Genomic DNA, 57671 nt, shown 5'->3' with positions numbered 1-57671 from the left:
CGCAGTGCAGCGCTTTGTGTTCAGCACAGCCCTCTTCGGTACCTTTACCCATACCGCCTTTACCCACAATTAATTTCACGCCGGTCTGCGCAATAAATTCTTTTTCGAATTTCTCCATACGCATGCTGGTGGTTGGTCCAACGGAGACCATTTCAAACTTATCGTCTTCGCCTTTAATTGGGCGGACAATGGGGCCAGCGTGTAAAATAGCGCCGCCGCGAACATCTACCGGAAGCTCGCGACCACCTTCAATTAAACGGCGATGGGCTACGTCACGGCAGGTAACAATATGACCATTGAGATAAATAATATCGCCAGCCTTAATATCCGCTAAATCTTCATCTTTAATTGGCGTAGTCAGGATTTTTTTAGTCATCAGAAATTCACTCCGCTGTGAGACGTAATGGTGTAATTCAAATCTTTATCGAAAACGATATGCCCTTTACGGTGCGACCAGCAGCCGACGTTTACCGCCACGCCGATGGTAGAAGGATGACGCGCGGTGTTTTCAATGTTCACGCCCATAACGGAGGTATTACCGGACATCCCCTGCGGCCCCAGGCCAATTTTGTTAATGCCTTCTTCCAGCATTTTTTCCAGCGAGGCTGCACGCTCATTCTCGTTATGCGAACCGATCGGACGCATCAGCGCTTTTTTCGATAGCAGTGCCGCCGTTTCAACAGAGGTCGCTACGCCCACGCCAACCAGCAGCGGCGGACACGCGTTGAGGCCGTAGCTGGTCATCACATCCAGTACAAAGCGGGTCACACCTTCATAGCCTGCACCCGGCATCAGCACCATCGCTTTCCCCGGCAGGGAACAACCGCCGCCCGCCATATAGGTATAAATGCTGCACTGATCGGAATTGGGAACGATCTCCCAGAAGACCGTCGGCGTACCTTTACCCACGTTTTTACCGGTGTTGTATTCATCAAAAGTTTCTACGCTGTTGTGGCGCAGCGGAGAATCGACAGTTGCTTTGATCACCGCCTCACGCAACAACGCTTCCAGCTCGCCAATCAGCGGAAAGTTCGTCCCGCACTCCACCAGAAACTGAATGACACCGGTGTCCTGGCAGGAAGGTCGATCCAGCTCTTTCGCCAGACGCTGGTTCTCAATCATGGTAGTAAAGATGACGTCGGCCAGTTTACTGGTCTCTTTCTTATGCAAATCTTCCAGTTTTGCAGTGACATCATCAGGCAAAACTTTGCCGGTATATCCCACAAACTTGGCCATAACGTCGGTCATATGGGATATCTGTTCACTTTTGCTCATAAATGCTCCTTAGTCAGAACAGCTTCCGTTAATTACGGATGAAAAGGGAAAAGGATTGGCAGCAGGATCAAGCTGACAATGGTTGAAACGATAATCAGGGGGATACCGGCCTTAGCGTAGTCGACAAATTTATAGCCACCCGCGGAGAGCACCATCATGTTGGCAGGCATACCGATAGGGGTTGCGTAGGCGCAGGAACCGCCAATGACCGTCGCCATCAGAACCGCACGCGGGTCGGCCCCCATACCTGCGGCAATGGACAAACTCACCGGCACCAATAGCGCTGTCGTTGCGGTATTGGACATAAAGTTGGTCATCACAACGGATAAGGCGAAAACGGCGATCAGCAACATGAACGGTGAAGAGTTTTGCCCCAGCATGCCGATTACATAGTCCGCAACCAGCTTGCCTGCCCCGGTCATTTCCAGCGCTTTTGCCAGCGCCAGGGTGCCGCCAAAGATAAAAATAGTCTGTGAATCAATGGCTTTATAGGCCTGTTTTTCCGTGAGTACGCCGGTAACTACCAGCACAAGAGCGCCAATACAACCGGTCACGGCCAGGCTGACACCGATCTTCTTCTCAAAGATCATGCCGAGGATCGTTGCGATCAACACCACCAGTGAGAGCCGTTGTTTCCACTGTGGAACATGGCTGTAGTCACGTTGCTCCCCGACGCTCCCCACCTCACCGCCGGTCGCATTATTCGGCAGAAAGCGATAGCCAATAGTCAGGAAGTAGAGAATGCCGCAGATGAGCATCGGGAGACCGATTTTTGCGTATTCAAAAAAGCCAAAGCCGCCGCCAATATTCTGTAGCGCAGACTGCGCGATAAGATTTCCCGGCGCGCCAATTAACGACAGGTTACCGCCCAACGCAGCGGCGAAAACCAGCGGCATCAGTAGACGAGAACGCGAGAAGCCCGATTTTGCCGCCACGCCGATCACCACCGGAATCAAAACCGCAGCGGTACCGGTGTTAGAGAGGACGCCAGACATCAAACCCACCACCACCATAATGGTGAAGATCAGCTGTTTTTCTGTTTTCGCGAAGCGCGTGATGACGCCGCCCACTTTGTTTGCCATACCGGTCTCGAACAACGCACCGCCCACGATGAACATCGCGACAAAGAGGATAACGTTAGTGTCGATAAAGCCAGCAAAGGCCTGTTTGATATTCAGAACGCCGGTGATCACTAAGGCCACGCAGACAATCATGGAAGTGACGGCAAGTGGCACTTTTTCCCATACAAACATGACGATAGCGAACACCAATAAACATAAGGTAAGGGTAATGGGTTCCATATTTATAATTATCCAATCAATGATATATGATATTGTATCCAATGTTGACAGGGAGAAATTATTCCCATACAAAAACTAAGTCAAATCGTTTCTCAGGAAAGATGCAGGAGTGGGATCTACATCAAGATCGTGGTTAGATCGTTACTGGACGTGATTAATAGAATTGAAGAATTGGTTGAAGCGCCTGCGATGCTCACGCAGGCGAAAAGATCAGGCAGAAGGGTCACCAACATAGCGGGTCAGCATATTCTCCATTGAGCGAATAATGTGTTCGCGCATGCGCTGGCGTGCCAATGTTTCATCATGAAGTTCAAGAGCTTGCAGAATACTTTTATGTTCCTGAATGGAAATCACGGCATACTCTTCTTCGGTGACCTTATGGCCCATCGACAGGCCGTTCCACATATTACAGAGCAACATTTTCATTTTTTCGTTGCCAGCAACATTCCATATTTCCATATGAAATGCCTGATTCAGGTCGGAGTATTCCGCCGAGTTATTTTCCGCGAGAGCCTTTTCAGCGGCATAATGCACCTGGGCTATCCGCGAGATATCGGTGCCAGGACGAGAAGCTTTAGCCACCGCCTCACTTTCTAACAGCGCGCGAATTTCATAGTGTTCACGGATCGTTTGTTCATTGATGCCCAACACCACCGCCCCTTTATTAGGGCGCACTTTTATCAGCCCATCCGCCGCCAGAATCTGAAACGCCTCGCGCACTGGCATACTGGACACGCCGACCATTCTGGCAATGCCTTCTAACGTAATCTCCTGCCCTTCTACTAACTCCCTCGAAAGAATCGCTTTACGCAGCACTGCCGCGACCTGTTCTTTCGCTGAAAGAAGCTTAATCTTCCCTAACTTAGGCTTCTGCACTTTCCCAATCCTTCATATGTTGACGCATTATTTCTGCTAAAGAGAGGAAATAACGCTGCATAACTTGCCCAATCTCATCACGCCGCCCCTGGCGTATGACGTCAGCCAGTTCAGCGAAAAGCTGCGCCGACTCCTGATTATCTTTTTTCAGATGCAAAATAACATAAGAGACATAACCGTCCAGGAACTGCTGATACACCTTTTCCAGATAGCGGTTATTCACATAAGAAATCAGCATCGCATGACACTCCAGTTCGCAGGATTTGTCTTCTGCGACAGCCAGCGCTTGCGCACGTATCAGGAGGGCATCGCCTACTTCGCTGGGTATCAGCGAAAACATTTCGGCGGCCATCGCGGCAATTACGCGAAAAATATGACTCACGCGATCGGCCTCAAGATGCGCGACCTGCATGTGCCTGTTGGGCAGTCGGATTAAAAAACCTTCCTGTTCGAGTGACTGTAGCGCTTCTCGAACCGGCATTCGTGAAAGACCAAGCTGCTCCGCAATACTTTCCTGCGCGAGTTCTTCTCCCGCTTTTATATTGCCGGAAAGAATTTCATAGCGAAGCATTTGCGTAATGTGATCGCGGGTTTGCGTTCTTTGGATCTTTTTCACGACGTTCTCGTTAATAACCGATAAGACGTGAGGAGTTTAGCAGATTTAGTACTTGATTTCGTGGCTTGTTTACAGTCAAAGAAGCCGGAGCAAAAGCCCCGGCATCGGGCAGGAACAGCTTATTTATTAATAAAATCTTCACCCAACTGAATATCTTTTTTCAGCGTATCCAGCATAGCGTCCAGCGAATGTTGCTCGAAAGCGCTCAGTGTGCCGATGGATTTACGCTCTTCTACACCGTTTTTACCCAGCAGCAGCGGCTGAGAGAAGAAACGGGCATACTGACCGTCGCCTTCCACATAGGCGCATTCCACCACGCCTTTTTCGCCCTGCAGAGCGCGAACCAGAGAAAGACCGAAACGCGCGGCAGCCTGGCCCATAGAGAGGGTTGCCGATCCGCCGCCGGCTTTCGCCTCGACGACTTCAGTACCGGCGTTCTGAATACGTTTAGTCAGCTCGGCCGCTTCTTGTTCGGTAAAACTTACGCCTGGAATCTGCGACAGCAGCGGCAGAATCGTCACGCCGGAGTGTCCGCCAATCACCGGAACTTCAACTTCCGTTGGCAGCTTACCTTTCAGCTCTGCGACAAAGGTATTAGAGCGGATGATATCCAGCGTGGTAACGCCAAACAGTTTGTTTTTGTCGTATACGCCTGCTTTTTTCAGCACTTCCGCCGCAATCGCAACGGTGGTGTTCACCGGGTTGGTGATAATGCCCACGCACGCTTTCGGGCAGGTTTTAGCGATCTGCTGCACCAGGTTTTTCACGATGCCAGCGTTAACGTTAAACAGGTCGGAACGGTCCATACCCGGCTTACGCGCCACACCCGCAGAAATCAGTACTACGTCAGCGCCTTCAAGCGCCGGGGTTGCGTCTTCACCGGAGAAACCTTTGATTTTTACAGCGGTGGGGATGTGGCTCAAATCAACGGCCACACCGGGAGTCACTGGAGCGATGTCGTACAGGGAGAGTTCTGAACCTGAAGGCAGTTGGTTTTTTAAAAGTAATGCCAGCGCCTGACCGATACCACCAGCAGCGCCGAGGACTGCGACTTTCATCCTAAACTCCTTATTATATGATTAGCTAAGTGTCTATTGCTCCGCGGCGGCGACCTTAATTCACAAATTCAATGATTACAATCCTCACTCATCAAGAATGCGGAGTCGCGCAATTTTGGCTTTTATGCATTTAATTTGCGTAATCCGGATCGACTGCAACCAGAGAGCAACGTTCCTACAGGTGGTGACAATATACCCTACTATCCTCTCAAAACAACATCATTTTGATAACAATTAATTTACTTTTAATCTTATTTGCGAGGCGTGACACAGGCATGTTTCTTGATAACGAAATTTGATAAAATTCCGCTCTTTCATAACATTATTTCAGCCTTAAACAAGGCAGACTGTTTGCATAAAAATTCATCTGTATGCACAATAATGTTGTTTCTACCGCCATATTACGGGTGACTTATGCGAAGCTCGGCTAAACAAGAAGAACTAGTAAGAGCGTTTAAAGCGCTCCTCAAAGAAGAAAAATTCAGCTCACAGGGCGAAATCGTCCTCGCGTTGCAGGATCAGGGCTTTGAAAATATCAATCAGTCCAAGGTCTCGCGCATGTTGACTAAGTTCGGCGCAGTGCGTACACGTAACGCAAAAATGGAAATGGTGTACTGTCTTCCGGCTGAACTGGGCGTCCCAACAACATCCAGTCCGTTGAAAAATCTGGTGCTGGATATCGACTATAACGACGCTGTCGTGGTGATTCATACCAGCCCCGGCGCGGCACAACTCATCGCGCGCCTGCTGGATTCACTGGGGAAAGCAGAAGGTATTCTCGGCACGATTGCCGGCGACGATACTATCTTCACTACGCCTGCCAGCGGCTTTTCCGTAAGAGATCTGTACGAAGCCATTCTGGAACTTTTTGAACAAGAGCTTTAGTCCCACTTCCTCCGTCGTCGTACGGCGGAGGCACCTTTTTGTCCTCTCCCCTCGCCGCTTTCCTGTACGGCTATCATTTGGCAAATCATGCCCTTAAACATTCACCGCATGAATGACAAATCAAAAAAACGCACAAAATGTCAAATTTTTTAACCTATTGATTTTCTTTTATTTTTTAAACAGCAGCGGCGAAAAACAGCAATTTTAATTCCATAACGTTATAAAAAATAAAATTTTTAATGTCTTTAAAAAGCAGAAACAATTAGCGTGGTATTAATTAATCGCGTGATTAGTGTATACTTAATTTTGTGATGAGGGTCACGAAACAAAGACCCCAGTAAAGGAATTCGACGAGGTAAAAATCATGAAAATCAAAACCACTGTTGCAACATTAAGTGTTCTGTCCGTTCTCTCTTTTGGCGCTTTCGCCGCAGAACCTATCAGCGCAGAGCAAGCGCAAAATCGTGAAGCAATCGGATCGGTTTCAGTCAGCGCTATCGGCTCATCGCCTATGGATATGAACGCCATGCTGAGCAAAAAAGCGGATGAACAAGGCGCTACGGCCTACCACATTACCGAAGCGCGTAGCGGTAGCAACTGGCACGCCACTGCCGAACTGTACAAATAAAATTCACCTGCCATCGCATATAACGTGTCATTGCTTCGCGGAGATATCGCATAAGAAAAGCCCATTAATCCGCGAGGTTGACCCTATAAAGGAATAAAAGACCATGAAAACGAAATACATTATCGCATCACTCGGCCTGGCCACTCTGCTCTCTTTCGGCGCAAATGCCGCAGTACATCAGGTTAACGCGGAACAGGCGCAGAATCTGCAACCGATGGGCACCATTTCCGTCTCGCAGATTGGCAGTACGCCAATGGATATGCGCCAGGAGATTGTCGCTAAAGCCGAAAAAGCAGGCGCTAATAGCTATCGCATCATCGAATTAAAAGAAGGTGATAACTGGCACGCCACCGCCGAGTTGTATAAGTAAACCCTCGTCGTCTAACCCGACGACTTGCCCCCGCCTGTCGGGGGCTTTTTTATGCTTTTTCAATGCCGGACATTAAACCGTAGCCGCCCCTCCAGCTCTTCTTCCGCTTCATCAAAGAGTAAAATCAGCGCCCCGTAGCGCCTGCGCAGTTTATCAGGCAGGTGAACGAACTCAATCTCTAGCGGTAGAGGTAAGATATCGCTCATTACCGCATCCCATAATGTATCAAGATCGCTTACTTTCTCACTGGCAAGACCAAACGTCTGCGTAAACTCGCGATAAAAATCGCTTTGGTTTTTAATATCATTAAAATCAAAAGTATAGACATTCATAGCCAGCCACCATCCCCGACAGACAATTGTCTGTTTTACTACTAAGCATCATTATGCAGAGGTTTCACTTCCAGAAACGCTTTTAGCCCCGGAGCACTCTTGCGCTGTTTTTGTATCTCAAATAAGTATAGTCATAAAAAAACCGACGCTTTTGGCATCGGTTCTTGTGGGTTAGCTATCGGTAAGCGCGTTCTGGTATTTATGTAACATGCCCGTCAGGCGTTTAACCGGTTCCGTCACCTGCGTCGGCGCCTCCCAGATACGTAATTTCTCCTGATAGATATCCAGCTCATCCAGCAACTGACCAAAGTAGCGTCGCCGTTTATCATCGCTTCCGGCGGAAATAACATGGTCTGCGGTACGACGAAGCTGACGGTGGAACACTGACAGATCCTCATTAACCGGTATCGGCGCGTCGCGCAGACGTTGATGAGCAATGATCATCGTTAGCGCCAGGCGAAACTTCGGCAAATCGCCAGGGAATTTATTCATCAGCAAAAAGAGTTGCTGATATAACGCAGGCAGACGGTTTTCTTTACGACGTACCACGTTGGTCGTCATTGCCGAGACCGCAGCGGAAACAAACTGATTAAGCAGCACGCGACCGGTTCGATCTTTGGATTTATCACGCACCAGCAGGATGACGATAAACGCCAGCATACAGCCGACAATTTGCCCCAACGCGCTGTCGAGGAACTGGCTGAAATGGAACGTCATCGGATTATCCAACACAATAATGTTAATCGTACTGGCCAGCGCCCCCATCGACCCCAGACGCCGTTTCTGGACCTCAATGCCGATAAAGAACCCCAATACCGCCAGGCTCAAACATAACAACAGCATACTTTGCTGCGTATTGGGAATAATCACCAGGAAATAGAGCAATCCCAGCGGCAACGCCGCCAGAGTGCCATAAATAAAATCAATGCAGACCATGCGCGGATTGGGTAAACGCATCGCCAGCGAGGTCACCACGGCAATCATCACCATCGCGCCATTACCCGATGTCCAGCCGGTCCATAGCCAGAATAATGTCCCCAGTATGCAGGAAAGCGTGGTGCGCCAGAAGTTCACCATCGCATGGTGACGTTCAGCGGATTCCACTTTAACTACGGGCTCGCCTTGCAGGATCTCTTCTTCCGTCGCGCTGATTTTGGTGTTGCTGATCACGCCGCGTTTAAGCAGCAGATAGCGCGTCGCTGCGCCTACCCAGCTATAAAGCGTGACGGGCGTTTCGCGCTCGCCGGTCCAGACAATGACACGCCGCATCCGTTTTAACTGCCTGTGAACGTCCTGTACCGTTTCAACCGGCGTCTCGAACAGTTCCCGGAATGTATCGGTAATCAGTTCCGGCCGCGTGTTTTGAATAAGATAAGTTTCACAGGATTGCGTAATCAGCGTGAGCGAAAGCGTATTCAACGCTTTCAGGCGGCGGTTAGCGCGTACCCAGCGCGAAGATTCCATATTCAGATTACTTCGCATTCCCTCCAGCGCCGCCGTGCGTCGCACCAGATCGCCCCAGGCGTTGTCGACTTCTTCGCTGTCGCCATGCTTAATACAAAGTTGCATTAGCTGATATTGCGCTACCAGTAAACTGTCCAGTTCGCGATCAACCTCCTGCTTTATCGATCGCGGCGAGAAAAGCAGATCCGCTAAAATAGCGCAGCCAATGCCGATGACGATTTCGCTACAGCGCTCAAGCGCAAATTGCGGCGTAAGCAGCGGCTCCGTCTGAATGGTAATCACAATGATCAGCGCAGTATAACCTGACAGTCCCCACGCATAAGAGTTTTCGATCCGTACTAAAGAGGAGATCCAGGTACAAAAACCGGCCCAGACACAGCACACCAGAATCATCAATAACGGCGCGCGGATCATAGAGATAATAATGATAAGCGCGGCGATACAGCCAATAAACGTCCCGATAATACGCAACATTCCGCGATAACGGATAGCGCCGGAATAGGGTTCCCCGCCGGCGGCAAATGCCGGGCCTGCCGCCACGATCGCGGCGGTCAGCACCGCCCAACGCGGCGTCTCCAGTTGAAAATGGAAGCCGATAAATAATGCCAGCACAATGGCGCACGCCAGCTTTACCGCAAAACGAATGTGCTGGTTGGCAATGGAGAAAATGCCCATGACGATTAACCGAATTCGCGCAGCCGGTGCGCCAGTTTACGGAAGAAGGAGTCCTGGCTTGCGTCACGATCCTGCTTACCGGTGATCACGACGGTTGCCGTCGTACCGGCAGGCCACAAATTCCCCTGCTGCTCGTCGAGTCGGATACGCACCGGGACACGCTGGGCCAGACGCACCCATTCGAGGTTAGAGTCTATCGTCGCCATCCCTTTCGCATCGCTGGTACTGCTGGCATTCGTTACCCCTGCCGCCACGCTATCGACGGTACCTTTTAATACCCGGTTGCTGCCAAGCGGCGTGATTTCGGCACGATATCCCGGACGCACGCCTTCCAGCTTGGTCTCTTCCATATAGGCCTGCACGTAAAAAGAGTTCTTTTTCACCAGGGCGACGGCTGTGGAACCGCGGGTAATAAATTCACCGGCATAAACATTAAGGTTAGTCACCCAGCCGTCGGCAGGCGCGCGAATGACGGTGCGTTCCAGATCGAGTTTAGCCAGATCGCGCGTCGCCTGGGCTTTAGCCAGTTGATGCAGTACCGTCTGCAAGACGTTGTTCGCCTGATCGATCTCTTCCCGGGACATCGCCTGTACGCCGAGGCGATTACGGCGACCGGCTTCCTGGCGTTTTTCCTGCGCCAGTACCTGATAATAGGCTACATCAGCTTCCGCTTCCGCCAGCGCTTTTTGATAGCGTGGCTGATCGATGGTAAACAGGACCTGATCCTTTTTCACCAGTTGGTTATCATGCACGTTTACATGGGTAATCAGGCCCGCGACATCCGGGGCAATAGCGACGACATCGGCGCTAAAACGCGCGTCGCGCGTCCAGGGAGATTCGGTGTAATACACCCAGGCGCGGAAAATGGCGATAAAGGCCAGAATAACCAGTACGAGGGTAATGGCCGTACGGGAGAGTTTTCTTGTTAGTGTTTTCACTTCAACCTCAAACGAACAGGCGCGATATTAAATAAAACAGACAACAATACAGCGCGGTATTGAACAAAGCCGGATGCCAGACAAAATCATAGATACCCGTCGGCACAAGCATCCGACGCACCAGCCAAAAAATAGCCAGTGACAAAAGCAATTCGAAAAATATCGGTGGGAAGGAAAGACCAAACACCACGATAACGGGAAACAGACTCATGTTGACCTTGATTTCTGAGAGAGAGCAGGCGATAGATTGTTAAGCTACATCGCCGCAGAGAAGGGCAAGAGACGCCAGGCGAGAGCGACATAGCTCTTATTCGAATAATAGTATATTAACGTAATTGTTATGCTGTTATCTATATTATGTGATCTAAATCACTTTTAAGCCAGAGTGAATAATGGAACGATTAAAACGAATGTCGGTATTCGCCAAAGTTGTCGAGTTTGGCTCTTTTACCGCCGCAGCCAGACAGCTGCAAATGAGCGTATCGTCCATCAGCCAGACTGTGGCGAAACTGGAAGATGAGCTTCAGGTTAAATTGCTCAACCGCAGCACACGCAGCATTGGGCTCACCGAGGCTGGAAAAATCTATTATCAGGGCTGTCGTCGTATGCTGCATGAAGTGCAGGATGTTCATGAGCAGCTTTACGCTTTTAATAACACGCCCATCGGTACATTGCGTATCGGCTGTTCTTCAACCATGGCGCAAAATGTGCTGGCCGGGCTTACCGCAAAATTATTAAAAGAGTATCCCGGTCTGGCGGTCAATCTTGTGACAGGAATTCCGGCTCCGGATTTAATTGCCGACGGACTGGACGTGGTGATCCGCGTGGGCGCGCTGCAAGACTCCAGCCTGTTTTCCCGTCGACTCGGCGCGATGCCGATGGTTGTGTGCGCCGCCAAGCCCTACCTCGCTCAGTACGGCGTCCCGGAAAAACCCGCCGATCTCAGTAGCCATTCCTGGCTGGAATATAGCGTGCGCCCGGATAATGAGTTTGAACTTATCGCGCCGGAAGGAATTTCTACCCGACTGATTCCACAGGGGCGGTTCGTCACTAACGATCCGATGACGCTGGTACGCTGGCTGACCGCCGGAACCGGAATCGCCTATGTGCCGCTGATGTGGGTGATCGATGAGATCAATCGTGGCGATCTGGAGATCCTGCTGCCTCGCTATCAGTCCGATCCCCGTCCGGTGTACGCGCTGTACACCGAAAAAGATAAGCTGCCGCTTAAAGTGCAGGTAGTGATTAACGCGTTAACTGACTATTTTGTCGATGTCGCACACCTGTTTCAGGGGATGCACGGGCGGGGAAAAGAAAAATAAAAACACCGGGTAATTGCTGAAGACGATTGTAGGCCAGATGCCACCCGAGGCTGACATTTCCTGATGGCGCTGCGCTTATCAGGCCTGGGCGGCACACACCACAGGCCTGATAAGGCGGGCAGTTATGCGGTGCCGCCAACCGTCAGGTTATCGACTTTCAGCGTCGGCTGGCCTACGCCTACCGGCAGGCTTTGGCCCTCTTTACCGCAGACCCCCACCCCGTTATCCAGCTTAAGGTCGTTGCCGACCATGGAGATCTGTTGCATCGTTTCAATGCCTGATCCAATCAACGTCGCGCCCTTCACCGGCGTCGTGACTTTGCCATTTTCAATCAGATACGCTTCCGAGGTAGAGAACACAAACTTGCCGGAGGTGATATCCACCTGACCACCGCCAAAGTTAGGCGCATAGATGCCGTACTCAACGGATTCGATAATTTCCTGCGGCGTTGACTGCCCCGCCAACATATAGGTATTCGTCATACGCGGCATCGGCAGATGCGCGTAAGATTCGCGACGCCCGTTACCGGTCGGCGCAGCGCCCATCAGGCGAGCGTTCAGCTTGTCCTGCATGTATCCTTTCAGCACGCCATTTTCAATCAATACGTTGTACTGGCCTGGCGTACCTTCATCATCGATAGCAACGGAGCCGCGACGGTTCATCATTGTGCCGTCGTCCACTACGGTGCAAAGCGCGGAGGCAACCTGCTCGCCGATCTGACCGCTAAACACAGATGTCCCACGACGGTTAAAATCACCTTCCAGCCCGTGACCGACCGCTTCGTGCAGCAATACGCCCGGCCACCCGGCGCCCAGAACCACCGGTAACGTCCCCGCTGGCGCAGCGACCGCGGAGAGATTAACCAGCGCCATGCGTACCGCTTCTTTCGCCCACGCGTCGGCGCGAACCTCGCCGTCGAGATCGGCAAGAAAATACTCATAACCAAAGCGACCGCCGCCGCCGCTGGCGCCGCGCTCGCGTTTACCGTCTTCTTCCACCTGCACGCTAACGGACAACCGCACCAGTGGACGGACATCCGCCGCCAGCGTCCCGTCGGTCGCCGCCACGAGGATTAATTCATATACGCCGGTCAGGCTGGCGTTAACTTCCTGCACGCGTTTATCGGCTTCTCGCGCCACTTTGTCAACGCGTCTGAGGATATCCAGCTTCTCTTCGCGGCTCATACTTTGCAGCGGATCAAGGGTGGTGTAGAGCGGCTGATGCGCTACGGCGGCGAGCGTTTTTACCTTGCCTTCGCCGTTCTCGCGTACAATGGTTCGCGCTGCCTGCGCACTCTGCTCCAGCGCCAGGAGGCTTATCTGGTCAGCATAAGCAAAACCGGTTTTTTCGCCGCTAATGGCGCGAACGCCAACGCCCTGGTCGATATTATATGAACCATCTTTAATGATGCGGTCTTCTAAAACCCAGGATTCGTGATAGCTCGACTGAAAATAGAGGTCGCCATAATCAAGACGGCGTTCGGCCAGTTGGCCCAAAATAGCGAACAGATCCTGATGGTTCAGGCCATTCGCCGCTAGCAATTGTTCACTTACCAGGTTCAGACTCATCGTTTTTGCTACTCGTTGATTTCTGCCGGATGGCGGTTCACGCCTTATCCGGACTACGTTGTTAGATTGTACAAACCGGATAAACGCAGCGCCGTCCGGCATGACTATTTACTGAGAGTGGGGCAATTCCTCGCCCCCGTCAAATCATTGCTGGCTTTCTTTTATCGGTTGGCGCAGAACTTCGTTGATCTGCGGCGCATCGACCGGACCGGTAATGCGATATCGCAAAATGGAGACCTTGCTCCATAGCGGCCCCAACACTTTACTGGCGGCAAATACCGCCGCGCCGACAATCGGGTTAACGGCAAACGCGGCGGCGACGCCCACTGTGGCGGAAATTTCCGGCGCGACAACGGCCTCCATATCAAGACGACGACGCACCAGATCAACAGAACCTTTCATTGCAATATCCGCTTCCAGCCCATCCACCAGCGTATCGTCAGTATGCAGGACGCCATCTTTAATCCACGCGGTACTATGAATAGAGTCGAAATAGAAGCCCTCGCTAAAGGTATCTCTGAAGTCAAACCGCAGCTTACGCAGCAACGCATCAAAACTGAGCAGCCGCAGTAACTGTCCGGCATGACCGCTACTGAGATCAGTAAACTCGCCTTTACCCAGACGCGTACGTAAAATCCCGTTGAGCGTGGCTTCCTCAGGTTGCCAGGGCGGGTTTCGCCAGTGCAGATCGTAATCTACGTTAAAAGACGCGTTCTGGATTGGCGTCGAGATACCGAAGAACCCGGCAGCCGTGTCGAGGTTACTACCATGCAGACTACCTTTCAGCGAGGTTCGTTCATTACCCGGCGCATTCACCCACTCGCCGTTCGCTTTCAAACGGGCGAATCCGGTATCGATCAGGCCATTCGCCAGAGTCAGCGTATTGCCTTTGATGGCGAAATCGCCATCAATACGCCCATATTTTTGCCCCCACAGCCAGCACTCTTCGCAGCGAAGCTGTAAGTCCGGCCAGCCGCGGAAGCTAATCGTGTTCGCCGAAGCCAACGGCGATGTCGGCGTTGGTGACGAGGCGTGCGTTTTTGCGACGCCAGGGTTGTAGTACAGGTACTTAATATTCGCCAGCCACGGCGCATGGTTGCGCATGAGCAGCGTGGCGTTCACCTCACGGCCCTGCGCTTCAATTTTTGTTCCGTTCAGCGAGGGGGCTGAAACGACGCTCAAATTGTTCCACTGCTGGCCACCCAGCGATAGCGCGGGAGTACGCAACGTGACGCGTTGAGGAAACTCGGCTGAACTGCTCACGTTATCCGCCGCGCCTTTCTGGAATAACGCCAGCCATTGTGCGCCATCCAGCGCCGGCAGATTGAGTTCAACGCCTTGTTGAGCAGGTAATGGCGGAATCGTCCGGCTGTCCGTCGTCCAGATAGCCCGATCCAACGTCAGCTTCTGATTTAATAACCAGCGGCTGTTAAAGTGATTTTTACTCCCTGCGCTCCCCGTTAGCGCAAAACTTTTCAGGTTGCCGTCAGCCTGAATGTTCACCGGAATGGCTTCGCCTGCGGGTTTATTTAGCGGAGAAGGTAAGTGACTGCTCACATTTCTCAGATCGCCGTTCAGCTCGATGTGATAAGTGGTGTCAGCGTGATACGGAAGATCGATGCCGACTTTACCATTCCACGTCACGCTGCCGCTCAGGGCGTCATTCAGTTGCGGCGGTAAGACGCCCATACGCGTTGGTTGCCAGTTACCGTTCAGGTTGACGGCGACCTGATAGGCTTTTGCCCCTTCCGTCGTACTGAAATCCAGGTTAAGCGGCTGATTAAACCAGTTTGCCGTCAGCGGCCCGCTTTTTAGCGCGCCATTCACAAAGCTGAATTTACCGTTCAGATTTTTGAGCGTGCTGTTTAGCGGCTTAATAAACAGACTGTTATTACGCAACGAGACATCGCCCTCGGCGGTAACCTGTTCTCCGTCCAGCGGAATATCAAGATGTAAGCGAGCATTCACATCGCCATCTAACTGGAGCTCCGCCAGCGTCGAGCCAAGCGAGTCTTTTAGCGGCGTCTCGTCAAAATAAGGCCCAACGGCTTTTCCCGGCCCGTTAATATCGGCATCAATGAGCAGTTTCTCTTTGGAATAATCCGGAATCGTCGCCGCGAGTTTGCTGGCCTTCACCCCGCCCAAATCGACGCTATCCGAACGCATCCACAGACCGTCGTTCAGGAAATCCAGTTCAATGTTGAGATTTTTTAGCGCCGGCCAGTCGGGTTGAAAGGCAAACGTCGCATTGCGTAGCGGCACCAGCACTTCAAACTGACCTTCGTTATGCTTATAGGGAAAGAGGTGCGGGTTACCACCGTAAACCAACGTGGCGTTATCCGCCTCGCCGCCCTGAATCGCGCCGCTAAGGTAATCGACCAGCGCTTTGCCCATCAGGTTTTCCGGAAAATAGCGCCACGCCTGAGATCCATCATCGGTACTGATTCCGGCCAGAATACCCAGCCACGGTTCGTCGCCCGTCGGTTGCAGATAGCGGAACCCGCCGCGCGCATGTACCGCCTTTGCTTTGACGTCAATGTCGCGGCCATCAAGCTGAAAGCCGTTCTCATTCTTCAACCAGCTAAGCGTCGCGACGCCGTTTTCAATTTCCAGCGGCGCGCGAAAAACGGTTTCATAGGGCATTTTAGCTTGCTGCATCGCAACCTTCATCTGCCCGTCTTCTACGCTTCCCGCCAGCGTACCGGAAAAATGTTCCGCGCCGGGCAACAGCTTCCACTGTTTCCAGGCAAGATTTTCCCACGATGCCTGAAAACGCGTTTTTTCGGTCGCCTGTAGCGGAATATCCAGCGCCAGTGTGGCGATCTTTCCGCTCGGCTGCGTAGCCTGCCATATTTCGCCCAGCACAGGCGACAGTTTAGCCGCCAGCGGACGTAATGCTTCCAGCCCCGCCAGTTCAAGATTACTGGCGCGAATGCGTAGCTCATCGCTACGTGTGTGATTCTCGCCGCCGACGTCCTGCTGCGGGAGCCAGGCCACGGTTAAGGCTCCGCTCGGCCAGGGTTTACCATCAAGCGTAATCCGTGTGTCCGGAATATAAAACTGCCAGCCCGGCTGCTCGCGGCTAATCTGCGCCGTCAGGTTATCGACAGACAGCGTGTGCGTCGTGTTATCGCCCAGCCAGCTTGCGCCGCCCTGTTTCAGCCAGACGTCTCCTCCGGCGATTTCGCCTTTACTGAGCGTCATCCAGCCTTCCAGACTGAAACGCGCCGTCTGGAGCGCCACATTATCCTGCATCCATTTGCCCAGCCACGGCTTGACGTCAATATCGTCGGCCTGTAACCAGACTCTGCCGTTATTCAGCAAACCGTCGTCATCGCGTAAATCCATCCGCACCTGCATCACGCCGTGCTGCCCGGTCAGGCTGGAGAGGCTGACCTCGCCTTCGGCGCGGTGCCGCTCTTTGCCGTTTAGCCAGGTAAGCTGTGGGATCGCCAGCTCCGCGCGTTGTCCGGAAAGCGTCAGAAAACTGATTTGGCTATCGCGCAGATCGAAATGATCGAACTGACGCAGGAAAAGATCGCTTAAACGGCTGGTTTCGATGCCTTTGCCGTCGCTGCTTTGAAGAGGCGTGTTGGTGCGGAAATTGAGTTGCCAGAAGGTCAGGTCGCGAAACTGCCAGCGCATATGCAACAGGCTTTGCCAGACGTCCAGCGCCAGCGTAACGCGTTTTATCGACAGCTCGCCGCCATCTTTCAGGGCGGCATGAATATTATGCGCTTCCAGCGTAGGGCCAAAATTTTGCCAGCTTGCGGAGAGTTGGCTGGCGGCCACCGGCACGCCGGTCACGGACTCAATTTTATTCAGGATAGCTGGACGCCAGGCGTCAAGATGAGGCAACGCCAGGCGCAGCCCGCTAACCAGCAGCGCTGCAATGACGATGAGCGCGGCTCCAGTGAGCAATAAAATCCCCGGCAATCGCCTCACGCGTCTCTCCTTGTCTGCCAAAAAATACGACTCACACCCGTTGAGGGTATATTGCCGGATGGCGGCGCTTGCGCCTTATCCGGCCTACATGCGCTGGTGCTACTACTCAATTACATCATTACGACGTCAAACTGCTCCTGGTTATAAAGCGGTTCGACCTGAACTTTAACCTGTTTGCCGACAAAGATTTCGACTTCCGCCAGCGCGTGTGATTCTTCGCCTTTCAGCGCTTCCGCCACCGCAGGAGAAGCATAAACCAGGAAGCGATCGGAGTCATAAGCGTGATGAACACGTACAATTTCACGCATGATCTCATAACAGACGGTTTCCACCGTTTTTACCGTCCCGCGGCCATGACAGGTTGGACACTCGTTACAAAGCACATGTTCCACGCTTTCACGGGTCCGTTTACGGGTCATTTCCACCAGCCCCAGCGGCGAAAAACCGTTAATACTGGTTTTCACGCGATCCTTACTTAACGCCTGTTCCAGCGAATGCAGCACCCGGCGGCGATGATCTTCATTATTCATGTCGATAAAATCGATAATGATAATGCCGCCCAGATTACGCAGGCGTAGCTGGCGGGCAATGGCCTGAGTCGCTTCAATATTGGTATTAAAAATGGTGTCGTCGAGATTACGGTGTCCGACAAACGCGCCGGTATTGATATCTACCGTCGTCATCGCTTCGGTTTGGTCGATAATCAGATAACCGCCAGACTTGAGTTCAACCTTACGCTCCAGCGCGCGCTGGATCTCATTTTCCACGTCATAAAGATCGAAGATCGGCTGATGGCCACTGTAATGCTCCAGCTTACTGGTCATTTCCGGGATGTATTCTGCGGTAAACTCCAGCAGCGACTCATAGGTCAGACGTGAGTCGACGCGAATTCGGTCCAACTGCGCATCGGCGAAATCGCGCAGCACGCGCTGCGCCAGCGCCAGTTCGCCATACATCTGGTAGCGCGTTTGCGGACGCTTTTTGCGCTCCATGACTTTCGTCCAGACGCGCTTGAGATAGGCGGCGTCAGACGCGAGATCCTCTTCACACACGCCTTCCGCCGCGGTGCGGATAATAAACCCGCCCTGTTCGTCGCAGTATTCCGCCACCACCTTTTTCAGGCGCTCGCGTTCACTTTCGCTTTCGATACGCTGGGAAACGCCAACGTGTGACGCGCCGGGCATAAAAACAAGGTAACGGGAGGGCAACGTGATGTCCGTGGTCAAACGCGCGCCTTTCGTGCCGAGCGGATCTTTCACTACCTGCACCATCAGATCCTGTCCCTGACGCACCAGTTCGGAGATATCGCGCACGGTAAACTGTTTTTGCTCGTCGCCCGCCACGCATTCGGTATGCGGCATAATGTCGGAAGCGTGAAGAAATGCGGCTTTATCCAGCCCAATATCTACAAAAGCCGCCTGCATACCTGGAAGTACACGACTTACACGACCTTTGTAGATATTGCCTACGATTCCGCGTCGCGCTTCGCGCTCAATATGGATTTCCTGAAGAATACCGCCATCAATGTACGCCACGCGCGTTTCCGATGGCGTTACGTTTACCAACAATTCAGCCGTCATGTTTATCCCTTTTATCACGCAGTGCGTTAAAATGACTCAACAACTCATACGTTTCAACCAGCGGTAAGCCGACCACGGCGTGATAGCTGCCATTTATCTTCCTGACAAAACAGCCACCCCGCCCCTGAATACCGTATGCACCTGCTTTATCTAAAGGCTCGCCGCTGGCGACATAGCCAGTAATATCCTGCGCAGAAAGCGTGCGGAAAGTCACCTCCGTTACCACCACACAATCCAGCGTCTGCTGCGAGTCCGCAAGCGCAACAGCAGTCATCACCTGATGCGTATTTCCGGAAAGCAAACGCAGCATTTCTGCGGCATGAGCGGCGTCGCACGGCTTTTCCAGCACCTCGCCGTTTAACACGACTATCGTATCCGCGCCCAACACCGGCAGATCACGGGGAACCAGCGCCACGCCAGCCTGCGCCTTTTCGCGTGCCAGCCGAACAACATACTGCTGCGCGCTTTCCTGAGCACGCCGTTGCTCTTCAATACCAGGCACGACCTGCTCGAATGAAAATCCAAGTTGAGTCAATAATTCCTGGCGACGCGGGGAACCGGAAGCAAGATACAGAGTTGTCATATCGACCTTTATTGCACAGCAAACTGCTGGCGTACTTTACGCATCAGCAAAAAGAGCCAGGGCCACAGCACGCCATTGACTACACTACTCCAGAACACTTCCGGTCTGAAAGAGACGTTGATCACTAAAAACTCGGCCCAGAAAACAATAATGTCCACGGCCAGTGAAAGCAACATTACCACCAGCGCCTGCTGCCAGAGCGCCAGGTTACGGAAGAGCTGGAATTTCAGAGCGACCAGATAGGCGACAATACTCATCGACAGAGCGCGCACGCCAAGTGTGGAACCGCTGATGAGATCAAGTATGGCACCCATCACAAATCCCGTCCCCACATTTACGCGGTGCGGCAGGGCCAGAATCCAGTACAGTAAGATGAGCAAAACCCAGTTTGGCCGGAAAACAATGATGTCGTCCGGCCAGGGCATGATTTGCAGCAACAGCGCAATAAGAAACGAGAGCCAGATAACCCAGCGCCCCTGGCTACGATAGCTCGCCACCATTACCCTCCCGGCGCACGCGCAGGCGGCGTGGTCGCGCCCGAAGGCGATGGTTGCGTTGATACCGGCGCCGTCTGGCCCGCAGATGGCTGAGTAATCCCCGTCGCCGGGTCCGGCACTGGCGCCGGCGGCCCCATCGCATCCGGAGAAGGCAACACCTGCGGCATCATCTGCATCAGGCGCTCATTGGCGACGCGGTGAACCTCTTCCGGCGTCATCGGATTGGCGCCGTTACGATCGGCTCCCCACAACAGCAGCAGATAGCGTAAACGCTGCAAACCCGCGGTTGGACGTGCCTGAATGACGGTATAGGCGCGCTGAGTGTCCAGCTTGACGGAGGAGACCACCGCCACCGGATACCCTTCCGGGAAACGCCCACCAAGTCCGGACGTTACCAGCACATCGCCAACGCGAATATCGGTATTGGCGGGCAGATGTTCAAGCTGAAGATCGTCAGTGCAGCCGTTACCGGCGGCAATCACGCGGATGTCATTGCGCAGTACCTGAATCGGCAGCGCATGAGTCGCATCGCAAATCAGCAGTACGCGACTGGTCAGTTTCGCCACGGCGACAACCTGCCCTACGACGCCTTTGTCGCTAATGACCGGTTGACCTTCATATACGCCATTAACGCTGCCTTTATCGATAACGACCTGATCGCTGTAAGGATCGTTAACCGTTGAAATAACCTGAGTCACCATTTTCTGCTCGTCCTGACGCAGCGGCGACCCCAGCAGCTCGCGCAACCGCGCGTTCTCCTGTTTGTACTGCCCCAGCATCAGCAGGTCGCTGTTTTTTAGCAGTAATTCCTGGCGCAGCGCCCGATTTTCCAGCTCAAGCTGGTCGCGAGAAGCCAGCGTTTGCGACACGCTGTCGAGCAGTTCACGAGGGCCGTTTGAAATAAAATAGAAAGGACTGACGGCAGTGTCCATGTACGTTCGGATTTGACTGAACGTCCCCAGGCGGCTGTCGGCAATGATAACGCCGAGCGCCACCAGCACCGCCAGAATAAGGCGAATCTGTAGCGACGGGCCACGGCTAAAAATTGGCTTCATAGGCTATGCGTATTCTCGCGTCGGAGAGGCAGGACAATCCAGGGATAATCCTGCCCGTATCCAACTACTCTTCGCTGAACAGGTCGCCGCCGTGCATATCGATCATTTCCAGCGCCTTGCCGCCGCCGCGCGCCACACAGGTCAGCGGATCTTCAGCAACCACGACAGGAATGCCCGTCTCTTCCATTAACAGACGGTCAAGGTTACGCAACAGCGCGCCGCCGCCGGTGAGCACCATACCGCGCTCGGAGATGTCTGACGCCAGCTCCGGCGGACACTGTTCCAGCGCCACCATTACCGCGCTGACGATACCGGTCAACGGTTCCTGCAACGCTTCCAGAATCTCGTTTGAGTTCAGGGTAAAGCCGCGTGGAACGCCTTCCGCCAGGTTACGGCCACGCACTTCGATCTCGCGGACTTCGTCGCCCGGATAAGCGGAACCGATTTCGTGTTTAATACGTTCTGCGGTGGCTTCACCGATCAGAGAACCGTAGTTACGACGAACGTAATTAATGATGGCTTCGTCGAAGCGATCACCACCAATACGGACAGAAGAAGAGTAAACCACGCCGTTCAGGGAGATAACGGCAACTTCAGTGGTACCACCACCGATATCCACAACCATTGAACCGGTTGCTTCAGAAACTGGCAGACCTGCGCCGATCGCGGCCGCCATCGGCTCTTCGATCAAAAAGACTTCACGGGCGCCTGCGCCCTGAGCGGATTCACGAATTGCGCGGCGTTCTACCTGCGTCGCGCCGACCGGCACGCATACCAGTACGCGCGGGCTTGGGCGCATAAAGCTGTTGCTGTGCACTTGTTTAATAAAGTGCTGGAGCATTTTTTCAGTCACGAAGAAGTCAGCGATAACGCCGTCTTTCATCGGACGGATCGCAGCGATATTGCCCGGCGTACGGCCCAGCATCTGCTTCGCATCATGACCGACTGCAGCCACGCTTTTCGGCGAACCGGCACGATCCTGACGAATGGCCACAACGGAAGGCTCATTCAATACGATGCCTTGTCCTTTTACATAAATGAGGGTATTCGCGGTACCCAGGTCAATGGACAGGTCATTGGAAAACATGCCACGAAATTTTTTCAACATACTAAGGGATAATCCTGAAAGCTGGGGCGGAAAACAAAATCCGCTTACTTTACCAACCACACGCAGCAGCGACAAGGCGCAAAAATCATCTGCTACGGTGAAAATTAGTGCAGTTCGTTTCCTTTGTTACAAATCTCGGCCTGAGTCCCTCAGGGCTGAAAAAATCAGCAGCAATCCTCGCCTTCGTTTGCAACCTGTCAAAGGTCATTCACCTGCATATTTGCTGCAACAATCTGGCGAGCAGACAAGCACACCCCCATGAGGCGCAGCGCGCGTTATTCTACGTGAAAACAAATTAAACGGCAGGTTAAACCGAGTATCTTTGCGAATATTTTTTCACGTTTGTGTCAAGTAGTTGGGAGGAGGCAAAAAAATCACCCTGCCCGCCAGCCACGCCGCGTTTTGTCAGCGTCTGCCACTCGCCGCGCGAACGGACGCCCGTCGCGTAAACCTGCGTAGGCGTACCCGCGCAGGCCTCTACCAGACTTTGAACCAGAAGCTGGTTTTCCGTTCGCTTCTCAATGTTTCTGACCAGACTCGGATGCAGCTTGAGTAATTCCACATTGAGCGCTTTAATCCAGCTCGTGCTAACCAGCGTCAAACCCGCCTGTGTCACCGCCACCCGAACGCCAAGCGCATTGACTAAGCGAAGGATGGGTTGTAACCGACAGATGTGTTGACAAACATCTGCCTCCGCAAGTTCAATAATTATGCGATTTCGCTGTGATTTTTCACACTGCATTAACGTATCGCGCAACCAGCGCTGAAAACGCGGACGAATCAGCGACTCGACCGTCAACTGCATTGCCAGATTTTCATCCGGCCAGTAGCCCAGCAACGTAATCAGGCGGCTAATTTGTAATCTGTCATACTCTTCCGATAAACCAAATTGCAACACCATCGGCATATACTCCGCCGAGCTCACCTCTTCTTTACCGTCATAGATGCGACACATCAATTCCCGATGATGTACGCGACCTTCTCGCGTGACCGCCGGTTTTTGATAAAGTCGCGGTCCGCCCCGGTTCAGCATCTGCTCAATCAATGTGCGCCAGCGCACATTGCCGCGCCCTTTTTCCGGCAGCGTGTCGTCGTAGATAGCCCAGCTATTTCCCCCCTGCAGGGCGGCGTTCCGCGCCGCGGCTTCAGCATGTTCTATCACCTGCTCGGTGGACTGTCCGCTGCGCCAGGCGCAAATGCCGATATGTACCATATCGTCACGATCAAGCATTTTGTTAGCCGGTAGCGCATCGACAGCTTTTAAAAGTTGTCCGGCAATACTTTCCGCTTCTTTCAGCGTTCGATGCGGTAGCAGCACGGCAAAGTCGCTGCGGTGATAACGCGCCAGCAGCGAGCCTGGGTAACGCATAATAAATGTCGATAGCAGATTGATAAGCATAAACATCTGCTCTTCCGCCTGATTGCCTCCCAGGCTGTCGCGCAGAAGATTGAAGTCTGGCAAGCGGATCATCATCACCACGCCATGCACTCCCACTTTTTCCTGATCTTCCAGCAGCGTCGCCAGTTGGTTATCAAAGAACAGACGGTTACCGAGTCCGGTTTTGGTGTCTTGCGCGGCGTAGGAGCGAATGAGGGTGTCCAGGCGGCTACGCTGTTCGTGAGCAAACTGAATTTCGGAAAGCAATACATCAAGCGCGCTACTGGTGCGCGCTGGCCATTCGTAAACAGAACCGCGGACATTCGCCCCGCGTTCGCCGTTCAGAATACGCGTTGAGCGAATTTCCAGAAGCTCCTGCCCGGAAAGCTGCCGCTGCAGCCAGCGCACCGATAAAAACAAAATCAGAACGATAAAACCGATCGCCAGCGTTAGCGGCGCCGTGGTGATCAGTGAGTGAAAATAGTTACCCATCGGGTCCTGATAAGCCAGACGTAGCGACATTCCTGGATGTTTTATCAGCGGTACGACCAGCTCGCGATACATGTCGCTGGTGCCGGCTGGCCGATAACCTCTGGCACGAGAATGGCTGTAGACGCTGCGCTCCCCCTGCAACAGATCGACACGCACAATATCGGAAGCGATCATGAGTTCGTCGATTTGCGGCGTCAGCGAGACAATATCATGGGTCACCAGGTGCGTATCAATGGCTGTCGCCGTCGCCTGCACACGGCTGACATACTTATACTGTACGGCGTTATAAAAGCTTAGCGAGCAACCTATCAGAGTCACGAAGATCGTTAACCCCGTGAGCAGCGTGATAAAAGCTGAGAATTTCGTCGTTAATCGCATCCTTGAGTTAACTCCGACGGTTATAAACAGTATGAAAAAGCGAATCTGAAGGCGGAATTCGCCACGGCGCGCAATGAAGCAGGCATACTACCAAAATGGATCTATCTGGCAATTTATTGCGTTGCATCGGCATCACGTTTTAATTAGCGAGTATAGTCTTCGTAGCTATTTTTCCAATCTACCATGTAAAGTGAGGACAGGTTATGCAGGCGTTGATCTTAGAACAGCAGGACGGTAAAACCCTCGCATCCGTGCAACATCTCGAAGAGAGTCAACTGCCGGCAGGTGATGTGACGGTGGATGTCCACTGGTCCAGCCTGAATTATAAAGATGCTCTGGCTATCACCGGAAAAGGGAAAATTATCCGTCATTTTCCGATGATTCCTGGTATTGATTTCGCCGGCACCGTTCACGCAAGCGAAGATCCTCGCTTTCATGCAGGCCAGGAAGTACTACTGACTGGCTGGGGCGTGGGCGAAAACCACTGGGGCGGCCTGGCCGAACGCGCACGCGTTAAAGGCGACTGGCTGGTCGCGCTGCCTGCGGGACTGAGCAGCCGTAACGCCATGATCATCGGCACCGCCGGTTTTACCGCCATGCTGTGCGTCATGGCGCTTGAAGATGCAGGTATTCGCCCGCAAGACGGTGAGGTTGTCGTCACCGGTGCCAGCGGCGGCGTGGGCAGCACTGCCGTTGCATTACTGCATAAGCTGGGCTATCAGGTTGCAGCAGTATCAGGACGTGAAAGCACCTACGGCTATCTTAAGAGCCTGGGAGCTAACCGTATTCTCAGCCGCGATGAGTTTGCTGAATCTCGCCCGTTGGAAAAACAGCTATGGGCCGGTGCAATTGATACCGTTGGCGATAAAGTGCTGGCGAAAGTGCTGGCACAGATGAACTATGGCGGTTGCGTGGCCGCCTGCGGCCTGGCGGGCGGCTTCGCGCTGCCGACCACCGTTATGCCATTCATTCTGCGTAATGTGCGTTTGCAAGGGGTGGACTCGGTGATGACCCCACCGGCACGTCGCGCAGAAGCCTGGGCGCGTTTGGTTAAGGATCTGCCGGAATCGTTCTATGCTCAGGCCGCCACAGAGATTACGCTGGCGGATGCGCCGAAGTTCGCCGATGCCATCATCAATAATCAGGTTCAGGGCCGTACGCTGGTGAAGATAAAATAACGTCACGTATAAAAAAATTTACACTTAATTAACTATTTATTTTTACACATTGACACACTCCCTGTCATATTCACTACACGCCATGTTGTGGTGGGTAGACCGGGAGTCTGTGATGAAAAAGATACGTCCATTAACAGAAGCCGATGTGACTGCGGAATCGGCTTTTTTTATGCAGCGCCGACAGGTGCTAAAAGCATTAGGCATCAGCGCGGCCGCCTTATCCTTACCCTCAACGGCGCAGGCCGATCTCTTCAGTTGGTTTAAAGGCAACGATCGTCCGAAAGCGCCTGCCGGTAAACCGCTTGAGTTTAGTCAGCCTGCCGCCTGGCGAAGCGATTTAGCGTTAACGCCGGAAGATAAGGTGACGGGCTACAACAATTTCTATGAGTTTGGCCTTGATAAAGCCGACCCGGCGGCCAATGCCGGAAGTCTGAAAACCGAACCGTGGACGTTGAAAATCAGCGGGGAAGTCGCGAAGCCATTTACGCTGGATTATGACGATTTAACACATCGTTTCCCATTAGAAGAGCGTATCTATCGAATGCGCTGCGTCGAAGCGTGGTCCATGGTCGTGCCGTGGATTGGTTTCCCTTTATATAAGCTACTCGCGCAGGCACAGCCCACCAGCCACGCTAAATATGTGGCATTCGAAACGCTATACGCGCCGGATGATATGCCAGGACAGAAAGATCGTTTTATTGGCGGCGGACTGAAATACCCTTATGTCGAAGGGCTACGTCTGGACGAAGCCATGCATCCGCTGACTCTGATGACCGTTGGCGTCTATGGTAAGGCGTTACCCCCGCAAAACGGCGCGCCCATTCGACTCATCGTTCCATGGAAGTATGGTTTTAAAGGTATTAAATCTATTGTCAGCATTAAACTCACCCGCGAACGTCCGCTAACCACCTGGAATTTGTCGGCTCCCAACGAATATGGTTTTTACGCCAATGTGAACCCGCATGTGGATCATCCACGCTGGTCTCAGGCTACCGAACGCTTTATTGGTTCAGGCGGTATCCTCGATGTGCAAAGGCAGCCGACGCTGCTGTTTAACGGCTATGCCAATGAAGTCGCTTCGCTGTATCGCGGTCTCAATTTGCGGGAGAATTTTTAAGTGCGTCTGACAGCAAAACAGATAACCTGGCTAAAAGTTTGTCTGCATCTTGCCGGTTTTTTGCCGCTTCTGTGGCTCTTTTGGGCGATAAATCACGGTGGACTCAGCGCAGACCCGGTAAAGGATATCCAACACTTTACCGGCAGAACCGCGCTCAAATTTTTGCTCGCCACCTTGCTGGTTTCACCGCTGGCGCGCTACGCTAAACAGCCATTATTGATACGCACACGCCGCCTGTTGGGGTTATGGTGTTTCGTTTGGGCTACGCTGCATTTAACCAGCTATGCCTTACTGGAACTGGGGATACATAACCTGGCGTTGTTAGGAAGCGAGTTGATTTCACGCCCTTATTTGACGCTTGGGATCATTAGCTGGCTGGTGTTATTGGCGCTGACGTTGACCTCAACGCAATTTGCGCAGCGTAAATTGGGCAAACGCTGGCAAACACTGCATAACGTCGTCTATCTTGTCGCGATCCTGGCTCCCATACATTACCTGTGGTCGGTAAAGATTTTATCACCGCAACCGGTCATCTACGCGGCATTAGCGTTAGCCCTTTTAGCGTTGCGTTACCGGAGGTTTCGCCAGTGGTGGCGCTAGTTTGGTGAACTGTGCGGTCGATTGCAAAACGCAAAACAGGTAATGTCCTTTTTATGTTTCGGGTTGATTATCTTCCCTGATAAGACCAGTATTTAGCTGCCAATTGCGACGAAATAGTTATAATGTGCGACTTTACATTCCCCAACGGCGATTTTCGTTCGCAGAAAGGGTGACAATCGAGCAATGAAGGTATATTTTGTTTTTTGCCCGAAAATGGCAGAAGATAGCCACACAATGACTGGCAAATCATGAATTTCACCTTCGTGTGCTACGGCATAACAGGCAAATCAAAGATGCGCGGTATTTTACCCGCGGCAGTCATTCACATGCTTTACAGACGGCGCTAAAACGCCTGTCACAATCACACTAAACAAAGAGTACGGAACCCACTCATGGATATTCGTAAGATTAAAAAACTGATCGAGCTGGTTGAAGAATCAGGTATCTCCGAACTGGAAATTTCTGAAGGCGAAGAATCTGTTCGCATCAGCCGCACAACGGCAAACGCCGGTTTTCCGGTGATGCAGCAGGCTTATGCGGCGCCGATGATGCAGCAACCCGCTCTGTCTAACGCTGTCGCGCCAGCGGCTACTCCAGCAATGGAAGCGCCTGCCGCAGCGGAAATCAGTGGTCACATCGTACGCTCCCCAATGGTTGGTACTTTCTACCGCACCCCAAGCCCGGACGCGAAAGCGTTCATCGAAGTGGGCCAGAAAGTGAACGTGGGCGATACCCTGTGCATCGTTGAAGCCATGAAAATGATGAACCAGATCGAAGCTGACAAAGCAGGTACTGTGAAAGCGATTCTGGTCGAAAGTGGTCAACCGGTAGAATTTGACGAGCCACTGGTCGTCATCGAGTAACGAGGCGAACATGTTGGATAAAATTGTCATCGCCAACCGCGGCGAGATCGCACTACGTATTCTTCGAGCCTGTAAAGAACTCGGCATCAAGACCGTCGCTGTGCACTCAAGCGCGGATCGCGATTTAAAACACGTATTGCTGGCGGATGAGACGGTCTGTATTGGCCCGGCACCGTCCGTAAAAAGTTATCTGAACATCCCGGCTATCATTAGCGCCGCTGAAATCACCGGCGCGGTGGCAATCCACCCGGGTTACGGCTTCCTTTCTGAGAACGCCAATTTTGCCGAGCAGGTTGAACGCTCCGGCTTTATCTTTATCGGCCCGAAAGCGGACACCATCCGCCTGATGGGCGATAAAGTGTCCGCGATTACCGCGATGAAAAAAGCGGGCGTGCCGACCGTACCAGGATCTGACGGCCCGCTGGGCGACGATATGAATGCGAACCGCGCTCATGCCAAACGTATTGGCTATCCGGTGATCATCAAAGCGTCCGGCGGCGGCGGCGGCCGCGGTATGCGCGTGGTTCGTAGCGATGCTGAACTGGCGCAGTCCATCTCCATGACCAAAGCGGAAGCGAAAGCGGCTTTCAGCAACGACATGGTATACATGGAAAAATACCTGGAAAATCCACGCCACATCGAAATTCAGGTGCTGGCGGACGGCCAGGGCAACGCTATCTATCTGGCGGAACGCGACTGTTCCATGCAGCGTCGCCACCAGAAAGTGGTTGAAGAAGCCCCGGCGCCAGGCATTACGCCGGAACTGCGTCGCTATATCGGCGAACGCTGCGCGAAAGCGTGCGTAGACATCGGCTATCGCGGCGCAGGGACGTTCGAATTCCTGTTCGAAAACGGCGAGTTCTATTTCATCGAAATGAACACCCGTATTCAGGTTGAACACCCGGTGACTGAAATGATTACCGGCGTCGATTTGATCAAAGAGCAGTTGCGCATCGCGGCGGGTCAGCCGCTGTCGATCACACAGGACGAAGTTGTCGTTCGAGGCCATGCGGTAGAATGCCGTATCAATGCCGAAGATCCGAACACCTTCCTGCCAAGCCCAGGCAAAATCACGCGCTTCCATGCGCCTGGCGGCTTTGGCGTTCGCTGGGAATCTCATATCTACGCGGGCTACACGGTGCCGCCGTACTATGATTCCATGATCGGCAAACTCATCTGCTACGGTGAAAACCGCGACGTGGCGATTGCCCGTATGAAAAATGCCCTGCAGGAACTGATTATCGATGGTATCAAAACCAATATCGATCTGCAGACCCGCATCATGAATGACGAGCACTTCCAGCACGGTGGAACCAACATCCACTATCTGGAGAAAAAACTCGGTCTTCAGGAAAAGTAATCGCACGTTAATCTCAAAAGGCCGGTGAATCCGGCCTTTTTTATTTCTGGGGATAGCGATGCCCCATCATGTACAATTCCCGCTTTCTTCACCCATAAGGGACAAAAAATGGACGCTCGTTTTGTTCAGGCCCATAAAGAGGCGCGCTGGGCGCTGTGGCTGACCCTTTGCTATCTGGCGGCATGGTTAGTGGCTGCTTACTTACCTGGAGACTCGCCGGGAATTACCGGTCTGCCGCACTGGTTCGAGATGGCCTGCTTATTGACGCCGCTGGTCTTTATTTTGCTGTGCTGGGCGATGGTGAAATTCATTTATCGCGATATTTCGCTGGAGGATGACGATGCAGCTTGAGGTCATTCTACCGCTGGTAGCCTATCTGGTCGTGGTCTTCGGGGTCTCGATTTACGCTATGCGCAAGCGTACCGCCGGCACTTTTTTAAACGAATATTTTCTTGGCAGCCGTTCGATGGGCGGGATCGTGCTCGCGATGACGCTTACCGCCACCTATATTAGCGCCAGTTCATTTATCGGCGGTCCCGGCGCGGCTTATAAATACGGTCTGGGCTGGGTCTTGCTGGCGATGATCCAGCTTCCCGCCGTCTGGCTTTCACTGGGTATTCTGGGTAAAAAATTCGCTATCCTGGCGCGTCGCTATAATGCCGTCACGCTTAACGATATGCTATTCGCGCGTTACCAAAGCCGCCTGCTGGTGTGGTTGGCAAGCCTGAGTTTATTGGTCGCGTTTATTGGCGCAATGACCGTACAATTTATCGGCGGCGCGCGACTGCTGGAAACCGCGGCGGGAATTCCCTACGAAACCGGCCTGCTAATATTTGGCGTCAGTATCGCACTCTATACGGCGTTTGGCGGCTTTCGCGCCAGCGTACTTAACGATACGCTACAGGGCCTGGTGATGCTGGTCGGCACGATAGTGCTGCTGGTGGGCGTGATCCATGCGGCGGGCGGTCTAAGTCAGGCCGTTGACACGCTGCACGCTCTCGACCCCAAACTGGTAACGCCGCAGGGCGCCGATGACATACTTTCTCCCGCCTTTATGACCTCTTTTTGGGTACTGGTCTGTTTTGGTGTGATTGGCCTGCCGCATACGGCGGTGCGCTGCATCTCCTATAAAGACAGTAAAGCGGTACACCGGGGCATTATTATCGGTACGATTGTCGTGGCGATTTTAATGTTCGGGATGCACCTTGCCGGCGCGCTGGGTCGCGCGGTGCTTCCGGATCTGACGGTGCCGGATCTGGTGATCCCAACGCTAATGGTGAAAGTTTTGCCGCCGTTTGCCGCCGGGATCTTCCTCGCTGCGCCAATGGCGGCGATCATGTCAACAATTAACGCCCAACTGCTGCAAAGTTCCGCGACGATCATTAAAGATCTCTATCTCAACCTGCGCCCCGATCAGATGCAAAATGAGATCCGGCTGAAGCGTATGTCGGCAGCGATTACATTACTGCTAGGCGCGCTGTTGCTGCTGGCCGCATGGAAACCGCCAGAGATGATCATTTGGCTCAACCTGCTGGCGTTTGGCGGCCTGGAAGCGGTGTTCTTATGGCCGCTGGTATTGGGCCTTTACTGGGAGCGGGCAAACGCGGCAGGCGCATTAAGCGCCATGATCGTGGGCGGCGTGCTATATGCCCTGCTTGCCACATTTAATATTCAGTACCTGGGCTTTCATCCGATTGTGCCCGCGTTACTGTTAAGTTTATTGGCTTTTCTGATCGGAAACCGATTCGGCTCTTCCGCTTCGCAAGCCACCGTATTGTCTACTGATAAATAAAGAGTTTTGCCATGCCATGGATCCAATTGAAACTGAATACCACCGGCGCGAATGCTGAAGAGCTGAGTGATGCGCTGATGGAAGCGGGCGCCGTTTCCATTACCTTTCAGGATACGCACGATACGCCGGTTTTTGAGCCGTTGCCGGGCGAAACCCGTCTGTGGGGCGATACCGATGTGATCGGTCTGTTCGACGCCGAAACCGACATGAAAGACGTTGTCGCGATTCTGGAGCAACATCCGCTGCTGGGTGCCGGATTTGCCCATAAAATCGAACAACTGGAAGATAAAGACTGGGAACGCGAATGGATGGATAATTTCCATCCGATGCGTTTTGGCGAGCGTCTGTGGATTTGTCCCAGCTGGCGTGACATTCCGGACGAGAATGCCGTCAACGTGATGCTCGACCCGGGACTGGCGTTCGGTACGGGTACGCACCCCACCACCTCTTTATGTCTGCAATGGCTGGACGGGCTCGATCTCAACGGCAAAACCGTGATCGACTTTGGCTGCGGTTCAGGCATTCTGGCGATTGCCGCGCTGAAACTGGGAGCGGCAAAGGCGATTGGTATTGATATCGATCCGCAAGCTATTCAGGCCAGTCGCGATAATGCTGAACGCAACGGCGTGTCTGACCGGCTGGAGCTGTACCTGCCGAAAGACCAGCCAGAAGCCATGAAAGCCGACGTGGTCGTCGCTAACATCCTGGCAGGCCCATTACGCGAACTGGCCCCGTTAATCAGCGTACTGCCCGTTGAAGGCGGTCTGCTGGGGCTTTCAGGTATTCTCGCCAGCCAGGCGGAAAGCGTCTGCGATGCTTACGCCGAGCTTTTCACTCTCGACCCGGTCGTCGAAAAAGAAGAATGGTGCCGCATTACTGGCCGTAAGAAATAATTCTTGTCAGCGTGGTCGCCCGGCCACGCTTTTCTCCACACAACTGCCTTAACGCCTTTCAGGCACCGAGACATCATTAAATTCATCAAATGAATGCCTGAAATAACTTCTTTGTCACTATCCGTCTGGATAAACAGCTGCTACCAGCGGACAAAAGATACTGGCGTTTTAACGGGTCGCAGCCATCGCCCTCGTACTTAGTAATGCTGTCCGGGTTGTTCTGCAGCATCCGCTAACCCTCTCTTCAGCGCAGCTGGAAAAATTTATCCGTGCCATTCATGAACACAAAAGCGCATCTGTGCGCCCCCTTCCGACTGGCAATGGAGAAAAATCACGCGCAGCGGGAAGTGATCTTGTCCTGAAACGAGACGGCGATCCCATTCATTTGGGGTAATTAGCTTATAAAAAAAGCAGATTATTCCGCTTATCTTGTTTCTGGACGAAGAAATAGAGAGAAGTTACGGGAATTTGTAAGCGCGTACAAAACCGCCGACAATAAATAACCCTATGATTTTACTGAATTATAAATTTATTTTGCTGTTTTTAAGCACGATTCATTGATCTACAACAGTGGATTGTTCAAAGTTTGGCCTTTCATCTCGTGCAAAAAATGCGTAATATACGCCGCCTTGCAGTCACAGTATGGTCATTTCTTAACTCATGCGCATCGGACAATATCAGCTCAGAAATCGCCTGATCGCAGCGCCCATGGCTGGCATTACTGACAGACCTTTCCGGACGCTGTGCTATGAGATGGGAGCAGGATTGACAGTATCCGAGATGATGTCTTCTAACCCGCAAGTGTGGGAAAGCGATAAATCTCGTTTACGGATGGTGCACGTTGATGAGCCAGGAATTCGCACGGTGCAAATTGCCGGTAGCGACCCTGTTGAGATGGCCGATGCCGCACGTATTAACGTGGAAAGCGGCGCCCAGATTATTGATATCAATATGGGGTGCCCGGCGAAGAAAGTGAATCGTAAGCTGGCAGGTTCAGCCCTCTTGCAGTACCCGGATTTAGTGAAGTCTATACTCATCGGGGTCGTAAACGCAGTGGACGTTCCTGTGACTCTCAAGATTCGCACCGGCTGGGCGCCGGAACACCGTAACTGCGTAGAGATTGCCCAACTGGCTGAAGATTGTGGTATTCAGGCTCTGACCATCCATGGCCGCACCCGCGCCTGTTTGTTCAACGGAGAAGCTGAATACGACAGTATTCGGGCAGTTAAGCAGAAAGTTTCCATTCCGATTATCGCGAATGGCGACATTACTAACCCGCATAAAGCCAGAGCTGTTCTCGACTATACAGGGGCGGATGCCCTGATGATAGGCCGCGCAGCTCAGGGAAGACCCTGGATCTTTCGGGAAATCCAGCATTATCTGGACACTGGGGAGCTGCTTCCGCCGCTGCCGCTGGCAGAGGTAAAGCGCTTGCTTTGCACGCATGTTCGGGAACTGCATGACTTTTACGGTCAGGCAAAAGGGTACCGAATCGCGCGTAAACACGTCTCCTGGTATCTCCAGGAGCACGCTCCAGACGACCAGTTTCGGCGCACATTCAACGCTATTGAGGACGCCAGCGAACAGCTGGAGGCGTTGGAGGCATACTTCGAAAATTTTGCGTAAACAGAAATAAAGAGCTGACAGAACTATGTTCGAACAACGCGTAAATTCTGACGTACTGACCGTTTCTACCGTTAACTCTCAGGATCAGGTAACCCAAAAACCCCTGCGTGACTCGGTTAAACAGGCACTGAAGAACTATTTTGCTCAACTGAATGGTCAGGACGTTAATGACCTGTATGAGCTGGTACTGGCTGAAGTAGAACAGCCCCTGTTGGACATGGTGATGCAATACACCCGTGGTAACCAGACCCGTGCTGCTCTGATGATGGGCATCAACCGTGGTACGCTGCGTAAAAAATTAAAAAAATACGGCATGAACTAATTTCGATTAGCTAACTGCTTGTTTAAAAAGGCGCTACTCGGCATGGGGAAGCGCCTTTTTTATACGCATCACATGGAATTTGGTCATGAAAGCGGAATGTGAACCTCAGTACTTTGGCGATGAATCGAAGAAGATTATTCACGGTGACGCGCTAACAGAACTTAAAAAACTGCCTTCTGAAAGCATTGACTTAATTTTTGCCGATCCGCCTTACAATATCGGAAAAGATTTCGACGGTATGGTGGAGTCCTGGGACGAAGCGTCTTTTCTGGCCTGGCTGTATGAATGCATTGATGAGTGCCACCGCGTACTGAAGAAACACGGCACCATGTACATCATGAATAGCACAGAAAATATGCCGTATATCGATCTCAAATGCCGAACGCTTTTTACCATCAAAAGCCGTATCGTCTGGTCCTATGATAGTTCCGGGGTGCAGGCGAAAAAATACTTTGGTTCTATGTATGAACCGATCCTGATGATGGTAAAAAACCCGAAAAGCTATACCTTTAACCGTGATGCGATTCTGGTCGAAACCACTACGGGCGCTAAGCGCGCGCTAATCGATTATCGAAAAAACCCGCCCCAACCATACAATCAGAAAAAAGTGCCGGGCAACGTCTGGTCATTTCCTCGCGTACGTTATCTGATGGATGAATATGAAAACCATCCTACGCAAAAGCCCAGCGCGCTGTTAAAACGGATCATACTGGCCTCTTCTAACCCGAGCGATACCGTATTGGACCCTTTCGCGGGCAGTTTCACCACAGGCGCTGTCGCAGCGGCGTCAGGTCGTAAGTTTATCGGTATTGAACTCAATAATGAGTACGTAAAAATGGGGCTCAGAAGATTGAGCGTCACTTCGCATTATTCAGAAAATGAACTTGCAAAAGTCAAAAAGAGAAAAACACAAAACCTGTCCAAAAAGCAGCGAAATGTCGGGATAAACGCGCTATCTTCAGAGAAGTAAAAGCATTGTAAGTCCGCTTTTCAGCGTCAAAATTTCATGTATATTCCCAGCACGCATGGGCATGAATACACAGGATTTGACGATGATACGTAAGTATTGGTGGCTGGTTGTTTTTGCCGTCTCCGTTTTTCTTTTTGATGCGCTTTTGATGCAATGGATCGAATTGATGGCAACTGAACAGGATAAGTGCCGAAACATGGATTCGGTTAACCCTCTCAAATTGATCAATTGTACCGATCTGGAGTAGCGAACCGGGCGATTTAACCTATGATTATTTATCACCCGGATTTCTTTTATCCCTTATAAAAACAGGGAATTAAAACACGTTGAGGATAAAAGAAGGGGTGATACTGTCTCGTCCTGTTCTTTTCCTGCATAACCAATGAGCTAATGATACATGCCGGTTAGTGAGTACAACCACATCCTTGTGGCGGTTTCATTTGCTGTCGCTATTTTTGCGTCCTATACCGCATTAAATATGGCCGGACGCGTAGCAGGAAGCGCCCGATCAAACGCCAGAATATGGCTAATGGGCGGCGGCTTCGCGCTGGGCGTCGGTATTTGGGCGATGCATTTTGTCGGGATGCTGGCGATGGATCACGCGATGAACATGCGCTTCGATCCGTTCCTCACCGGCCTCTCCATGCTGATCGCGATCGGCTCCTCCCTGTTTGCGCTATGGCTGGTCAGCGCTGAAAAACTGCGCCTGCGCCGTTTACTGCCGGGCGCGCTGGTGATGGGACTGGGCATCAGCGCAATGCATTATACCGGGATGGCGGCGCTGCAATTTGCTTCCATTATCGTCTGGAATAGCGCGTGGGTTGCCCTCTCTATCATTATCGCGCTACTGGCGTCCTGCGGCGCGCTGTGGCTCACGTTCCGCCTGCGTCATGAGGGAACAGATGTCGCCCTGAGGCGAGCAGGCGCCGCGGTATTAATGGGGATAGCTATCGCCGGCATGCATTACGCCGGCATGAAGGCCGCACACTTTCCCCAAAACTGGCCGATGGAGCATCGTGGCGTCGATAGCAACTGGCTGGCTGTTCTTGTCAGCGTGGTCGCGCTGACTATCCTGGGTATTACTCTGCTGGTTTCTTTATTTGACGCCCGGCTTCAGGCCCGTACCGCACTACTTGCCTCTTCGCTGGCGCAGGCGAACCAGGAACTGGCGCAGTTGGCGCTGCATGATACGCTCACCCGTTTACCAAACCGGGTGCTTCTTGAGGATCGTCTGGAACAGGCCATCAGCAAAGCGAATCGGGAAAACACGTCTTTCGCGCTACTGTTTATGGATCTGGATGGCTTTAAAACCGTTAATGACGCTTATGGTCATGATATCGGCGATAAGCTACTGGTAGCGGTCACGCATCGTCTGAACCAACCGCTGAGCGGGCAGTTTACCCTGGCGCGGATTGGCGGCGACGAATTTGTGCTGCTTGCAGAAGTCAGCGCGCCTGACGAAGCGGCTTCCCTTGCCAGCGCGCTGGTACATTCGATAGATGCGCCCTTTACAATAGATCCGTACGAACTGGTCGTCACCCTTAGCGTGGGAATAGCGCTCTATCCGCTGGACGGAAAAAACGAACGGGAACTGATGTTCAACGCCGATGCCGCAATGTACCACACGAAACATACGGGGCGTAACGGATACCATTTCTTTCAGCCATCAATGAATATGCTGGCGCAAACCCAACTTCAGCTAATGAATGACCTGTGGCTGGCGCTGGAAAGACAAGAGCTCAGGTTAGTGTATCAGCCTAAATTTCAGGCTTCTGCCGGCCCTATTGTAGGATTTGAGGCCCTGTTGCGCTGGTATCATCCAAAACAAGGCGTACTGAATCCTGACCAGTTTTTACCGCTGGCGGAAAAAACGGGTCTTATCGTCACTATCGGTAGCTGGGTGATAGACGAGGCGTGTCGACAGCTCCGCGAGTGGCACTTACAGGGATACGACTTATGGTCAGTGGCGGTAAATCTGTCCGCCTTACAATTTGAGCAGCCCGGGCTTGTGGACACCATTACGCGGAGCCTGGCCCGACACAGTATCCGTCCCGATTTATTGATTCTGGAAATCACCGAAACCACGGCGATGAACAAGCCAGAGCAAAGCGTCGCTATACTCACCAGATTAACGGAAATGGGGGTTAAGGCCTCTATTGACGACTTTGGCACCGGTTATTCCAGCCTTCTCTATCTGAAACGTCTTCCGGCGTGCGAACTAAAAATTGATCGCGCTTTCGTACATGAACTCAGCGAGGCAGGCGACGGCGCGACCATTGTTGCGGCTATTGTCGCGCTGGCGAAAGCGTTAAATCTGCAAATTGTGGCAGAAGGGGTAGAGAATGAAACGCAGCAACAATTTTTGACCCAGTTAGGATGCCATACGCTTCAGGGGTTCCTGCTTGGCAAGCCGCGTACGGCAGAGGAAATTGCTCGCGATATTCGGGATCCTGCCAATATATTCACAAGGTCAATATATAATATCAACTCAAAATAATCTCAGGCTTCTTCCGCCTGTTGTTCATTTGGCATTAATTGCCTCACACTGCCATCCGGGCTTAGCATTTTTAATACATTATCGACTAATGCAGGCGCCTGCTTATAAAGATCATAACTTGTGGGATTCATTAACCAGTTTTTTACTATTCCGCTAAAACTACCATGCAGAATAATTAATATGACATCCAGATCAAGACTGCCTGAGATCAGTTTTTTATCCATACATCGCTGTAATACTTCAAGCAGCGACTGATGATGGAAACCCATCTTCTCCCGAATGGCCTGTTCCGATATCATACCATTATGGAATTCACATTTATGATATAAAATCTGCATTAATGCCTGCTGACGAGGCACTGCCGCAATATATTGTAAGGCTGCAATAAATTTCTCTCGTAGATCCTGTAAAGGATTATCATTCCAGCATCCCGTAAGCCTATCCTGAATAAGTTCGCGTAAAGGTGGTTGCTGTAACCAAACCTCATTAAACAACTGCGTTTTATTCTCAAAGTGCCAGTAGATGGCGCCCCGCGTGACATCAGCGGCATCAGCGATATCATTCAACGTCGTGTTGGCAACGCCGCGCAAAGCGAACTGCGCAATAGCGGTTTCAATCAAATGTTGCCGCGTTTTAAGCGCATCCGCCTTCGTTTTCTTCGCCATAATTAAGATATCCTGGACCATAAAAACGATAAATACGCTGATAAAATACTCAGCACAAAAAACAACTTTATCATGTCCTTTTTAGTCAGACGAGAGACAGCTATTTTTATTTCGCACAATATCGCCAAATCAATAATAAAAACAAATAAATTAATAAAACACATTCATATAAAATATATATTTCTATTTATGTTATTCAACATCATGATTTTACTAATCGGGACATTATGAAACGACAGGGAATAGTTCTTTTTTTTTGCTTTTATGTGCCGTGAACCCCATCCCAAAATAAGTATTGCTTACATCACAAGCTAATAATTTGTAGGATACCCCACTGCTATTCTATTTTTCGCGCGTTAACGCCTTACCGTTATCCGGTGAATAACGAGCTTTCGGTTTTTTAAGGAACAGTAATGACGAAACATGCCAGGTTTTCACTCCTGCCCTCATTCATCATATTCTCTGCTGCGCTGCTGGCCGGTTGTAATGACCAGGGAGATACCCAGGCTCATGCCGGCGAGCCGCAAGTCACCGTCCATGTGGTCGAAACAGCGCCGCTAGCCGTAACGACCGAACTTCCCGGACGTACGTCCGCATTTCGCATTGCGGAGGTTCGCCCCCAGGTGAGCGGGATCGTGCTTAAAAGAAACTTCACCGAAGGTAGCGATGTAGAGGCCGGGCAGTCGCTCTATCAGATCGATCCTGCCACTTATCAGGCTGATTATGACAGCGCTAAAGGCGAACTTGCTAAAAGCGAAGCGGCTGCGGCTATCGCGCACCTGACGGTCAAACGCTATGTTCCACTGGTCGGCACAAAATATATCAGCCAACAGGAATATGATCAGGCGATTGCCGACGCCCGCCAGGCCGATGCCGCCGTTGTGGCGGCAAAAGCCGCTGTTGAAAGCGCGCGTATTAACCTTGCGTATACCAAAGTCACCTCACCCATCAGCGGGCGTATAGGAAAATCTAATGTGACTGAAGGCGCGCTGGTGACTAATGGTCAGTCAACTGAACTGGCTACCGTGCAACAACTCGATCCGATTTATGTCGACGTGACGCAATCAAGCAACGACTTTATGCGACTCAAGCAATCCGTCGAACAAGGTAACCTGCATAAAGACAGCGCCAGTAGCACGGTTCAACTGGTAATGGAAAATGGTCAGGTCTACCCGATTAAAGGCACGCTGCAATTTTCCGACGTTACCGTAGATGAAAGCACCGGCTCTATCACGCTCAGGGCGGTGTTCCCTAACCCGCAACACAGTCTGCTTCCCGGTATGTTTGTTCGCGCCCGCATTGATGAAGGCGTCCAGCCCAATGCCATCCTTGTCCCCCAGCAGGGCGTAACCCGCACGCCGCGCGGCGACGCAATGGTGATGGTGGTTAACGATAAAAGCCAGGTCGAAGCCCGCAATGTCGTGGCGGCGCAGGCTATTGGCGATAAATGGCTCATCAGCGAAGGGTTAAAACCGGGCGATAAGGTCATCGTCAGCGGCTTACAAAAAGCGCGACCGGGCGTCCAGGTGAAAGCCACTACCGATGCTCCTGCAGCGAAAACGGCGCAATAAGGTAACCGTACATGGCAAACTTTTTTATTAGACGTCCTATTTTCGCCTGGGTTCTGGCCATTATCCTGATGATGGCTGGCGCACTGGCAATAATGCAACTTCCCGTTGCGCAGTATCCAACCATTGCGCCGCCAGCGGTTTCTATTTCTGCAACCTATCCTGGCGCGGATGCGCAGACGGTACAGGATACGGTTACTCAGGTTATCGAACAAAATATGAACGGTATCGATAACCTGATGTATATGTCCTCTACCAGCGACTCTGCTGGTAGCGTGACCATCACCCTGACCTTCCAGTCCGGAACCGATCCGGATATCGCGCAGGTTCAGGTGCAAAATAAATTGCAGCTCGCCACGCCTTTACTGCCGCAAGAAGTCCAGCAGCAGGGGATTAGCGTTGAAAAATCCAGCAGCAGCTTTTTGATGGTCGCCGGGTTCGTCTCAGATAATCCGAACACTACCCAGGACGACATCTCTGACTATGTCGCCTCTAACATTAAGGATTCTATCAGCCGTCTGAATGGTGTGGGCGACGTTCAGCTATTTGGCGCACAGTACGCCATGCGTATCTGGCTGGATGCGAATCTGCTAAATAAATACCAGCTCACGCCAGTTGACGTCATCAACCAGTTAAAAGTACAGAACGACCAGATTGCGGCAGGCCAACTGGGCGGCACGCCAGCATTACCGGGCCAGCAGCTTAACGCCTCAATCATCGCCCAAACGCGTCTGAAAGATCCGGAAGAGTTCGGCAAAGTTACGTTGCGCGTCAATACCGACGGCTCTGTCGTCCATCTCAAAGATGTCGCGCGTATTGAGCTTGGCGGTGAAAACTATAACGTTGTAGCGCGCATTAACGGTAAACCGGCCTCCGGTCTCGGTATTAAACTGGCGACCGGCGCTAACGCGCTGGATACCGCAACCGCAATCAAAGCGAAACTGGCGGAGCTGCAGCCTTTCTTCCCCCAGGGAATGAAGGTGGTTTATCCTTATGACACAACGCCCTTCGTAAAAATATCTATCCACGAAGTGGTAAAAACGCTGTTTGAAGCGATTATTCTGGTGTTCCTGGTAATGTATCTGTTCTTACAGAATATCCGGGCAACCCTGATTCCTACCATCGCTGTTCCTGTCGTGTTGCTAGGCACTTTTGCGGTACTCGCCGCCTTTGGCTATTCCATCAATACCCTGACGATGTTCGGCATGGTACTGGCGATAGGGCTGTTGGTTGACGATGCGATAGTGGTCGTAGAAAACGTTGAACGTGTAATGATGGAGGATAACCTTCCTCCCCGAGAGGCGACGGAAAAATCCATGTCGCAGATTCAGGGAGCGCTGGTTGGTATCGCGATGGTACTGTCTGCGGTATTTATCCCGATGGCCTTTTTTGGCGGCTCGACCGGGGCAATTTATCGCCAGTTCTCTATTACTATTGTTTCAGCAATGGCGCTATCCGTTCTGGTTGCGTTGATTCTGACGCCAGCGCTGTGCGCTACGCTGCTTAAACCCGTATCTGCTGAACATCACGAGAAAAAAAGCGGCTTCTTTGGCTGGTTCAATACCAGGTTTGACCACAGCGTTAACCACTATACTAACAGCGTAAGCGGCATCGTGCGTAATACGGGTCGCTATCTCATTATCTATCTACTTATTGTAGTCGGAATGGCGGTTCTGTTTTTACGCCTCCCGACCTCCTTCCTGCCGGAAGAAGATCAGGGGGTATTCCTGACCATGATTCAGCTCCCCTCTGGCGCTACGCAAGAACGTACGCAGAAAGTGCTGGATCAAGTCACTCATTACTACCTGAATAATGAAAAAGCGAACGTCGAAAGCGTGTTTACCGTAAACGGCTTTAGCTTTAGCGGTCAGGGACAAAACTCAGGGATGGCATTTGTCAGCCTTAAACCCTGGGAAGAGCGTAACGGTGAAGAAAATAGCGTCGAAGCCGTTATCGCCAGAGCGACACGCGCCTTCAGCCAGATTCGCGACGGGTTGGTGTTCCCCTTCAACATGCCAGCAATTGTCGAGTTAGGTACCGCGACAGGTTTCGACTTTGAACTGATTGATCAGGGAGGACTCGGTCACGATGCGTTAACAAAAGCGCGTAATCAACTCCTGGGTATGGTCGCGAAGCATCCTGACCTATTAGTGCGCGTACGCCCGAACGGGCTGGAAGACACGCCACAGTTCAAGCTGGATGTCGATCAAGAAAAAGCGCAGGCGCTCGGTGTTTCGCTGTCTGATATCAACGAAACCATCTCCGCGGCGTTGGGCGGCTATTACGTTAACGACTTTATCGATCGCGGACGAGTGAAAAAAGTATACGTTCAGGCTGACGCTCAGTTCCGTATGCTGCCGGGAGATATCAACAATCTTTATGTACGCAGCGCCAATGGCGAGATGGTGCCCTTCTCTACCTTTAGCTCAGCACGGTGGATTTATGGTTCGCCACGCCTGGAACGCTATAACGGGATGCCGTCAATGGAACTGCTCGGTGAAGCAGCGCCCGGACGAAGTACCGGTGAAGCCATGTCGTTAATGGAAAACCTGGCTTCACAGCTGCCAAACGGTATTGGCTATGACTGGACAGGTATGTCGTATCAGGAACGGTTGTCAGGTAACCAGGCGCCGGCGCTGTACGCAATCTCACTCATTGTCGTTTTCCTCTGCCTTGCCGCTCTGTATGAAAGCTGGTCAATTCCGTTCTCGGTAATGCTGGTCGTACCGCTCGGCGTGGTTGGCGCTCTGCTTGCAGCGTCATTGCGCGGTCTGAACAATGACGTTTACTTCCAGGTTGGCTTGTTAACCACTATTGGCCTTTCTGCTAAAAACGCCATCCTGATTGTCGAGTTCGCCAAAGATCTCATGGAAAAAGAAGGACGTGGATTGATTGAAGCGACGCTGGAAGCATCCCGTATGCGTTTACGTCCTATTCTAATGACCTCGCTGGCCTTTATTCTCGGGGTAATGCCGTTAGTTATCAGTCGTGGCGCAGGTAGTGGGGCACAGAACGCAGTAGGCACAGGGGTTATGGGGGGAATGTTAACCGCAACCTTATTAGCTATCTTCTTCGTGCCAGTATTCTTCGTTGTTGTAAAACGCCGATTTAATCGCCATCATGATTAACCGGTAAACAGAGGCGTCTTCGGACGCCTTTTTAAACGGTACGTCTTTATCTCCGCTATTCCCCCCTCTCCGCTTACCTCTGCATTCTCCATAGTTTTTACAATTCACATGAATTGAGATGATTCCTCATGTCGGCCATTTTTTCTGTGGTGGTAAAATAACTCTCGTTTTCGCAGCGGTTAGAGCCAGCATTTACGTTGCTGTACTTCGCGAAACGCTGATTAATGAGGTAACACCATGAAAAGACTAATTCCAGTTGCATTGCTTACCACCTTATTGGCAGGTTGTGCACATGATTCTCCCTGCGTACCGGTTTATGACGATCAAGGGCGGCTGGTTCATACCAATACATGTATGAAAGGTACAACGCAGGATAACTGGGAGACAGCAGGCGCTATCGCTGGCGGCGCTGCGGCGGTAGCAGGGTTGACGATGGGTATCATTGCGCTTTCTAAATGATACATGCAGGCGCGGCAATGCCGCGCTTTCAGTAATAATATAAAGGTCGTAAGGATACTCAGCGACGTAATCTGTTCAGTCTATCCCCCGAAAGTTAACACGATAAAACGCTCCCTTTTCTTACTCGCCCATCCCGATGGTATTTATTCTATTCCTTGTCCGATGCAGACAAAATTATAGCTTGATAGCATCGTAAGCCGCATTACAAACAGGCTTTATACAGTAAGACTTAGAGCGTGATCATTAGGCGTAATTATTACAGACAGTCTGGATATAAACCGGAACATACACGTAATACATGAGGATTTTGAGCACTGTCCCTAGGCCAAACTGGCAAATAAAATAGCCTAATGGGCCAGATTTTTAGTCCTCAGCGAATATCTCTATTGCTTATTAGAGGCGTAAGTAAAAGCCGTTTGTACATCTACTTCAGCACGGTTCACATTCGATGGTTCAGGCGGATATATGGCGGGAAATCACGTTGACTAAAACGGTTTTTATCCACTCTACGAAGATGTTTAAAACGCGTCGGCGTCATTATCCGATAACTTTTTCCATAGAGAGATAAATGCAAAAAGGCCCAGTCTTTCGATTGGGCCCTTTGCTTTATTTGATGTCTGGCAGTTTATGGCGGGCGTCCTGCCCGCCACCCTACGGGCCGTTGCTGCGCAACGTTCAAATCCGCTCCCGGCGGATTTGTCCTCCTCAGGAGACTACTCACCGACAAACAACAGATAAAACAAAAGGCCCAGTCTTTCGACTGAGCCTTTTGTTTTATTTGATGTCTGGCAGTTCCCTACTCTCGCATGGGGAGACCCCACACTACCATCGGCGCTACGGCGTTTCACTTCTGAGTTCGGCATGGGGTCAGGTGGGACCACCGCGCTACTGCCGCCAGACAAATTCTTTTTCAAATACCGAACTTTAACCGTATTAAGTGGTGCTGATACCCAGAGTCGAACTGGGGACCTCACCCTTACCAAGGGTGCGCTCTACCAACTGAGCCATATCAGCACACTAAATTTGATGCCTGGCAGTTCCCTACTCTCGCATGGGGAGACCCCACACTACCATCGGCGCTACGGCGTTTCACTTCTGAGTTCGGCATGGGGTCAGGTGGGACCACCGCGCTACTGCCGCCAGGCAAATTCTGTTATCAGACCGTTTTTACGTTCTGATGTAATCTGAATCAGTGCTGAAAATCTTCTCTCATCCGCCAAAACATCTTCGGCGTTGTAAGGTTAAGCCTCACGGTTCATTAGTACCGGTTAGCTCAACGCATCGCTGCGCTTACACACCCGGCCTATCAACGTCGTCGTCTTCAACGTTCCTTCAGGAGACTCTAAGTCTCAGGGAGAACTCATCTCGGGGCAAGTTTCGTGCTTAGATGCTTTCAGCACTTATCTCTTCCGCATTTAGCTACCGGGCAGTGCCATTGGCATGACAACCCGAACACCAGTGATGCGTCCACTCCGGTCCTCTCGTACTAGGAGCAGCCCCCCTCAGTTCTCCAGCGCCCACGGCAGATAGGGACCGAACTGTCTCACGACGTTCTAAACCCAGCTCGCGTACCACTTTAAATGGCGAACAGCCATACCCTTGGGACCTACTTCAGCCCCAGGATGTGATGAGCCGACATCGAGGTGCCAAACACCGCCGTCGATATGAACTCTTGGGCGGTATCAGCCTGTTATCCCCGGAGTACCTTTTATCCGTTGAGCGATGGCCCTTCCATTCAGAACCACCGGATCACTATGACCTGCTTTCGCACCTGCTCGCGCCGTCACGCTCGCAGTCAAGCTGGCTTATGCCATTGCACTAACCTCCTGATGTCCGACCAGGATTAGCCAACCTTCGTGCTCCTCCGTTACTCTTTAGGAGGAGACCGCCCCAGTCAAACTACCCACCAGACACTGTCCGCAACCCGGGTAACGGGTCCACGTTAGAACATCAAACATTAAAGGGTGGTATTTCAAGGTCGGCTCCATGCAGACTGGCGTCCACACTTCAAAGCCTCCCACCTATCCTACACATCAAGGCTCAATGTTCAGTGTCAAGCTATAGTAAAGGTTCACGGGGTCTTTCCGTCTTGCCGCGGGTACACTGCATCTTCACAGCGAGTTCAATTTCACTGAGTCTCGGGTGGAGACAGCCTGGCCATCATTACGCCATTCGTGCAGGTCGGAACTTACCCGACAAGGAATTTCGCTACCTTAGGACCGTTATAGTTACGGCCGCCGTTTACCGGGGCTTCGATCAGGAGCTTCGCTTGCGCTGACCCCATCAATTAACCTTCCGGCACCGGGCAGGCGTCACACCGTATACGTCCACTTTCGTGTTTGCACAGTGCTGTGTTTTTAATAAACAGTTGCAGCCAGCTGGTATCTTCGACTGACTTCAGCTCCATGAGTAAATCACTTCACCTACGTGTCAGCGTGCCTTCTCCCGAAGTTACGGCACCATTTTGCCTAGTTCCTTCACCCGAGTTCTCTCAAGCGCCTTGGTATTCTCTACCTGACCACCTGTGTCGGTTTGGGGTACGATTTGATGTTACCTGATGCTTAGAGGCTTTTCCTGGAAGCAGGGCATTTGTTGCTTCAGCACCGTAGTGCCTCGTCGTCACGCCTCAGTGTTAAAGTGAACCGGATTTACCTGGAACACACACCTACACGCTTAAACCGGGACAACCGTCGCCCGGCCAACATAGCCTTCTCCGTCCCCCCTTCGCAGTAACACCAAGTACGGGAATATTAACCCGTTTCCCATCGACTACGCCTTTCGGCCTCGCCTTAGGGGTCGACTCACCCTGCCCCGATTAACGTTGGACAGGAACCCTTGGTCTTCCGGCGAGCGGGCTTTTCACCCGCTTTATCGTTACTTATGTCAGCATTCGCACTTCTGATACCTCCAGCATGCCTCACGACACACCTTCACAGGCTTACAGAACGCTCCCCTACCCAACAACACACAGTGTCGCTGCCGCAGCTTCGGTGCATGGTTTAGCCCCGTTACATCTTCCGCGCAGGCCGACTCGACCAGTGAGCTATTACGCTTTCTTTAAATGATGGCTGCTTCTAAGCCAACATCCTGGCTGTCTGGGCCTTCCCACATCGTTTCCCACTTAACCATGACTTTGGGACCTTAGCTGGCGGTCTGGGTTGTTTCCCTCTTCACGACGGACGTTAGCACCCGCCGTGTGTCTCCCGTGATAACATTCTCCGGTATTCGCAGTTTGCATCGGGTTGGTAAGCCGGGATGGCCCCCTAGCCGAAACAGTGCTCTACCCCCGGAGATGAATTCACGAGGCGCTACCTAAATAGCTTTCGGGGAGAACCAGCTATCTCCCGGTTTGATTGGCCTTTCACCCCCAGCCACAGGTCATCCGCTAATTTTTCAACATTAGTCGGTTCGGTCCTCCAGTTAGTGTTACCCAACCTTCAACCTGCCCATGGCTAGATCACCGGGTTTCGGGTCTATACCCTGCAACTTAACGCCCAATTAAGACTCGGTTTCCCTCCGGCTCCCCTATTCGGTTAACCTTGCTACAGAATATAAGTCGCTGACCCATTATACAAAAGGTACGCAGTCACACAGGTAAACCTGTGCTCCCACTGCTTGTACGTACACGGTTTCAGGTTCTTTTTCACTCCCCTCGCCGGGGTTCTTTTCGCCTTTCCCTCACGGTACTGGTTCACTATCGGTCAGTCAGGAGTATTTAGCCTTGGAGGATGGTCCCCCCATATTCAGACAGGATACCACGTGTCCCGCCCTACTCATCGAGCTCACAGCACATGCGCTTTTGTGTACGGGGCTGTCACCCTGTATCGCGCGCCTTTCCAGACGCTTCCACTAACACACATGCTGATTCAGGCTCTGGGCTCCTCCCCGTTCGCTCGCCGCTACTGGGGGAATCTCGGTTGATTTCTTTTCCTCGGGGTACTTAGATGTTTCAGTTCCCCCGGTTCGCCTCATTAACCTATGGATTCAGTTAATGATAGTGTGACGAGTCACACTGGGTTTCCCCATTCGGGTATCGCCGGTTATAACGGTTCATATCACCTTACCGGCGCTTATCGCAGATTAGCACGCCCTTCATCGCCTCTGACTGCCAGGGCATCCACCGTGTACGCTTAGTCGCTTAACCTCACAACCCGAAGATGTTTCTTACGATTCATCATCGTGTTGCGAAAATTTGAGAGACTCACGAACAACTTTCGTTGTTCTGTGTTTCAATTTTCAGCTTGATCCAGATTTTTAAAGAGCAAATATCTCAAACGTGACTCGTAAGTCAGTTTTGAGATACTGATGGCAACGCCTTTCACACATTACCGCGCAAGTGGCGTCCCCTAGGGGATTCGAACCCCTGTTACCGCCGTGAAAGGGCGGTGTCCTGGGCCTCTAGACGAAGGGGACACTGAAGTCTCAATCGCAAGACGCCTTGCTTTTTACTTTTCATCAGACAATCTGTGTGAGCACTTCAAAGAACAGTTCTTTAAGGTAAGGAGGTGATCCAACCGCAGGTTCCCCTACGGTTACCTTGTTACGACTTCACCCCAGTCATGAATCACAAAGTGGTAAGCGCCCTCCCGAAGGTTAAGCTACCTACTTCTTTTGCAACCCACTCCCATGGTGTGACGGGCGGTGTGTACAAGGCCCGGGAACGTATTCACCGTGGCATTCTGATCCACGATTACTAGCGATTCCGACTTCATGGAGTCGAGTTGCAGACTCCAATCCGGACTACGACGCACTTTATGAGGTCCGCTTGCTCTCGCGAGGTCGCTTCTCTTTGTATGCGCCATTGTAGCACGTGTGTAGCCCTGGTCGTAAGGGCCATGATGACTTGACGTCATCCCCACCTTCCTCCAGTTTATCACTGGCAGTCTCCTTTGAGTTCCCGGCCTAACCGCTGGCAACAAAGGATAAGGGTTGCGCTCGTTGCGGGACTTAACCCAACATTTCACAACACGAGCTGACGACAGCCATGCAGCACCTGTCTCACAGTTCCCGAAGGCACAAATCCATCTCTGGATTCTTCTGTGGATGTCAAGACCAGGTAAGGTTCTTCGCGTTGCATCGAATTAAACCACATGCTCCACCGCTTGTGCGGGCCCCCGTCAATTCATTTGAGTTTTAACCTTGCGGCCGTACTCCCCAGGCGGTCTACTTAACGCGTTAGCTCCGGAAGCCACGCCTCAAGGGCACAACCTCCAAGTAGACATCGTTTACGGCGTGGACTACCAGGGTATCTAATCCTGTTTGCTCCCCACGCTTTCGCACCTGAGCGTCAGTCTTTGTCCAGGGGGCCGCCTTCGCCACCGGTATTCCTCCAGATCTCTACGCATTTCACCGCTACACCTGGAATTCTACCCCCCTCTACAAGACTCAAGCCTGCCAGTTTCGAATGCAGTTCCCAGGTTGAGCCCGGGGATTTCACATCCGACTTGACAGACCGCCTGCGTGCGCTTTACGCCCAGTAATTCCGATTAACGCTTGCACCCTCCGTATTACCGCGGCTGCTGGCACGGAGTTAGCCGGTGCTTCTTCTGCGGGTAACGTCAATTGCTGCGGTTATTAACCACAACACCTTCCTCCCCGCTGAAAGTACTTTACAACCCGAAGGCCTTCTTCATACACGCGGCATGGCTGCATCAGGCTTGCGCCCATTGTGCAATATTCCCCACTGCTGCCTCCCGTAGGAGTCTGGACCGTGTCTCAGTTCCAGTGTGGCTGGTCATCCTCTCAGACCAGCTAGGGATCGTCGCCTTGGTGAGCCGTTACCTCACCAACAAGCTAATCCCATCTGGGCACATCTGATGGCAAGAGGCCCGAAGGTCCCCCTCTTTGGTCTTGCGACGTTATGCGGTATTAGCCACCGTTTCCAGTAGTTATCCCCCTCCATCAGGCAGTTTCCCAGACATTACTCACCCGTCCGCCACTCGTCAGCGAAGCAGCAAGCTGCTTCCTGTTACCGTTCGACTTGCATGTGTTAGGCCTGCCGCCAGCGTTCAATCTGAGCCATGATCAAACTCTTCAATTTAAAAGTTTGATGCTCAAAGGATTAAACTTCGTAATGAATTACGTGTTCACTCTTGAGACTTGGTATTCATTTTTCGTCCGAGGACGTTAAGAATCCGTATCTTCGAGTGCCCACACAGATTGTCTGATAAATTGTTAAAGAGCAGTGCAACGCGGCTTTCGCTCACCGTTGCGAGGTGGCGTATATTACGCTTTCCTCTTTCAGAGTCAACCCTGAATTTCAGGATTTTTCTCTTCAACCGACCGGCTGTTTGTGTGAAGTGATTCACATCCGCCGTGTCGATGGAGGCGCATTATAGGGATCCCATTTTTTTGCACAAGCGTTTTTTGGATCTTTTTTTCTGTTTGTTGATTTTTCATCCCTTTCGCTCCATTCCTGCGCAAAGTGGCGATTTTTTGATGCTATCTCCCCTTGCACAACGCCGTTAAAGCAACCAAAGTCTTCATGACTATTCATTTATGATGAGGTAGACATGTCTGACACATTACGTCCTTATAAGGATCTTTTTCCTGAAATCGGTCAGCGCGTGATGATCGATACCAGCAGCGTGGTTATTGGTGATGTCCGTCTGGCGGATGATATCGGGATCTGGCCGCTTGTGGTGATTCGCGGCGATGTGAATTACGTTGCGATAGGGGCTCGTACGAACATTCAGGATGGCAGCGTTCTTCACGTAACCCACAAGTCTTCATCCAATCCACACGGCAACCCATTAATCATTGGCGAAGATGTTACCGTTGGCCATAAAGTTATGCTGCACGGCTGTACCATCGGTAACCGCGTACTGGTCGGTATGGGCTCCATTGTGTTGGATGGCGCGATAATAGAAGATGACGTAATGATTGGCGCGGGAAGCCTGGTGCCGCAGCACAAACGGCTGGAAAGCGGCTATTTATATCTTGGCAGTCCGGTAAAACAGATCCGCCCCTTGAGCGATGCTGAGAGATCGGGCCTGCAGTACTCCGCCAATAACTATGTAAAGTGGAAAGACGACTATCTTTCTCAGGATAACCATATCCAACCGTGATCATCTTCCTGCTGGGCCAGGATTAATGCTTCCGCCTCTTCTTCCAGGTCCCAGCGATACTCACGAAAAATGGCCAGCCATTGCTCCGCTGTTTCTCCACCAAAGCGATACGCCAGTACATCTTTTTTTATTGCACACGTGAGTTGCATCCCATTAACCAGGGCGGGAAAGATGATAGCACTGGCGGCAGTATCCCATTCTTCGCGGTCAGGAAATTGTATGGCCTGGTTCACGCTAATAATTCCTGCTGTAGCAGCTCAATCACTGGCTCGACCTGCGGTAATACACCGTGCCAAAGCAAAACGGCATGTGCAGCCTGCCCCACCAGCATTCCCAGCCCATCTGCGTAGCGTTTTGCGCCCTGTTGTACACACCAGGAGAGAAATGGCGTATTCCCTTTTTGATAGAACATGTCATAGCAACAGAGGGAAGGGTGAATAAGTGACGCCGGAATCGCCGGGATTTCGCCCCGTATGCCGCTGGAGGTCGCATTAATAATCAGGTCAAACTCACAACCATCCAGCTTGTCCATATCCGTGGCATGAACGCTGCCGGTATGAGCAAAGATTTTCGCCAACGCTTCGGCACGTGAAGCTGTACGGTTAGTGATAGTGACCGCGCAATCCAAAGAAAGCAGGGGTAACAGCACGCCCCGGGATGCGCCGCCCGCGCCAATCAGCAAAATACGCAATCCTGGGCGGATAAAATTTAAACGTTCGAGATCGCTTAATAAACCGATACCGTCAGTATTGTCGCCAAGCAAACGACCATCTTCCAGCCGTTTTAATGTATTGACGGCTCCCGCCAGCGATGCTCGTTCCGTTAACTCATCCGAACGCGCAAACGCCTCCTCTTTAAAAGGTACTGTGATGTTTGCGCCTTTTCCCCCTGCCGCGAAAAAGGCATCAAGCGTATTAATGAAATTATTAATAGGGGCCAGCACGCGACCATAGGGGTGAACAATATCTAGCTGCTGAGCAAATTGCTGATGAATAAATGGCGATTTGCTGTGCGCAATCGGATTTCCAAAAACAGCATAGGTTTCCATCATATTACCCCTGTCGAAACAGTTCGCCCGTCAGAGCATCGCGAATTTCTGAAGGATTTAAACGCCCACCCGTTGCGCCTTCAACCACCGGAAAATCATCGCCAAATTGCGCACGCACCTCTTCAATGGTACGACATGGCGGTAATCCGCTCAGATTGGCGCTGGTGGAAACCAGCGGTTTGCCATACGCATTGCATAGCGCGACCACCAGCGGGTGGTTGGTAACACGAACGGCCAGGGAATCAAAACGTCCCGTGAGCCACCGCGGCGTTGTCGCGGGCGCAGGAAAAACAAACGTTACCGGCCCGGGCCAGCAATCAAATACCGCTTTACGCTGTGCGGCGGTAAGTATGCTGTCATCAATATAAGGTTTTAACTGCTCAAAGCTGGCGGCAATCAAAATGAGTCCCTTATCGACGGGCCGTTGTTTTAACGCCAGCAGGCGCGTAACGGCTGTTTCACTATCGGGATCGCAGCCGACGCCGAAAACGGCTTCTGTTGGATAAGCGATGACATTTTCTTTATTCAGGAGATCTACCGCTGCGGCGATAGATCCTGTTGGCAGGCTATTATTCACTTGTTTATTCCACCGGAACCGGCTTTCCACATTGTTTACTGGCGCAAAAGCGCTTCACGCCCTGCGCGGTTTTCTTTTCGATGAGTAGCGGATAATGGCACTCGGGGCATTCCCCCGCAACCGGTGTGAAGTTAATGACGAACTGACATTCCGGGTAGCGATCGCAGGAATGAAAGATTTTACCGTAACGAGAACGGCGCTGGACCAAATGTCCTTGCTGGCAGGCTGGACAGGCAATCGCCGTTTCATCCGGTTTATCAATAACCACTGTATGTTCACATTGCGGATACTGACTGCATCCGATGAACATGCCAAAGCGCCCCTGACGCAGCACCAGCACGGCGCCACACTCAGGGCACGGTTGCCCCTCCAGAATTTTAACGATATGTCCGTCCGCCTGACTTTTCAGCGGACGAACGTAATCGCATTCCGGATAGCGAGAACAGCCGAGAAACGGACCATGTTTCCCGGAGCGAATTACCAGTTCGGCCCCGCACTGCGGGCAGGGCTCATTTTTACGCACCGAAAACAGTGCTGATTTAGCCATATTCACTCATGCAGCATTAACACCTATCAATGCAGCATACCTTCATTTACCTCAAAGAGTAATTCTTCCATTTGCTGATAGGCGTTTTCACAGCCCGGAATGTTGAATAACACCATCAAAATAACCCATTTCAAGTCTTCCAGGTCAAACTCTGCGGTATCCAGCGCCAGCACACGCTCAATCACCATTTCTCGTGTTTCGAGGTTTAGCACCTGAATCTGCTCAAGGAATAACAGGAACCCCCGGCAACTGGCATCAAGCCTTTCACACTCTTCAACCGTATAAATGCGCATTGAAAGAGGATCGGAAGCAAGTTGCATGGGTTCCGCGAGGCCATCCTGATAGTCAGCGAGTTTTTCCAGCCACAGCAGCGCATTGTAGATGTCTTCGCGATCAAACCCAGCGTCGGTGAGATCACGCTCCAGTCTGTCCTGATCCACGCGCAGCTCGGCTTCGTTATGGATGTATGTTTCAAACAAATACATTAGTACGTCGAACATGGCTTGCCCTCCTTAATCGGACATAGCCGCCGGGTACAGCTGCGATCCATCCTGCTAACTCCAGTTCGAGTAGCTGAGCCACTACCGCTGGCACAGGTTGGCCGGCACGTTCAGCGACGACGTCAACAGGTGTTACCTCATCTCCTACGTTAGCCAGGAGCTCAGGAAATGGCAATGCCGCCTCATCCTGATTTAGTGAATAAAGTGAATTTTCCGCCGTAGTTGGCAACCAGTGTAAGCCGTATTGCAAATTTTCCAGAATATCCTCCGGCGTCGTCACAAGCGTGGCCCCTTGTTTAATTAACCAGTGCGTGCCTTCGCTTCCCGGACTACCGATAGGACCTGGTAATGCAAAAACGTCCCGCCCCTGTTCAAGCGCGCAGCGCGCCGTCACCAACGAACCGCTGCGCAACGCCGCCTCAATCACCAGCACGCCTTTGCTCAGTCCGCTGATGATACGGTTTCTGCGAGGAAAATTTTGCGGTAGCGGAGGCGTTGAAAGCGGAAATTCTGAGACCACTGCGCCGCCGGTAGCAATCAAGTTTTCAGCCAGCATGGCATGTCGGCGAGGATAAATCTTTGCCAAGCCATTCCCTAACACCGCTACACTTTTTCCCCCCATACTCACCGCGGCGTTGTGTGCTACGCCATCAATTCCCCGGGCAAGGCCGCTGGTGATCGTCAAACCGCTTTTCGCAAGGCTTTCGCAAAGCAGACGTCCCCAGCGTTCTCCATACCAGGAGTGGCTCCGGCTCCCTACGACGGCAAGTTGGCAGGTATGCAGACAGGCAGGATCGCCGTCAATAAAAATAGCGCCGGGATAATCATCAATAGCACGCAGTTGGGGAGGATAAATCTCACTATCCGCACACAGAAAATGATGCTGCGGTAGTTCAAGCCAGCGTAACGTCTCATCAAGCACACCTGCTGGAAGCTGTAAAAAACGTTCAGCTTGCCGCGCGGTAAGACCAGCCTCCTGAAGGTGCGTGCGATTTATCTGAGGCTGACGAATAAGCGAGTTCGCCATGTTCAACATCGCCTCGCCATAAAGGTCGCCGACGTACATTAAACGTAACCAAATTTCGGTACGGGCCATCCTTTCCCTCCCCTGCCACAAGCAGTCTGAACAATCTTTGCGATTGGTCACTGATGCTGTCAATCAGGTGGGGATTTGTCTAGAATAGAGGTAATAATCTTTTCAACTCCTGAACACAACTCTGGATAATTATGTCAGTTTTGCAAGTGTTACATATTCCGGACGAGCGCCTTCGCAAAGTCGCAAAGCCGGTTGAAGAAGTGAATGCAGAAATTCAGCGTATCGTCGATGATATGTTCGAAACGATGTACGCGGAAGAAGGTATCGGTCTGGCCGCAACGCAGGTCGATATCCACCAGCGGATCATCGTGATTGACGTTTCGGAAAACCGCGACGAGCGCCTGGTACTCATTAACCCGGAATTGCTGGAGAAAAGTGGCGAAACGGGTATAGAAGAAGGCTGTCTGTCGATTCCGGAACAGCGCGCTTTAGTGCCGCGCGCCGAGAAAGTGAAAATCCGCGCGCTGGATCGCGACGGCAACCCGTTTGAGCTTGAAGCGGATGGTTTGCTGGCAATTTGCATTCAGCATGAGATGGATCATCTGGTCGGTAAACTGTTTATCGATTATTTGTCGCCGCTGAAGCAACAACGTATTCGTCAGAAAGTAGAAAAACTCGACCGCCTGAACGCCCGGGCTTAAAGGACAAGAACCAACGTGTCAGATTCACTACGTATTATTTTTGCGGGTACACCTGACTTTGCAGCGCGTCATCTCGACGCGCTGTTAACTTCTGGACATAACGTTGTCGGCGTATTTACCCAACCCGATCGTCCAGCAGGTCGCGGCAAAAAGTTGATGCCCAGCCCGGTAAAAGTGCTGGCGGAAGAAAAAGGCCTGCCCGTTTTCCAGCCCGTGTCGCTTCGTCCTCAGGAAAACCAGCAACTGGTTGCTGACTTACATGCCGACGTCATGGTTGTCGTAGCATATGGTCTGATTCTCCCAAAGGCAGTGCTGGATATGCCCCGTCTCGGATGTATCAACGTTCACGGTTCGCTGCTTCCACGCTGGCGCGGCGCGGCGCCTATTCAGCGCTCACTCTGGGCAGGCGATGCGGAAACCGGCGTCACAATTATGCAGATGGATGTAGGGCTGGATACCGGCGACATGCTGTATAAACTTGCGTGCCCGATTACCGCAGAAGATACCAGTGGCTCACTGTATAATAAGTTGGCTGAGCTTGGCCCGCAGGGGTTAATTACCACACTAAAACAACTGGCGGACGGCACAGCGGCGCCTGAAGCGCAGAATGAAGCGCTGGTCACTCATGCGGAAAAGCTCAGTAAAGAAGAAGCGCGTATCGACTGGTCTCTCTCCGCAGTACAGCTGGAGCGTTGCATTCGCGCCTTTAATCCGTGGCCAATGAGCTGGCTGGAAATCGACGGCCAGCCGGTAAAAGTCTGGCAGGCGTCCGTCATTGAGGACGCCACGCAGTCGCTGCCGGGAACCATTCTGGCCGCGACGAAACAGGGCATTCAGGTTGCAACAGGCAAGGGGATATTAAATTTGCTTTCGCTTCAGCCTGCCGGCAAAAAAGCAATGAGCGCCCAGGATCTGTTAAATTCACGCCGGGAATGGTTTATTCCTGGTAACCGTCTTGCCTGACGGTCACGTCTTTATAAGCCCGGTGTTACCGGGCATTTTTATTTTATACATATGAAAAAACAAAACAATTTACGTAGTCTGGCAGCACAGGCCGTTGAACTGGTCGTCGAACAGGGACAATCATTAAGTAATGTGCTCCCGCCGCTGCAACAAAAAGTCGCCGATAAAGACAAAGCGCTACTTCAGGAGCTGTGCTTTGGCGTCCTGCGCACCCTTTCACAGCTGGAATGGCTGATCAATAAGCTGATGTCTCGTCCAATGACCGGCAAGCAGCGTACAGTGCATTACTTAATTATGGTCGGCTTTTATCAGTTGCTGTACACCCGCGTTCCTCCCCATGCGGCGCTGGCTGAAACCGTTGAAGGCGCGGTCGCCATCAAACGTCCGCAGTTGAAAGGGTTAATTAACGGCGTCCTGCGCCAGTTTCAGCGCCAGCAGGAAACGTTGCTTAATGAGTTTGCGACCAGCGATGCGCGCTTTTTACATCCAGGTTGGCTGGTAAAGCGTTTGCAAAATGCTTACCCCACACAGTGGCAACACATTATTGAAGCGAATAACCAACGTCCACCGATGTGGCTACGTGTAAATCGTACACACCACACCCGCGACGGTTGGCTTGGCTTACTTGAAGACGCAGGCATGAAGGGATATCCCCATCCCGATTATCCCGACGCTGTACGTCTGGAAACGCCAGCTCCGGTACATGCTTTACCCGGTTTTGCTGAGGGTTGGGTAACTGTCCAGGATGCCTCTGCGCAGGGATGTGCGGTTTTTCTCGCTCCTCAGAACGGTGAGCACATTTTAGACTTGTGCGCCGCGCCCGGCGGTAAAACCACGCATATTCTCGAAGTGGCCCCCGAAGCAGACGTGTTGGCGGTTGATATTGATGAACAACGACTCTCCCGCGTTTACGACAACCTAAAGCGTCTTGGGATGAAAGCGACAGTTAAACAAGGGGATGGACGTTATCCCGCCCAATGGTGCGGCGAGCAGCAGTTTGACCGTATTCTGCTGGATGCGCCCTGCTCCGCAACCGGCGTCATTCGCCGTCATCCAGATATCAAATGGCTGCGTCGCGATCGCGATATCGCGGAACTGGCGCAATTACAGGCGGAAATTCTTGATGCCGTCTGGCCGCGCCTGAAGCCTGGCGGGACGCTGGTTTACGCCACCTGTTCCGTACTGCCGGAAGAAAACCGCGATCAGATCAAAACCTTTTTGCAACGCACTCCCGATGCCGCGCTCAGCGAAACGGGAACACCTGATCAGCCAGGACAGCAAAATCTGCCGGGCGGCGAAGAAGGTGATGGGTTCTTTTACGCTAAGCTAATCAAGAAGTGATGAGATAACGGGCCACGACTGATGAAAATTATCATACTGGGCGCAGGGCAAGTTGGCGGAACACTGGCGGAAAACCTGGTCGGCGAAAACAACGACATCACGGTGGTTGATACCAACGGCGAACGGTTACGCAGTTTGCAAGATAAGTTCGATCTACGCGTAGTTCAGGGGCATGGTTCGCATCCCCGCGTGTTGCGCGAAGCGGGCGCTGACGATGCGGATATGCTGGTCGCTGTCACCAGTTCAGATGAAACTAATATGGTTGCCTGTCAGGTAGCCTATTCACTCTTCAACACTCCAAACCGTATCGCCCGCATTCGCTCCCCGGACTATGTTCGCGATGCGGATAAACTCTTTCATTCTGAAGCGGTTCCGATTGATCATCTGATCGCGCCGGAGCAGTTGGTTATCGATAATATTTATCGTCTGATCGAGTATCCGGGAGCATTACAGGTTGTAAACTTTGCTGAAGGGAAAGTCAGTCTGGCAGTAGTAAAAGCCTACTATGGCGGTCCACTAATAGGTAACG

At 52.0% G+C, this 57671-nt stretch carries 51 protein-coding genes, 2 tRNA genes and 4 rRNA genes (2 of these 57 running past the window's edge); 25 read left to right on the top strand and 32 right to left on the bottom strand.

Annotated elements, in window-relative coordinates; genetic code table 11:
* The 6 genes from ttdB to mdh all read right to left on the bottom strand — a co-directional run.
* Positions 1–376, bottom strand: partial view of a L(+)-tartrate dehydratase subunit beta gene (gene ttdB / locus J1G48_RS02430; protein ID WP_000162404.1) — the 5' portion only. It extends 242 nt beyond the left edge of the window; the window shows 376 of its 618 coding nt (coding positions 1–376); its start codon is at positions 374–376; its stop codon lies off the left edge, out of view.
* Complete coding sequence (gene ttdA, locus J1G48_RS02425; RefSeq protein WP_000045350.1) at positions 376–1275, bottom strand: L(+)-tartrate dehydratase subunit alpha; 900 nt, start codon at positions 1273–1275, stop codon at positions 376–378. The genes ttdB and ttdA overlap by 1 nt, the downstream gene beginning before the upstream one ends.
* 32 nt (positions 1276–1307) lie before the next feature.
* Positions 1308–2576 (bottom strand): SLC13 family permease, encoded by a 1269-nt coding sequence (locus tag J1G48_RS02420; RefSeq protein WP_000433393.1) that lies wholly within the window; start codon positions 2574–2576, stop codon positions 1308–1310.
* 210 nt (positions 2577–2786) lie between these two features.
* A complete protein-coding gene (locus J1G48_RS02415; protein ID WP_001171585.1) occupies positions 2787–3452 on the bottom strand; it encodes a GntR family transcriptional regulator in 666 nt (221 codons plus the stop codon).
* Positions 3439–4068 (bottom strand): GntR family transcriptional regulator, encoded by a 630-nt coding sequence (locus tag J1G48_RS02410; RefSeq protein ID WP_000723776.1) that lies wholly within the window; start codon positions 4066–4068, stop codon positions 3439–3441. The genes J1G48_RS02415 and J1G48_RS02410 overlap by 14 nt, the downstream gene beginning before the upstream one ends.
* Positions 4069–4187: 119 nt before the next feature.
* Positions 4188–5126, bottom strand: coding sequence for a malate dehydrogenase (mdh, locus tag J1G48_RS02405; RefSeq protein ID WP_000861586.1), 939 nt, complete (start codon positions 5124–5126; stop codon positions 4188–4190).
* Positions 5127–5540: 414 nt separating this feature from the next.
* Here mdh and argR point away from each other — a divergent pair, with 414 nt between their 5' ends.
* From argR to yhcN-B, 3 genes are all read left to right on the top strand, one after another.
* On the top strand, positions 5541–6011 hold the full coding sequence (gene argR, locus J1G48_RS02400; RefSeq protein WP_001257852.1) for a transcriptional regulator ArgR: 471 nt from the start codon (positions 5541–5543) through the stop codon (positions 6009–6011).
* 364 nt (positions 6012–6375) lie between these two features.
* Positions 6376–6639 carry a peroxide/acid stress response protein YhcN gene (yhcN, locus tag J1G48_RS02395; protein WP_000695695.1) on the top strand — a complete coding sequence of 88 codons (264 nt, stop codon included), beginning with the start codon at positions 6376–6378 and terminating at the stop codon, positions 6637–6639.
* Between the two features lie 103 nt (positions 6640–6742).
* Positions 6743–7009: a DUF1471 family stress response protein YhcN-B gene (gene yhcN-B, locus J1G48_RS02390; RefSeq protein WP_000853277.1), complete on the top strand. Its 267-nt coding sequence runs from the start codon at positions 6743–6745 to the stop codon at positions 7007–7009.
* Positions 7010–7068: 59 nt separating this feature from the next.
* Here yhcN-B and J1G48_RS02385 read toward each other — a convergent pair whose 3' ends face one another.
* The 4 genes from J1G48_RS02385 to aaeX all read right to left on the bottom strand — a co-directional run bounded on the left by J1G48_RS02385 (position 7069) and on the right by aaeX (position 10629).
* Positions 7069–7341 (bottom strand): hypothetical protein, encoded by a 273-nt coding sequence (locus J1G48_RS02385; RefSeq protein WP_001103887.1) that lies wholly within the window; start codon positions 7339–7341, stop codon positions 7069–7071.
* A gap of 171 nt (positions 7342–7512) precedes the next feature.
* The gene (gene aaeB, locus J1G48_RS02380; RefSeq protein ID WP_000510914.1) at positions 7513–9480 is read right to left on the bottom strand and encodes a p-hydroxybenzoic acid efflux pump subunit AaeB; all 1968 of its coding nucleotides are present in this window, start codon (positions 9478–9480) and stop codon (positions 7513–7515) included.
* 5 nt (positions 9481–9485) lie between these two features.
* Positions 9486–10418: a p-hydroxybenzoic acid efflux pump subunit AaeA gene (gene aaeA, locus J1G48_RS02375; RefSeq protein ID WP_000855134.1), complete on the bottom strand. Its 933-nt coding sequence runs from the start codon at positions 10416–10418 to the stop codon at positions 9486–9488.
* A gap of 7 nt (positions 10419–10425) precedes the next feature.
* The gene (gene aaeX / locus J1G48_RS02370) at positions 10426–10629 is read right to left on the bottom strand and encodes a p-hydroxybenzoic acid efflux pump operon protein AaeX (RefSeq protein WP_000051840.1); all 204 of its coding nucleotides are present in this window, start codon (positions 10627–10629) and stop codon (positions 10426–10428) included.
* 181 nt (positions 10630–10810) lie between these two features.
* Here aaeX and aaeR point away from each other — a divergent pair, with 181 nt between their 5' ends.
* Positions 10811–11740 (top strand): HTH-type transcriptional activator AaeR, encoded by a 930-nt coding sequence (gene aaeR / locus J1G48_RS02365; RefSeq protein ID WP_000440300.1) that lies wholly within the window; start codon positions 10811–10813, stop codon positions 11738–11740.
* 122 nt (positions 11741–11862) lie between these two features.
* Here the strand turns inward: aaeR and tldD are convergent, their stop codons facing one another.
* From tldD to csrD, 8 genes are all read right to left on the bottom strand, one after another.
* Positions 11863–13308, bottom strand: a complete 1446-nt coding sequence (gene tldD, locus J1G48_RS02360; protein ID WP_000055940.1) for a metalloprotease TldD — start codon at positions 13306–13308, stop codon at positions 11863–11865.
* A 144-nt stretch (positions 13309–13452) separates the two neighbouring features.
* Positions 13453–17253 carry an AsmA2 domain-containing protein YhdP gene (gene yhdP, locus J1G48_RS02355; RefSeq protein WP_001253515.1) on the bottom strand — a complete coding sequence of 1267 codons (3801 nt, stop codon included), beginning with the start codon at positions 17251–17253 and terminating at the stop codon, positions 13453–13455.
* 110 nt (positions 17254–17363) lie between these two features.
* Positions 17364–18833: a ribonuclease G gene (gene rng / locus J1G48_RS02350; protein WP_000123188.1), complete on the bottom strand. Its 1470-nt coding sequence runs from the start codon at positions 18831–18833 to the stop codon at positions 17364–17366.
* Positions 18823–19416 carry a nucleoside triphosphate pyrophosphatase gene (locus tag J1G48_RS02345; protein WP_000210304.1) on the bottom strand — a complete coding sequence of 198 codons (594 nt, stop codon included), beginning with the start codon at positions 19414–19416 and terminating at the stop codon, positions 18823–18825. Before J1G48_RS02345 ends, rng begins: the two co-directional genes overlap by 11 nt.
* A gap of 8 nt (positions 19417–19424) precedes the next feature.
* Positions 19425–19913, bottom strand: coding sequence for a rod shape-determining protein MreD (gene mreD, locus J1G48_RS02340; RefSeq protein WP_000179403.1), 489 nt, complete (start codon positions 19911–19913; stop codon positions 19425–19427).
* Positions 19914–19915: 2 nt separating this feature from the next.
* The gene (gene mreC, locus J1G48_RS02335) at positions 19916–20968 is read right to left on the bottom strand and encodes a rod shape-determining protein MreC (protein ID WP_000802538.1); all 1053 of its coding nucleotides are present in this window, start codon (positions 20966–20968) and stop codon (positions 19916–19918) included.
* Between the two features lie 64 nt (positions 20969–21032).
* A complete protein-coding gene (gene mreB / locus J1G48_RS02330; protein ID WP_000913396.1) occupies positions 21033–22076 on the bottom strand; it encodes a rod shape-determining protein MreB in 1044 nt (347 codons plus the stop codon).
* A gap of 307 nt (positions 22077–22383) precedes the next feature.
* Positions 22384–24324, bottom strand: coding sequence for an RNase E specificity factor CsrD (gene csrD, locus J1G48_RS02325; RefSeq protein ID WP_001241375.1), 1941 nt, complete (start codon positions 24322–24324; stop codon positions 22384–22386).
* A 203-nt stretch (positions 24325–24527) separates the two neighbouring features.
* Here csrD and J1G48_RS02320 point away from each other — a divergent pair, with 203 nt between their 5' ends.
* From J1G48_RS02320 to J1G48_RS02260, 13 genes are all read left to right on the top strand, one after another.
* Positions 24528–25502, top strand: a complete 975-nt coding sequence (locus J1G48_RS02320; RefSeq protein ID WP_001148247.1) for an MDR family oxidoreductase — start codon at positions 24528–24530, stop codon at positions 25500–25502.
* A 112-nt stretch (positions 25503–25614) separates the two neighbouring features.
* Positions 25615–26619: a protein-methionine-sulfoxide reductase catalytic subunit MsrP gene (gene msrP / locus J1G48_RS02315; protein ID WP_000723872.1), complete on the top strand. Its 1005-nt coding sequence runs from the start codon at positions 25615–25617 to the stop codon at positions 26617–26619.
* Positions 26620–27219, top strand: coding sequence for a protein-methionine-sulfoxide reductase heme-binding subunit MsrQ (gene msrQ, locus J1G48_RS02310; protein ID WP_001240054.1), 600 nt, complete (start codon positions 26620–26622; stop codon positions 27217–27219).
* Positions 27220–27611: 392 nt separating this feature from the next.
* Complete coding sequence (gene accB, locus J1G48_RS02305) at positions 27612–28082, top strand: acetyl-CoA carboxylase biotin carboxyl carrier protein (protein ID WP_000354626.1); 471 nt, start codon at positions 27612–27614, stop codon at positions 28080–28082.
* Between the two features lie 10 nt (positions 28083–28092).
* Positions 28093–29442, top strand: a complete 1350-nt coding sequence (gene accC / locus J1G48_RS02300) for an acetyl-CoA carboxylase biotin carboxylase subunit (RefSeq protein ID WP_000884627.1) — start codon at positions 28093–28095, stop codon at positions 29440–29442.
* Positions 29443–29550: 108 nt separating this feature from the next.
* Positions 29551–29793, top strand: a complete 243-nt coding sequence (locus tag J1G48_RS02295) for a YhdT family protein (RefSeq protein WP_000340018.1) — start codon at positions 29551–29553, stop codon at positions 29791–29793.
* A complete protein-coding gene (gene panF / locus J1G48_RS02290) occupies positions 29783–31234 on the top strand; it encodes a sodium/pantothenate symporter (RefSeq protein WP_001175741.1) in 1452 nt (483 codons plus the stop codon). The genes J1G48_RS02295 and panF overlap by 11 nt, the downstream gene beginning before the upstream one ends.
* Positions 31235–31245: 11 nt before the next feature.
* Positions 31246–32127: a 50S ribosomal protein L11 methyltransferase gene (gene prmA, locus J1G48_RS02285; protein ID WP_001145849.1), complete on the top strand. Its 882-nt coding sequence runs from the start codon at positions 31246–31248 to the stop codon at positions 32125–32127.
* Between the two features lie 660 nt (positions 32128–32787).
* Entirely contained in the window at positions 32788–33753 is a 966-nt protein-coding gene (dusB, locus tag J1G48_RS02280) for a tRNA dihydrouridine synthase DusB (RefSeq protein ID WP_001219664.1), read from the top strand.
* 25 nt (positions 33754–33778) lie between these two features.
* On the top strand, positions 33779–34075 hold the full coding sequence (gene fis / locus J1G48_RS02275) for a DNA-binding transcriptional regulator Fis (protein WP_000462905.1): 297 nt from the start codon (positions 33779–33781) through the stop codon (positions 34073–34075).
* Between the two features lie 85 nt (positions 34076–34160).
* Positions 34161–35045: an adenine-specific DNA-methyltransferase gene (yhdJ, locus tag J1G48_RS02270; RefSeq protein ID WP_000642611.1), complete on the top strand. Its 885-nt coding sequence runs from the start codon at positions 34161–34163 to the stop codon at positions 35043–35045.
* 82 nt (positions 35046–35127) lie between these two features.
* Positions 35128–35292: a DUF2556 family protein gene (locus tag J1G48_RS02265; protein ID WP_000620015.1), complete on the top strand. Its 165-nt coding sequence runs from the start codon at positions 35128–35130 to the stop codon at positions 35290–35292.
* A 150-nt stretch (positions 35293–35442) separates the two neighbouring features.
* The gene (locus tag J1G48_RS02260) at positions 35443–37542 is read left to right on the top strand and encodes a bifunctional diguanylate cyclase/phosphodiesterase (RefSeq protein ID WP_001145332.1); all 2100 of its coding nucleotides are present in this window, start codon (positions 35443–35445) and stop codon (positions 37540–37542) included.
* Between the two features lie 2 nt (positions 37543–37544).
* Here J1G48_RS02260 and envR read toward each other — a convergent pair whose 3' ends face one another.
* Entirely contained in the window at positions 37545–38207 is a 663-nt protein-coding gene (gene envR / locus J1G48_RS02255) for an acrEF/envCD operon transcriptional regulator (protein ID WP_001085725.1), read from the bottom strand.
* 413 nt (positions 38208–38620) lie between these two features.
* Between envR and J1G48_RS02250 the strand changes: the two genes are divergently transcribed.
* From J1G48_RS02250 to J1G48_RS02240, 3 genes are all read left to right on the top strand, one after another.
* Positions 38621–39778 (top strand): efflux RND transporter periplasmic adaptor subunit, encoded by a 1158-nt coding sequence (locus J1G48_RS02250; RefSeq protein ID WP_000160383.1) that lies wholly within the window; start codon positions 38621–38623, stop codon positions 39776–39778.
* Between the two features lie 11 nt (positions 39779–39789).
* The gene (locus tag J1G48_RS02245) at positions 39790–42903 is read left to right on the top strand and encodes an efflux RND transporter permease subunit (RefSeq protein WP_001273277.1); all 3114 of its coding nucleotides are present in this window, start codon (positions 39790–39792) and stop codon (positions 42901–42903) included.
* A 237-nt stretch (positions 42904–43140) separates the two neighbouring features.
* Positions 43141–43362, top strand: a complete 222-nt coding sequence (locus tag J1G48_RS02240; protein ID WP_000825645.1) for a membrane protein — start codon at positions 43141–43143, stop codon at positions 43360–43362.
* A gap of 783 nt (positions 43363–44145) precedes the next feature.
* Here J1G48_RS02240 and rrf (J1G48_RS02235) read toward each other — a convergent pair.
* From rrf (J1G48_RS02235) to J1G48_RS02205, 7 genes are all read right to left on the bottom strand, one after another.
* A 5S ribosomal RNA gene (gene rrf / locus J1G48_RS02235) occupies positions 44146–44261 on the bottom strand.
* A 39-nt stretch (positions 44262–44300) separates the two neighbouring features.
* A tRNA-Thr gene (locus J1G48_RS02230) sits at positions 44301–44376 on the bottom strand.
* A 14-nt stretch (positions 44377–44390) separates the two neighbouring features.
* Positions 44391–44506 (bottom strand): 5S ribosomal RNA (gene rrf, locus J1G48_RS02225).
* A gap of 93 nt (positions 44507–44599) precedes the next feature.
* Positions 44600–47506: ribosomal RNA gene (locus J1G48_RS02220) — 23S ribosomal RNA — on the bottom strand.
* A gap of 193 nt (positions 47507–47699) precedes the next feature.
* A tRNA-Glu gene (locus J1G48_RS02215) sits at positions 47700–47775 on the bottom strand.
* Between the two features lie 85 nt (positions 47776–47860).
* Positions 47861–49402 (bottom strand): 16S ribosomal RNA (locus J1G48_RS02210).
* Together the 16S, 23S and 5S rRNA genes with 2 tRNA genes alongside form the textbook arrangement of a ribosomal RNA operon.
* Before the next feature lie 206 nt (positions 49403–49608).
* The gene (locus J1G48_RS02205; RefSeq protein ID WP_000795911.1) at positions 49609–49761 is read right to left on the bottom strand and encodes a hypothetical protein; all 153 of its coding nucleotides are present in this window, start codon (positions 49759–49761) and stop codon (positions 49609–49611) included.
* A gap of 113 nt (positions 49762–49874) precedes the next feature.
* On the opposite strand from J1G48_RS02205, the gene J1G48_RS02200 reads away from it, so the two are divergent.
* Positions 49875–50429 carry a gamma carbonic anhydrase family protein gene (locus tag J1G48_RS02200; protein WP_001285631.1) on the top strand — a complete coding sequence of 185 codons (555 nt, stop codon included), beginning with the start codon at positions 49875–49877 and terminating at the stop codon, positions 50427–50429.
* Here J1G48_RS02200 and J1G48_RS02195 read toward each other — a convergent pair.
* The 6 genes from J1G48_RS02195 to dprA are packed head-to-tail and all read right to left on the bottom strand — an operon-like array spanning position 50405 to position 54197.
* Positions 50405–50662 (bottom strand): DUF1488 domain-containing protein, encoded by a 258-nt coding sequence (locus J1G48_RS02195; protein WP_001070571.1) that lies wholly within the window; start codon positions 50660–50662, stop codon positions 50405–50407. The genes J1G48_RS02200 and J1G48_RS02195 overlap by 25 nt on opposite strands.
* On the bottom strand, positions 50659–51477 hold the full coding sequence (gene aroE / locus J1G48_RS02190) for a shikimate dehydrogenase (RefSeq protein ID WP_000451194.1): 819 nt from the start codon (positions 51475–51477) through the stop codon (positions 50659–50661). Before aroE ends, J1G48_RS02195 begins: the two co-directional genes overlap by 4 nt.
* 4 nt (positions 51478–51481) lie before the next feature.
* Positions 51482–52054, bottom strand: a complete 573-nt coding sequence (gene tsaC / locus J1G48_RS02185) for an L-threonylcarbamoyladenylate synthase type 1 TsaC (RefSeq protein ID WP_001065812.1) — start codon at positions 52052–52054, stop codon at positions 51482–51484.
* Positions 52055–52058: 4 nt separating this feature from the next.
* Positions 52059–52601: a topoisomerase DNA-binding C4 zinc finger domain-containing protein gene (locus tag J1G48_RS02180; RefSeq protein WP_001129712.1), complete on the bottom strand. Its 543-nt coding sequence runs from the start codon at positions 52599–52601 to the stop codon at positions 52059–52061.
* A 26-nt stretch (positions 52602–52627) separates the two neighbouring features.
* Positions 52628–53101, bottom strand: coding sequence for a DUF494 family protein Smg (gene smg / locus J1G48_RS02175; protein WP_000460663.1), 474 nt, complete (start codon positions 53099–53101; stop codon positions 52628–52630).
* Positions 53073–54197 (bottom strand): DNA-protecting protein DprA, encoded by a 1125-nt coding sequence (dprA, locus tag J1G48_RS02170; protein WP_000124531.1) that lies wholly within the window; start codon positions 54195–54197, stop codon positions 53073–53075. Before dprA ends, smg begins: the two co-directional genes overlap by 29 nt.
* 131 nt (positions 54198–54328) lie before the next feature.
* Here dprA and def point away from each other — a divergent pair, with 131 nt between their 5' ends.
* The 4 genes in view from def to trkA are tightly spaced (at most 51 nt apart) and all read left to right on the top strand, a layout consistent with a single transcriptional unit that may run on beyond the window.
* Complete coding sequence (def, locus tag J1G48_RS02165) at positions 54329–54838, top strand: peptide deformylase (RefSeq protein WP_000114987.1); 510 nt, start codon at positions 54329–54331, stop codon at positions 54836–54838.
* Between the two features lie 15 nt (positions 54839–54853).
* Positions 54854–55801: a methionyl-tRNA formyltransferase gene (fmt, locus tag J1G48_RS02160; protein WP_001285173.1), complete on the top strand. Its 948-nt coding sequence runs from the start codon at positions 54854–54856 to the stop codon at positions 55799–55801.
* A gap of 51 nt (positions 55802–55852) precedes the next feature.
* Complete coding sequence (gene rsmB / locus J1G48_RS02155; RefSeq protein ID WP_000744594.1) at positions 55853–57142, top strand: 16S rRNA (cytosine(967)-C(5))-methyltransferase RsmB; 1290 nt, start codon at positions 55853–55855, stop codon at positions 57140–57142.
* 21 nt (positions 57143–57163) lie between these two features.
* Positions 57164–57671: the 5' end (the start) of a Trk system potassium transporter TrkA gene (gene trkA, locus J1G48_RS02150; RefSeq protein ID WP_000691374.1), read on the top strand. 869 nt of this gene lie beyond the right edge of the window; 508 of the gene's 1377 nt are visible here — the first part of the coding sequence; its start codon is at positions 57164–57166; its stop codon lies beyond the right edge, outside the window.

The organism is Salmonella sp. SAL-020 (assembly GCF_017372215.1).
Lineage (GTDB): Bacteria > Pseudomonadota > Gammaproteobacteria > Enterobacterales > Enterobacteriaceae > Salmonella > Salmonella enterica.
Note: the sequence above shows the minus strand (reverse complement) of the source record. Positions and strands in the feature narration are given on the sequence as shown.

Excerpts from the sequence above, each read along its gene's own strand:
- J1G48_RS02200 (WP_001285631.1), top strand. The coding sequence starts at position 49,875 with ATGTCTGACACATTACGTCCTTATAAGGATCTTTTTCCTGAAATCGGT.
- mreB (WP_000913396.1), bottom strand. The coding sequence starts at position 22,076 with ATGTTGAAAAAATTTCGTGGCATGTTTTCCAATGACCTGTCCATTGAC.
- aaeR (WP_000440300.1), top strand. The coding sequence starts at position 10,811 with ATGGAACGATTAAAACGAATGTCGGTATTCGCCAAAGTTGTCGAGTTT.
- prmA (WP_001145849.1), top strand. The coding sequence starts at position 31,246 with ATGCCATGGATCCAATTGAAACTGAATACCACCGGCGCGAATGCTGAA.
- msrP (WP_000723872.1), top strand. The coding sequence starts at position 25,615 with ATGAAAAAGATACGTCCATTAACAGAAGCCGATGTGACTGCGGAATCG.
- accB (WP_000354626.1), top strand. The coding sequence starts at position 27,612 with ATGGATATTCGTAAGATTAAAAAACTGATCGAGCTGGTTGAAGAATCA.
- yhcN-B (WP_000853277.1), top strand. The coding sequence starts at position 6,743 with ATGAAAACGAAATACATTATCGCATCACTCGGCCTGGCCACTCTGCTC.
- J1G48_RS02250 (WP_000160383.1), top strand. The coding sequence starts at position 38,621 with ATGACGAAACATGCCAGGTTTTCACTCCTGCCCTCATTCATCATATTC.
- envR (WP_001085725.1), bottom strand. The coding sequence starts at position 38,207 with ATGGCGAAGAAAACGAAGGCGGATGCGCTTAAAACGCGGCAACATTTG.
- panF (WP_001175741.1), top strand. The coding sequence starts at position 29,783 with ATGCAGCTTGAGGTCATTCTACCGCTGGTAGCCTATCTGGTCGTGGTC.
- dusB (WP_001219664.1), top strand. The coding sequence starts at position 32,788 with ATGCGCATCGGACAATATCAGCTCAGAAATCGCCTGATCGCAGCGCCC.
- rsmB (WP_000744594.1), top strand. The coding sequence starts at position 55,853 with ATGAAAAAACAAAACAATTTACGTAGTCTGGCAGCACAGGCCGTTGAA.
- yhcN (WP_000695695.1), top strand. The coding sequence starts at position 6,376 with ATGAAAATCAAAACCACTGTTGCAACATTAAGTGTTCTGTCCGTTCTC.
- J1G48_RS02205 (WP_000795911.1), bottom strand. The coding sequence starts at position 49,761 with ATGAAAAATCAACAAACAGAAAAAAAGATCCAAAAAACGCTTGTGCAA.
- J1G48_RS02345 (WP_000210304.1), bottom strand. The coding sequence starts at position 19,416 with ATGACAACTCTGTATCTTGCTTCCGGTTCCCCGCGTCGCCAGGAATTA.
- J1G48_RS02320 (WP_001148247.1), top strand. The coding sequence starts at position 24,528 with ATGCAGGCGTTGATCTTAGAACAGCAGGACGGTAAAACCCTCGCATCC.
- ttdA (WP_000045350.1), bottom strand. The coding sequence starts at position 1,275 with ATGAGCAAAAGTGAACAGATATCCCATATGACCGACGTTATGGCCAAG.
- J1G48_RS02240 (WP_000825645.1), top strand. The coding sequence starts at position 43,141 with ATGAAAAGACTAATTCCAGTTGCATTGCTTACCACCTTATTGGCAGGT.
- fis (WP_000462905.1), top strand. The coding sequence starts at position 33,779 with ATGTTCGAACAACGCGTAAATTCTGACGTACTGACCGTTTCTACCGTT.
- J1G48_RS02180 (WP_001129712.1), bottom strand. The coding sequence starts at position 52,601 with ATGGCTAAATCAGCACTGTTTTCGGTGCGTAAAAATGAGCCCTGCCCG.
- aaeB (WP_000510914.1), bottom strand. The coding sequence starts at position 9,480 with ATGGGCATTTTCTCCATTGCCAACCAGCACATTCGTTTTGCGGTAAAG.
- dprA (WP_000124531.1), bottom strand. The coding sequence starts at position 54,197 with ATGGCCCGTACCGAAATTTGGTTACGTTTAATGTACGTCGGCGACCTT.
- mreC (WP_000802538.1), bottom strand. The coding sequence starts at position 20,968 with ATGAAGCCAATTTTTAGCCGTGGCCCGTCGCTACAGATTCGCCTTATT.
- aaeX (WP_000051840.1), bottom strand. The coding sequence starts at position 10,629 with ATGAGTCTGTTTCCCGTTATCGTGGTGTTTGGTCTTTCCTTCCCACCG.
- J1G48_RS02420 (WP_000433393.1), bottom strand. The coding sequence starts at position 2,576 with ATGGAACCCATTACCCTTACCTTATGTTTATTGGTGTTCGCTATCGTC.
- accC (WP_000884627.1), top strand. The coding sequence starts at position 28,093 with ATGTTGGATAAAATTGTCATCGCCAACCGCGGCGAGATCGCACTACGT.
- mdh (WP_000861586.1), bottom strand. The coding sequence starts at position 5,126 with ATGAAAGTCGCAGTCCTCGGCGCTGCTGGTGGTATCGGTCAGGCGCTG.
- argR (WP_001257852.1), top strand. The coding sequence starts at position 5,541 with ATGCGAAGCTCGGCTAAACAAGAAGAACTAGTAAGAGCGTTTAAAGCG.
- rng (WP_000123188.1), bottom strand. The coding sequence starts at position 18,833 with ATGACGGCTGAATTGTTGGTAAACGTAACGCCATCGGAAACGCGCGTG.
- J1G48_RS02260 (WP_001145332.1), top strand. The coding sequence starts at position 35,443 with ATGCCGGTTAGTGAGTACAACCACATCCTTGTGGCGGTTTCATTTGCT.
- tldD (WP_000055940.1), bottom strand. The coding sequence starts at position 13,308 with ATGAGTCTGAACCTGGTAAGTGAACAATTGCTAGCGGCGAATGGCCTG.
- csrD (WP_001241375.1), bottom strand. The coding sequence starts at position 24,324 with ATGCGATTAACGACGAAATTCTCAGCTTTTATCACGCTGCTCACGGGG.
- J1G48_RS02245 (WP_001273277.1), top strand. The coding sequence starts at position 39,790 with ATGGCAAACTTTTTTATTAGACGTCCTATTTTCGCCTGGGTTCTGGCC.
- def (WP_000114987.1), top strand. The coding sequence starts at position 54,329 with ATGTCAGTTTTGCAAGTGTTACATATTCCGGACGAGCGCCTTCGCAAA.
- aroE (WP_000451194.1), bottom strand. The coding sequence starts at position 51,477 with ATGGAAACCTATGCTGTTTTTGGAAATCCGATTGCGCACAGCAAATCG.
- smg (WP_000460663.1), bottom strand. The coding sequence starts at position 53,101 with ATGTTCGACGTACTAATGTATTTGTTTGAAACATACATCCATAACGAA.
- J1G48_RS02385 (WP_001103887.1), bottom strand. The coding sequence starts at position 7,341 with ATGAATGTCTATACTTTTGATTTTAATGATATTAAAAACCAAAGCGAT.
- J1G48_RS02265 (WP_000620015.1), top strand. The coding sequence starts at position 35,128 with ATGATACGTAAGTATTGGTGGCTGGTTGTTTTTGCCGTCTCCGTTTTT.
- J1G48_RS02295 (WP_000340018.1), top strand. The coding sequence starts at position 29,551 with ATGGACGCTCGTTTTGTTCAGGCCCATAAAGAGGCGCGCTGGGCGCTG.
- yhdJ (WP_000642611.1), top strand. The coding sequence starts at position 34,161 with ATGAAAGCGGAATGTGAACCTCAGTACTTTGGCGATGAATCGAAGAAG.